This window comes from Streptomyces sp. NPDC045022, from assembly GCF_056432605.1.
Map to the genome: position 1 here is coordinate 280532 of NZ_JBWKIR010000006.1, position 56966 is coordinate 337497.

Sequence of the window (56966 nt, forward strand, 5' to 3'; positions counted from 1 at the left end):
GGTGGTCGGCTCCGGCAGTGGACCCGCTGAAGCAGGACGCCACCTGGAAGGTGAAGCCGGGTCTGGCGAACAGGCTCTGCTACTCCTTCGAGTCGCGCAACTTCCCAGGCGAGTACCTGCGGCACCGCGACTTCCGCGTCCGGCGCGAGGCGGCTGACGACTCCGCGCTGTACAGGGCGGACGCGACCTGGTGCCCGGTCCGGGGCAGCGGAGGCGTCAGGCTGTTCGCGGCCGGCTTCCCCGGCCAGTACCTGCGGCACATCGATGCCGAACTCTGGCTGGCCTCGATGCCGAACTCTGGCTGGCCCGGCCGGGCGGCACACACACCTGGGACAACCCGAGCACCTTCACCGAAGACACCACCTGGGCCATCACGGCTCCCTGGGCGCCCTGAAGGCTCCCAGGTCCTTCCGGCCGGGTGCTCCGGTTCCGGGCCGTGCGGCCCGGAGCCGGACGGTTGGCCCGTCCGCAGCAGGGCACTCGGCGTGGGCCCCTCGTAGGCCCGAGCAACCGGAGGCACGTGTGGCGGTACGTCATCGACTGATCAAGGCGAGTCCCGCCGTGGTGTGGGACGTCCTCGCCGACGGCAGCCGGTACGCGGAGTGGGTGGTGGGAACCGCGTCCTCCCACCCGAAGCTCGGCCAGTGGCCACAGCAGGAGGCATCCATCGGATACCAGGTCCGGCTGGGACCGTTCCGGCTCGGCAACGAGACGGTCGTACGGCGCTGCCGGGAGGGATCCATCCTGGAGCTGGAGGCACACGCCGGCTTCCTCGGCACCGCCCGTATCGCGATCGAGCTGCGGGAGTGGGGCAAGTACTGCCTGGTCATCGTCGACGAGCACCCGCTCCAGGGGGCTGGCGGCGTCCTGCACAACTGGGGATTCGAGGCGCTGATCCAGCTCCGCCACCGCGCCATGCTCGCCCGGCTCGCCAAGGCATGCGAGAACGGTCAACGCAGCCCGGAACCTTCCGTACTGCAGTCGCGGGACGGAACACGGCAGGCGCGGGGCGCGGCGGGAGCCGATCATGCCTGACGCCGTCGTGATCGGCGCCGGGCCCAACGGTCTGGTGGCCGCCAACGCACTCGCGGACGCGGGGTGGAGCGTCCAGGTGCTGGAGGCGCAGCCCGAGCCGGGCGGCGGGGTCCGTCACGACCGAGGGGTCCACCCCGACTTCGTCAACGACCTCTTCAGCTCCTTCTACCCCCTGGCCGCCGCGTCCCCCGTACTGTCCGCGCTCCGCCTGCAGGACCACGGGCTGCGCTGGAGCCACGCCCCGCGGGTGCTGGCGCATCCGCTGAGCGACGGCCGGTGCGCCGTGCTGGACCGGCGGATCGACGCCACCGCCGACTCGCTGGAGGCGTTCGCACCGGGCGACGGAGCGGCCTGGCGGCGGCTCTTCGGCCTGTGGCAGACCGTGCGCCCGGATCTGCTGGACGCCCTGTTCACCCCGTTCCCGCCGGTCCGGGCCACGGCCCGGCTGGTCCGCACGCTCCGGGCCGCGGGCGGTCTGCGCACGGCACGGTCCCTGATCCTTCCGGTGCGCCGGATGGGGGAGGAGGAGTTCCGCGGCGAGGGCGGCCGGCTGCTGCTCGCCGGGAACGCCCTGCACGCGGATCTCGCCCCCGAGTCGGCGGGCAGCGGTGGCTTCGGCTGGCTGATGTCGATGCTGGGACAGACGTACGGCTTTCCCGTGCCGGTCGGCGGCTCGGGCGCGCTGACCGAGGCGCTGGTCCATCGACTGCGGGCACACGGGGGAGAGCTGCGCTGCGGAGAGCGGGTGGAGAGCATCGCCGTACGCGACGGGCGGGCAGTGGGGGTGCGGACCGCCGCCGGGGAGACGGTGCCCGCGCTGCGGGCCGTGCTGGCCGACGTGGCCGTGCCCGTCCTCTACCAGGAACTCGTCGGCGCCGAGCACCTGCCCGCACAGCTGATGGAGGACCTGCGGCGCTTCCAGTGGGACTTCGCCACCTTCAAGGTCGACTGGGCGCTCGACGGCCCGGTGCCGTGGCAGGCCGAGCGAGCCTGCCAGGCCGGGACCGTCCACCTGGCCGACGGCATGGACGAGCTGACCCGCTTCGCCGCACAGATCGCCATGCACCAGGTGCCCGACCGTCCCTTCGCCCTGTTCGGGCAGATGACCACATCGGACGCCACCCGTTCCCCCCAGGGCACCGAGTCGGCCTGGGCGTACACGCACGTCCCGCGCGACATCCGGGCGGACGCCGGCGACGAGGGCATCACCGGTGACTGGAGCCCGGCGGACCAGGAGCGCATGGCGGACCGCGTGGAACGGCAGGTCGAGCGGTTCGCCCCCGGCTTCCGCTCCCGCATCCGCGCCCGCCGTGTCCTCGCGCCGCCCACCCTCCAGGCGCTGGACGCCAACCTCATGGGCGGCGCCATCAACGGGGGCACCACCAACCTCCACCAGCAGCTCGTCTTCCGGCCGGTACCCGGCACCGGGCGTCCGGAGACCCCCCTCCCGGGTCTCTTCCTCGCCTCCGCCGGAGCCCACCCCGGCGGAGGCGTGCACGGCGCCCCCGGCGCCAATGCCGCCCGTGCTGCACTGCGCGCCCACCGGGCACTCCCGCTGGCCCGCGCCCAGCGCCTCCTGACCCGCCGGGACCGGACCGGGCGCAAGCGCACCCGTCCGGCTGAACGCGCATCCGAACGCCCCGCGCGAGGGGAAGAGGTGGACACAGGCGGTATCCACCGGTCCGACGCGGCCGGTACCCGGCCACACAGCGGAGAACGGCATGAGTGAGTACCAGGACGGTCCCGATCGCCGGCACCGGCGCCCGCACGGCGTCGACGACAAGACCGTCGAAGCCCTCGGGTCGCTCTCGAAGGCCCTGGAGACCACCGAACGGGCGCGCGGCCATCTCTACAGCTTTCACCAGCTGACCGGCGGTGCCGACCTGGAACTCGACCGGGCGGTACGGCTCCTGCGCGAGGCCGGGCATCAGGAATGGGCCGACAAGGTGGAGGCCGAGATCCTGGGCCGCAACGTCATCCCCGGCCACTGGACGTTCCAGATCGTCGAGGCCTACAACGACACCTACTACCGGCCGTTCCAGGAGCTGGAACGCAGCGCTCTGAACGAACTCGCCCAGGGCCGGGACCACCTCTACGAAGCGGCGATGAAGGAAGCCCGCCGCACCGGCGGTCACCCCGATCACACGGCCCTGCCGCCGGCCGTGGAGAGCTGACCGCGCCGGGGAGCCCCTCGGAGTGAGGAGCACCCGGCAGCAGAGAAAGGCGCACCCGTGTTCAGCAGCCCTCTGAGGAACCGGACGGTCGTGGTGACCGGGGCCGCCCGCGGACTGGGCGCCGCCCTCGCGTACGAGGTCGCCCGGCGGGGCGCGAGACCGGCGCTCCTCGGCCATGAGAAGGACCTGCTGGAGGCGGCCGCCGCCCGGATGCCCACGCCGGCCCTGGCGATCGAGGTCGACGTGACCGATCTGCCCGCCCTGCGGGCGGCCGCGCAGGAGGTGCGCCGGCGCCTCGGCCGTCCATCCGTCGTGATCGCCAACGCCGGCGTCGCGCTCGGCGGCCCCTTCGACGCCAACGACCCGGCCGACTGGCGCCGCGTGATCGACGTGAACCTCACCGGCAGCGCGCAGACCGTACGCGCCTTCCTGCCCGACCTGTACGCGACGGCGGGCTACTACCTGCAGATCGCCTCTCTGGCCTCGCTCGGCGCGGCCCCGCTCATGAGCGCCTACTGCGCCTCGAAGGCCGGTGCCGAGGCCTTCGCACACTCCCTGCGCGCCGAAGTGGCGCACCGGGGCGTCGCCGTGGGCATCGGCTACCTCAACTGGACCGCCACCGACATGGTGCGCGACGCCGACCAGCACGCGGTGCTGCGCGAACTACGCGCCGGGATGCCTCGGCCCGCCCGCCGCGTGACGGGTGCGGACGCGGTCGCCGCCCGGCTCGTGCGCGGCCTGGAGCGGCGGCGCACGGCCATCTACGCGCCGCCGTGGCTGCGGCTGGTCCAGCCGGTGCGCGCGGGCCTCCCCCCGGTGGTGCTGCGCGTGTCCCGCCGGGACCTGCCCCGTCTGGAGGCGGAGGAACCCTTCGTCTCCACCGGGTTGCTCGGTGCGGGGGGCGATGCCGACCGGGCGGCCACGGGGCACGCCTCCTGACGGCCGCACACCGGCGACAAGACGGGCAGGGAAAGGAGTGACAGCCATGGCCGGCAAGAAGCCCAAGGGCTCGGACGAACAGCTGGGCAAGGGCGACAAGGTGGCCTGGAAGAGCCACGGATCGACCACGGAGGGAAAGGTCGAGCGCAGGATCACCCGGCGGACGAAGGCGGCCGGCCGCACGGTCGACGCCTCACCGGAGGAGCCCCAGTACGAGGTCCGCAGTGCCAAGTCCGGCAGATCCGCGGTCCACAAGTCCTCCGCCCTCCGCAAGAAGTGAGCCCACACACCCACAGCTCACCGAAGGACGGCGATCATGCAGACCTTCCTGCCCGATCCCGACTTCCGGCGCACCGCGCTCCTGCTGGACCGCCGCCGCCTGGGCAAACAGCGGGTCGAGGCGCTGCAGGTCCTGCGCGGTCTGACCGTCCCCGGGTACGGCTGGCGCCGGCATCCCGCCGTACGCATGTGGCGCGGATACGAGGAGGCGCTGGTCCGGTACGGTCTGGAGATCTGCCGGGTGTGGCGGGAACGGGGACACCAGGACAGCTGTGCGGCCTCGCTGGTCGCCGGCTACGCCGGTTGCCGCCCCGGTGCCCCCGTACGCGATCAGCGCGCCCTCTCGGCTGCCGGGGAGCTGCCGCCCTGGCTCGGTGACGAGGACTTCCACCGCAGCCACCAGTCGGCACTCGTCCGCAAGGACCGGGACGCGTACGTGAACGAGTTCCCGGGCGTACCCGACGACCTGCCCTACGTGTGGCCGCCGTCCGACCGGGAAGGCGAGGAGATGCCCGCCCGCCCGTGAGGGCGGGGGAGCGGTGAGAGACGGAGGGGCCGTGCTCGCGGACCTGCGCGCCCAGCTGGGCACCATGATCTTCCGCCAGGTCGCGGGCCCCGGCGGACGGGCGGTCAGGGCACGGATCCACGAGTCGCCGGGCCCGCGCTGGTTCGCGCCCGGCCGTCCCATCCGCACCGTGCACGGCGATGCCTCGATGTTCATCGGGGGCGTCGGCGCACTACTCCTGCAGTCCCTGCACCCGCTGGCCATGGCGGCCGTGGCGGCCCACTCCGGTTTCCGCGGCGACCCGTGGGGCCGGCTCCAGCGCACCAGCGCCTTCCTGGCAGTGACCACGTACGGTACGGCGGCCGACGCCCAGGCGGCCGTCGACCGGGTCCGGGGCATCCACGAGCAGATCCGCGGGACGGCGCCACAAGGCCAGCGGTACCACGCGGCCGACCCCCATCTGCTCGGATGGGTGCACGCGGCCGAGACGGAGTGCTTCCTGCGCGCTCACGAGCGCTTCGGCCGCGACCCGCTGGACCCGGCCGGTTACGACGCCTACGTCGCCGACACCGCGGTCGTCGCCGAGGCGCTGGGAGTGATCGACCCGCCGCGCGACCGCCGTGACCTGTCCCGGCGCCTGGCCGCCTACCGGCCCGAACTCCGTACCACCCCCGAGGCCTGGGCCGTGGCCCGCTTCCTGCTGGTGGATCCGCCCCTGCCGCTCGCCGTGCGCCCCGCCTACGGCGTGCTGGCCGCGAACGCCGTCGCGCTGCTCCCGTCCTGGGCCCGGCGCCGGCTACGGCTGCCTCGCGTACCGCTCGTCGAGGACCTCACGGTGGTTCCGGCGGGGCGCCTGCTCACGAGGACCGTTCGTTGGGCGATGGCCCCGGACCGGTCCGCCGAGAGGCCGCCGCCGTCGGCGTCGTAGCCGCACCTCGCCTCCGGACCAGCCATGATCACGCGTTTGGGCGCGAGTGCTCCCGCCCGTGGCGGTAACCCGTGGCCGGAGGTGAGGTCTCCTGCCAGGCCGGTGTATCAGGAGGTGCCGCGGCCGGTTCCCGAACCGGCCGCGGCCCACAGGCGGGAACCGGCGCAGGCCACCGCGGATCGACGGCTCATAGATCACCCGGGCGGCACAGCGGCGGTGCCGAGTCCGCTTCGAAGGCCCCCGCACGGTGCGGACCGTCAATGCCGCGGAGTGAGGATGTCCTGCAGCAGAGCGCCGTAGCGTGCGACGAGGTCGTCGCGACCGGTGCGCAGCAGGCCTTCGTCCCTCGCCACCCACAGCGCGTACAGCAGGCCTCCGGCCAGGGAGGCCGCCAGCCGTGCACGCAGGTCGGCGTCGGGCCCGGACAGACGGTTGCGCAGGGGCTCGATGAGCACCATCTCGTGGGTCTCGCGCAGACGGTGGCGGATCTGCGGCTCGTTGCTGCCGTGCACCAGCGCCAGAAAGATGCCGCGGGCGGATCCGTCGAGGTCGAGCAGGAGCGCGGCGAGCCGCTCTCCCAGCCGCTCCAACGGGACGTCGAGCAGCGGCTCGTCGTCGATCGTCAGGTGCATCGTCTCCAGGAACAACAGCTCCTTGCTCTTGAAGTGGCGGATCACCAGCGCCGGGTCTGTCCCGGCGTCCGCCGCGATCCGGCGGACCGTGGTCCGGGCGAACCCGTGGTCCCGGAACAAGCGGGTGGCGGCGGTGCGGATGGCCTCGCGCGTGGGGGAAGCGGATCCGGTCGACAGCATGGGGCCAGGATAGGCGGCGCGGAGTTCCGCCTCCCGGCGCTCCGGGACGCCGGCGGCTCCCAACCGGCCCCAGCCGGGCGGGCGTTGCCCGCCCCGCGATTACATGAGCATTTCAAGAAGTTCGGTCAACAATGTTGACTCCGCGTTCCGGCGCCCGCACATTACCTATCGGTAGAACCCAGCGGTAATCCCGCGACCGGCACTTCACGGCCGCCGTCGTGCGTGCGCCCCCTCACCCACGCACCGCCGGCCGGCACCTCCCCCTGCTCGAGCCGCCGCATTCTCGCGCACCAGCACACATCCGGGCACCGCCCTGTCCATGTGCTCCGTGTCCCCACCACGAGAAGTGAGAGACCATGCCCCTGCCTGCCTTGCGTCGTGTCCTCGCCGCCACCTCAGCGGTCGCCTGCGCGGTGGCCCTCAGCCTCGCCGCCGCTCCCGCCCACGCCACGGCGTCCCTGAACTACGTGGCACTCGGCGACAGTTACAGCGCCGCCTCGGGCGTCCTGCCCGTCGACCCCACCAACCTGCTGTGCCTGCGCTCCACGGCCAACTACCCGCATGTCCTCGCCTCCCGTACGGGAGCCCGGCTGACCGACGTCACCTGCGGCGCGGCGCAGACCAAGGACTTCACCGAGGCCCAGTACCCCGGGGTCGCTCCCCAGGCCGAGGCGGTCACCTCGGACACCGACGTGGTGACGTTCACGATCGGCGGCAACGACAACGGCACCTTCATCAACGCCATGGCGGCCTGCGGTACCGCGGGCGTTCTCAGCGGCGGCAAGGGCAGCCCGTGCAAGGACCGGTACGGCACCTCCTTCGACGACGCGATCGACGCGAACACCTACCCCGGGCTCACAGCCGCTCTGCGCAGCGTCCGGAACAGGGCCCCCAACGCCCGTGTGGCGGTCCTCGGTTACCCGTGGATCACGCCCGCCGCAGCCGATCCCGCCTGCTTCGCCAAACTGCCGATCGCCTCCGGGGACGTGCCGTACGTGCACGCCCTGCAGGCGCACCTCAACGTCGTCGTCCAGCGCGCCGCCGAGGAGGCCGGGGCCACGTACGTCGACTTCGCCCAGGCGTCCGAGGGCCACGACGCGTGCAAGGCCGTCGGCACGCGGTGGATCGAGCCGCTCCTCTTCGGCCGGAGTGTTGTCCCGGTCCACCCCAACGCCCTCGGCGAACAGCGCATGGCCGAGCGCGCCATGACCGTCCTCGGCCTCGGCTGAGACACCGACGCGCCCGATCGGCACCGAAACAGCCCGCGGCTTCCGCGACCGCGCCGCCGTCGTCCCCGGACGAGGGTGGCGCGCTCGCACGCCCGGGCGGCTCGCGAGGACGCCTCCCCGCAGGGTGCCGGGTGATGCCTCAGGTGGTGCTGACGACACAGCGGCGTGTGGCGTTGATGCGCGGGTAGGAGCGGGTGGTATCAAGGGGGACCCGGCGCGCTCAAATGAGCGAAATTCATCACAAAGTGTGATTTTCCAGGCTTGCCAGCGGCTGATCAGGGGAACCCGGACCACGCCGGCGGCCCGTCACCCCGCCAGCGGGTGACGTACCGGCGGCTGTGGACCGATCGCAAGGGGAGTAACCGTGACAGCGCGCCTCGGTGCAGAAGAAGAGTTCCATGTGCTCGACGTGGAGAGCGGGCATCTCGCGCCACGCGCTGACGAGCTGCTCGGCCGCATCGGCAGACCGGGCTTCACCAGCGAACTGCAGCAGTCGATGGTGGAGAGCAACAGCGGCGTACACGACACACTCGACGGCTTGTGGCGGGACCTCGCCACGTCCCGGCGCCGTCTCGACGAGGCGGCGGCCACCCTCGGCCTCGCGGTCGTGGCCGCCGGAACCGTTCCGCTGGCCGGCGTCGGATCACGGGACGTCACGGCCGACCCCCGTTACCAGCGCATGGCCGACGACTACCGTCTCGTCGCCGACGAACAGCTGATCTGCAGTGCGCAGATCCACGTCGACGTGCCCGACCGGGACACCGCCGTCCGCGCGATGTGCCTGGTCTCGCCCTGGCTGCCGCCGCTGCTGGCCCTCTCCGCCAGCTCGCCGTTCTGGCTCGGCTCCGACACCGGCTACGCCAGCTGGCGGACCATGCTGTGGCAGCGGTGGCCGACCGCGGGACCGGCAGGCTGCCATCCGGACGCCGCCGATTACGACAGGACCCTCGCGGAACTGATCCGTTCGGGCGTCATCAGTGACGCGGGCATGATCTACCACGACGTCCGGCCCTCCGCCCACCAGCGCACACTGGAACTGCGGATCTGCGACGCCTGCCCCCGGGTGGAGACCGTGGTGCTGGTCGCGGGTCTCTTCCGGGCCCTGGTGCGCGATGCCTGCGAGCGCCTGGAGCGTGCGGACGGTCCCCTGTGCGACGGCCGTCACGACTGGCTGCGGGCCGCCACCTGGCGAGCGGCCCGCTCGGGGCTGGAAGGTGACCTGGTCGACCCTGTGACGCGCGCCGCGGCACCCGCCCCGGCCGTGCTGACCAGCATGCTGGCCAGGCTGCGTCCGGCGCTGGAGGCGTCCGGCGACTGGGAGACCGTGCACGGACTGCTCGAGGAGGCGCTGGCCGCGGGCACCGCGGCGCACCGGCTGCGCCGGGCGGCCCAGGCCGAGGATCTGCTCGCCAGCATCGACCTGATGGTGGCCGAGACCCGCGGCGAACGGCGGACGCCGCGCCCGACGGCCCGTCCACAGCGCCCCACCGCACGGCTGAACACCCTCGCTGCCCACCCGTACCCGGGCAGGTCCGCCGCCCCGACACCGAGCGCATGATCCACCCGCACCACCAGCGGTCCCCGGACCGGCCCGGCCACACGGCCCGGACGACCGGCGACCGTTGCCCGATCAAGGAGAGTCACACCCCCATGCTCACGAAACAGGATCCCCCGACCCCCGACCATCCGTTCCCCGGACACCCGGCGCGAACCGGACTGTCCGGACGCCGGACCCGCCGCACGGGCCGTACCGTTCGGCCCGCAGCCCGGGGGAAGGGGACCCTCTGATGTGCGGACTCAGCGGAGAGATACGGTTCGACGGCGACCGCCCGGACATCGCGGCGGTGGAACGGATGACCGACCGGCTCGCGCCGCGCGGCCCCGACGGGCGCGGCCTGTGGTCGCAGGGACCGGTGGCTCTCGGCCACCGCCGACTGAAGATCATCGACTTGTCGGAGAGCGGCGCCCAGCCCATGGCCGACCCCCGTGCGAGGATCGCCGGCGTCTTCAACGGCTGCGTGTACAACTACCGCGAACTGCGCGACGAACTCCGCGCGCTCGGCCACGAGTTCTTCTCCGATTCCGACACCGAGGTGGTGCTCGCGGCCTACCGGCAGTGGGGAGCCGACTGCGTCCAGCACTTCTACGGCATGTTCGCCTTCGCGATCGTCGAGCTGGACAGCGGACGCCTGGTACTGGCCCGCGACCGGCTCGGCATCAAACCGCTGTACCTGACGCAGACGCCCGACCGGCTGCGGTTCGCCTCCTCGTTGCCGGCCCTGCTGGCGGGCGGCGGCGTCGACACCTCCCTCGACCCGGTGGCCCTGCACCAGTACTTCAGCTGGCACGCGACCGTGGCCGCACCCCACACCGTCCTCAACGGCGTGCGCAAGCTGCCCCCGGCCACCGTGCGAGTCGTCGAACCGGACGGCACCCACCGCGACCACTGCTACTGGCAGCCCGCGTACACGCGCCGCCCGGAGCACGCCGGCCTGAGCGCCGAGGAGTGGACGGACCGGGTGCTGGACGCGCTGCGCACCGCTGTGCGCCGCCGCATGGTGGCCGACGTACCCGTGGGTGTGCTGCTCTCCGGCGGCCTGGACTCCAGCCTCATCGTCGCCCTGCTGGCCGACGAGGGACAGCACGACCTCGCGACCTTCAGCGTCGGGTTCGAGTCCGAGGGAGGCGAGGAGGGGGACGAGTTCCACTACTCCGACCTCGTGGCGCGCCACTTCGACACCCGCCACCACCAGCTCATGGTGCCTTCCGACCGGGTGTCGGGGGCCCTGGAGTCGGCGGTGCTCGCCATGAGTGAACCCATGATGAGCCACGACGTGGTGGCCTTCCATCTGCTGTCCGAGCAGGTCGCCAAGGAGGTGAAGGTCGTCCAGAGCGGTCAGGGCGCCGACGAGGTGTTCGCGGGCTACCACTGGTACCCGGCGATGGCGGACGTGCCCCGGCCCCGGGCCGCACAGGCGTACATCGACACCTACTTCGACCGGTCCCACGCCGAGCTGTCCCGCATCCTGGAGCCCGGCTACCTGCCCGAGCGGGACGCCTCCGCCGAGTTCGTGCGCGCCCACATGGCGGCCGAGGGCGCCGAAACGGCGCTGGACGCCGACCTCCGGCTGGACACACACGTGATGATGGTCGACGATCCGGTCAAACGCGTGGACAACATGACGATGGACTGGGGCCTGGAGGCCCGGGTGCCCTTCCTGGACCACGAGCTGGTCGAGCTGGCCGCCGCCTGCCCGCCCGAGCTGAAGCTCGCCGACGGCGGAAAGGGCGTCCTCAAGGCCGCCGGACGCAAGGTCCTCCCACGGGAGGTCGTCGACCGGCCCAAGGGCTACTTCCCGGTCCCGGCGATCAAGCACATGGCAGGCCCGGTGCTGCAGCGGGTCCGCGAGGCGCTCACCGCCCCGGAAGCCGAGAAACGCGGCGTCTTCCGCCAGGAGTACGTCGCCGAACTGCTCGCGGCACCCAACGCGCACCACACCCGGCGAGGAGCGAACGCACTGTGGCAGGTAGCGCTGCTGGAGACATGGCTGCAGACGCACGGCATCCGCTGACCCCGACGGGCCCGGGCGCCGCGGGGCCGACGGCTCCAGCCGTCGGCCCCGCCCCGGACGGGCGCCTCACCGGCCGTGAACGGCGGGAGGGCACCCCCCGCACCCGCGAGCACGCACGGCCGGAGCCCGCCGGGGGACCGGCGGCGACGGCGGCCCACCCGGCGCCGGAGTTCGCCATGGGACCGACGCTCGCCACGGGACCGACCGTCACGGCCGCCCACCCGGCGCCGCACCTCACCACGGGGCCGGAGACCACGCTGGCCCACCGGCTCACCATGGAGCCGACGGCGGCCCACCCGGCGCCGGAGCCCGTCCCCCTGCCCGACACGTCCGCCCCGCTGGACGTGCCCCAGCCGCTGATCGCACACGGCTGCTGGTATCCGTCCGCGGACCCCGAGGGCCGGTGCGTCGCCTTCATCTGTGACCGCACCGGTGTGCCGCAGCTGTGGGCCGGCCCCGTGGACGGCGACGAGGTGCATCTGCTGGACGCCGACCCGGACCCGGTGATCGAGGTGTCCTGGTCTCCCGACGGCCGGTGGATCGCCTACACCACCGCCCCCGGAGGCGGTGAACTCACCCGCGTCCTGTGCGTGCGCCCCGACGGCACCGGCCGGCGCCTGCTGGCCGGAGGCGAACCGGGCGCCTCCGCCCACCTCGGCTGCTGGTCCCCTGACGGCTCGGCCGTCGCGGTGACCGTGGCCGAACCCGCACCCGCCGGCCTCGCGCACACCGAACACGAAGGACCGACCGCGACGACGGACCCACCGGTACCGGCCCACACCGGCGGCTGGACCGGTCGCGACGGCCGGGCGATCCTCCTGGGCGGGACACCGCTCACCTCCGCCTCCCACGAGCAGCCGCGAAGGACCGTGGTCCACGGGACCCGCGGCGCGCCCTCGGGGGGCCCGGGTCACCGCACCCTGGCGGCGTACATCATCGACCCCGAAGGCGGCACCGCGCCGGTGCTGCTCGCGAGCGAAGCCGGGGCGCCGACCCTGCGCGTGTGCGCCCTGAGCCGGGACCGCGAGCTCGCCCTGGTGCGGCGGGGACCACGGGGCGGCCGCGAGGCACTCGTCGTACGCCTGCGGGACCGCACGGTCACCGGCCTCGTCCGCGCAGCCGACGGCGACCCGTGGATCGGCGGCTTCTCGCCGGACGGCCGCACCCTGTGGGTGCGCAGCGACGCCGGACGCGAGTTCGCCGCCCTGGTCGCGATCCGGCTCGGCCCGCGGGGGCAGTGGCTGGGCCGGCGTGTCGTCGCGGCCCGGCCGGGCTGCGACCTGGAACTGCTGGTCCTCGGCCGGGCAGGGCGCAGCGCCGTGCTGTCGTGGAACGTGCGGGGTGTCAGCGAGCTGGAGGTCACCACCCTGGACCCGGCCGCAGCGGAAGGACATGGCGCGGGGCTCCCCGAGCCGCCCGCCCCGGCAGGCCCGTCCCATGCCCTCACGCTGCCCCACGAGGTGGTCACCCGGATAGCGCCCACCCCGGCTGCCGAGGGCCCCGTGGTGGCGCTGTCGGGTTCCCGGCGGCGGCCGGGAGTGTGGTGGCTGCACCAGGGCGTGGCGCTGCGCACGCCCTGGTCCTCGCGCGACGAGGACGCTGTTCCCGGCGGCCGCCCGCCCGTACGGCCGGTTCCCCTGCGCCCCGTCGCGCGGGACGGACTGGCCCTGGGCGGCTGGTACTACCGCGCACCGGGCCGGTCCCCGGAGGAGGCGGCGCCCTGTGTCCTGCATCTGCACGGTGGTCCCGAGGAGCAGGAGCGCCCGGTGCTGGACCCGCTCTACCACGAACTGCTCGGCCGGGGACTGGACGTCTTCGCCCCCGACATCCGCGGCTCGTCCGGGTACGGTCGTTCCTTCGTCGACGCGGACCTCGCCGAAGGCCGCTTCGCCGCGCTCGACGACGTCGCCGACTGCGCGGCCCACGTGGTCGTGGCAGGCCTGGCCGACCCGCGACGCCTCGCGGTGATGGGCCGTTCCTACGGCGGCTATCTGACCATGGCCTCCCTCGTCCGGCATCCGGACCTGTTCCGCACCGGTGTCGCGGTGTGCGGGATGTCGGACCTGACCACCTTCTTCGCCGGCACCGAGCCCTGGCTTGCCGAGTCGGCCGCCCACAAGTACGGGCACCCGGAACGCGACCACGAACTGCTGCGGGCGCTGTCACCGATGAGCCGTATCGACGCGCTGCGCGTCCCCGTGCTGGCCGTGCACGGCGAACACGACACCAACGTGCCCGTGGGGGAGTCGGAACAGTTCGTCAGGGCGGCGAGGGAACGCGGGCTGGACGCCGAACTCCTGCTGCTGCACGAGGAGGGCCACGAGTTCCGTCGCGCGGACAACCGCCGCCTCTTCCGCCGTACCGCCGCCGACTGGATCCAACGGCACGTGACGACCTGATCCTCGGGCGCCGTCGGGGCGGTCCCCGGACGCCGGTCACCGGCGCCCCGCACGGTCCGGGCCGCCCGGCAACACGCCGAAACCGCGGGTGCCGACGTCGTTCTGGCCGCCGTCCCTCCAGACCTGCTGCGCATCCTGACCATCGTCGGCCTCGACCAGATCTTCACGGTCCAGGCCGGCCGCGAGGCATCCGATGCCTGACTCCCCGCCCCGCGAACGACCGCGCGACGAGCAGGCGTAGGGCTCTCCTCCAGGGGCAAGCGGGAGATGCCCGAACTCCGGTGCACTCTGGAAGGAGAAATCGTGTCATTCTTGTGGGCCATCATCGCGGGACTCATCATCGGCCTGCTCGCCAAGCTGGTCCTCCCGGGGCGCCAGCCCATCCCGCTCTGGCTGACGGTGATCTTCGGCATCATCGGCGCGGTCGCCGGCAACGCGCTCGCCACCGCCTTCGGCGTACGGGACACCGGTGGCGTCGACTGGATCCGTCACATCTTCCAGATAGGTGTCGCGGCCGTCCTCATCGCTTTCGTCACCCCGCTCTGGGCCCGACGACACGCCTGATCCCCCACTGGGAACGCGGGTCCCGCGGCGCCGCGGGACCCGCGGCCCACGTCGACCGACCGGACGCGGAGGGTGCTCGCAGCGCCGTCATGGTGCCTGTCGAGCGCTGCCTCTCATCCCGAACACGGCGTTCAGCGGCTGCGGATGGCGGTGGTGGCGAGGAACCCGGTTGCTGCGGCGGTGAGGAGAGCGCACAGGGCGAGAACGGTGCTACGGCGCATCGGGAGGCCTTTCTGGTGGCAACGGATCGGTGCCTTGGACAACGGCGACAAGGCCGAATTCGTCTCGCCCATGCCGAAGATGCAACCCGCATGGACGCCCCGTCCGCCCGGCCGCTGCCCGGCGCCGAGCGTCGGTCAGGTCTGCCGGGCGTGCATCGGGCTGTTGGTGACCTCGTCCGGGCACTTGCGGTGCGGCCGGCGCTTCTGCCGGTCGCGCCGCAGGTCGAACGTCGCGAGGGCCAGGGACGCCGCCATGCCGACCAGGGCGGAGCCCAGCGCGGTCACGAGCGCGGCGCGGTAGTCGTTGCTCCTGCCGAGCACCAGGTAGAAGAGGCCGGGCAGCGCGGCGGTCCCCACCGCGGCGCCGAGCCGCTGCCCGGTCTGCAGGGCGCCGCCCGCCGCGCCCGCCATGCGCACGGGCACGTCCCGCAGGGTCATGGTGATGTTCGGCGAGACCACGAAGCCACCGCCGATGCCACCGAGGAACAACAGAGGGGCGGCGAGCCAGGGAGCGCTGTGGAGGGGCGCGAAGCGGAGCAGCAGCGCGGTGCCGCCCAGGCCGACGAGCACGCCGGTGAGGCCGCACACGGTGAGCAGGCGGCCGAACCGGTCCACCAGCCGGCCGGCGATGACCGCCGCGCTCGCCGAACCGAGGGCGAAGGGGGTCACGGCGAGGCCGGACCGGAGGGGGGAGAAGTCGAGGCCGCGCTGGTAGAAGAGGGCGAAGACCAGCCAGACGCCACTGAAGCCGATGAAGTACAAGGTGCCGACGCCGGCGCCGACGGCGTAGCCGCGCACCGTGGTGAACAGGCGCGGGTCGAGCAGCGGCTGGGCGTCGCGGGCCACGAGCCGGCGCTGCCACTGGACGAAGAGGACGAGGACCGCGGCACCGGCGAGGAACAGCCACCACAGGCGGCCGATGCCGCCGGAGTCCGCCTGGACCAGCGGATACATGAGCGCCAGCACGCCGAGGCCGAGGAGCAGGACGCCGGGCAGGTCCACGTGCCCCCGGCCGGACCGCCGGGTGCGGGGCAGCAGGCGGCGGCCGAGGAGGACGGCGAGGATGCCGATGGGGACGTTGACGTAGAAGATCCACCGCCAGCCCTGGGCGCCGGAGGCCAGGGCGAGGATGGCGCCGCCGGTGATGGGGCCGGCGGCCGAGGAGATACCGACGGTCGCGCCGAAGAAGCCGAAGGCGCGGCCGCGTTCGGCGCCGCGGAACATCTGCTGGATGAGCGCGGAGTTCTGGGGAGCCATGAAGCCGGCCGCCAGCCCTTGGGCGAGCCGGGCCACCACCAGCAGCGTGATGTCGGGGGCCGCCCCGCAGACCGCGCTGAAGACCACGAAGCCGCCGAGGGCCAGCAGGAAGATGCGGCGCCGGTCCAGGGCGTCGCCGAGGCGCCCGGCGGTGACGAGCGCGAGGGCGAAGGTGAGGGCGTATCCGGACACCACCCACTGCACCTGCGCGGGGGAGGCGTGCAGGCTGCGCTGGATGGTAGGCAGGGCGACGGCCACGATCGTCACGTCCAGCAGACTCATGAAGCCGGCCACCAAGGTGACCCACAGGGCCCGCCACCGCTGGGCGTCCGGCTCGTATCCGGCCTCCTGAGCGCCCGGGTCACGACCGCCCGCCGCCGACGCCGACGCTGTCACTTGGGCTCCTCTCACAGGGCAGCACCCGGGCCGATCAGGTTCCCCCACCGCGGCACGGGCACACACCAACCCGCGAAAAGGCCGTGACCGTCACCCTCGGTAGCCGCCCCGGGGTCGCGCGAAGGGGTCAGTTTGAGCAAGCGAGAACTGCGCAGGTGTTCTTCCTGGTAATGCGACCGGCGAAAGGAAATCCGTCATGGCGGCGACCGACAAGGACGAGTCGGTGGACCCCGCCGCGATCAGCCGCCACAGGGTGCTGTTCCGCGCGATCGAGAGGCGACGCAACCCGAAGCTGCGCCGCAGCGACATCACCGTGACCGACGAGGCGGCGGTCAAACGGGCCACCAAGGCCGCCGCCCTCGGCAACGCGATGGAATGGTACGACTTCGGCATCTACAGCTATCTCGCCCCGACCCTGGGGAAGGTCTTCTTCCCCTCGGGCAGCGACACCGCCCAGCTGCTCAGCTCCTTCGCGACATTCGCGGTGGCCTTCCTGGTGCGTCCCGTCGGCGGAATGGTCTTCGGGCCGCTCGGCGACAGGATCGGCCGAAAGCGCATCCTCTCCATCACCATGATCATGATGGCGGTGGGCACCTTCGCCATCGGCCTCATCCCCTCGCACGCCGGCATCGGCCTCTGGGCCCCGGCCCTGCTGATCTTCTTCCGGCTGGTGCAGGGCTTCTCCACCGGCGGGGAGTACGGGGGCGCCTCGACCTTCATCGCGGAGTACGCACCCGACAAGCGGCGCGGCTTCTTCGGCAGCTTCCTGGAGTTCGGCACGCTCGCCGGGTACGTCGGCGCCTCCGGTCTCGTCGTCATCCTCACCGGCGTCTTCAGCGAGGACCAGATGCTGCAGTGGGGCTGGCGCGTCCCCTTCCTGGTCGCGGCCCCGCTCGGCTTCATCGGCCTCTACCTGCGGCTCAAGCTGGACGAGACGCCGGCCTTCCTGAAGCTGGAGGGCGGCCAGGGCAAGGCGAGCGAGGCCGCCGACGCCGTGGAGACCTCGGCCACCGCCGACCTCGGCAAGATCTTCACGCGCCACTGGCAGCCGCTGCTGCTGTGCCTCGCGCTCGTCGCGGCGTACAACATCACCGACTACATGCTGCTCTCCTACATGCCGACGTACCTGTCCGACGAACTCGGCTACGGGACCAACCACGGCCTGCTCATCCTGCTCATCGTGATGGTCCTCCAGATGTGCGTCATCAACCAGGTCGGACGGCTCTCGGACCGCTTCGGGCGCAAACCGCTGCTGATGACCGGGATGCTCGGCTTCCTCGTCCTCTCCGTGCCGTCCTTCCTCCTCATCAGGCAGGGCAACGTCGTCCTCATCACCCTGGGCCTGCTCCTGATGGGCCTCTCGCTGGTGGCGATGCTCGGCACGATGTCGGCGGCGCTCCCGGCGATCTTTCCCACCCAGGTCCGCTACGGCTCCCTCTCGGTCGCCTACAACCTCTCCACCTCGGTCTTCGGTGGTACCACCCCCCTGGTGATCACCGCCCTGATCAGCGCCTTCGACACCAACCTCATGCCGGCCTACTACGCCACGGCCGCCGCGGCCGTCGGCGTCGTCGCCGTCCTGTGCATGAGGGAAACCGCCAACAAGCCCCTGGCCGGCTCCCCGCCCTCCGTCGAGACGGAGGAAGAGGCCGCCGAACTCGTCCACACGCGGTCCCCCGCCCCCAGGTTCTGACCGGGCGCAAGGGCCGGGCCCACAGGGCTGGTTGTGCGGCTGGGGCCAACAAGAGCGGGACGCTCCCGCCGTACGACGTTTGCCCAGGCGGGGTCGGGCAACGCGAAGTCCATGACTGAATCGAACAACGAGACGAGCCGGAAGTCCGCAGCGGAGAAGGAAACAGAGGCGAAGGCCCGGCGGACGGCGGAGAGGGCGACCGCGCCGGCCGACCGCGCGGCGAAGAAGGCCGCGGCGGCCACCGATGACGCGGTGTCGGTCGCGAAGGCCGGCACCCAGCGGGCTGCCGGGGCGACGAGCGCGGCCGCCAACGCGGCGGCCCGGGGCGTGGAGACGGGCCGCCAGGCCCTGATCACGGCATCGGGTCAGGTCGCGGCCACGGCCAAGACGGCGTGGACGGTGGTCGCCCACCGCAAACTGGTCGCCACCGGGGTCGGCGCGGGCCTCACCGCACTGACCGCCGCGTCGTACGCGATGGGCCGCCGAGCCGAGCGCCACACGTACGGGCCCGTCACCCGCCTCACGCGCGGCCGCATATGACTTGCCGTCAGCGAACGCCGGCTGGCGGGACCTCGGTGTCCTGAGCCGGGTGAGGCCGGTCCGGTGCCGTCGCGCACGCAACGGTACGGACCGCGGGCCGGCGCCGCGGTCCGTACCGGAGGGGAGGGGAGGGGAGCGGTGGGGTTGGGCCGGAGGAGGGGTCAGCCCGCCCCGTTCACCAGCGTCAGCGCGTCTTGTTCAGCTGGGCGAGGGCCTTGGCGAGGCCGTTCACCCAGAGCTGGTTGACCCGGGCGCGCTCGGTGGAGTTCGGGTACCGGTTGGTGCAGGACGGGCCGGGGCCCCCGCCCGACATCAGTTCGCTGCACGGGCCGCTGTAGTGGTCGGGCAGCCCCAGCACGTGGCCGGTCTCGTGGGCGGCGACCCGGACCGAGTCGTACTGCTGGTTCTGCGTGTAGTCCAGGAAGATGTAGCCGCTGCCGTGGCCGTCGGTGGAGGCGTAGGACCCGCGTGAGTCGTTGCCCTCGTAGTAGGTGAAGTCGGCGCTGCCCGACGTCGCCTGGAGCTTGACGTTCGACACGGAGCTGTTCCAGATGGAGGCGGCGCTCGATATCTGGGAGCGGAAGCTCGGGGCCTGGGAGGCGTTGTAGTAGACGGTCACCGCCTTCAGGGTGGGCTCATCGGCCTGCCTCTTCGCGACCGACTTCAGCACCGCGTCGAAGAACGCCTTGTTGCCGGCGCTCTCGGCCGAGCCGACGTAGCCGGCGGTGGCGGTGTGGGCCGGTGCCGTGGGGATGCTCCGGGCGCTCGCCGGGCTCGCGGTGCCGAGTGCGGCGGAGGCCATACCGAGACCGAGCGCGAGGGCCAGGAGTCTCCGGGAGTTCTTCGACCCGGTGCTCTTGCGGAACGACGCCATTGTGGGGGCTCCTACTCGTCCTGTGGGGTTGAACGATCGGTTGCCAGTGAGTCTCGGGGAGGCCAACGGGACTGCGGATGATGGCAAACGGGGATAGCACGGGGCTATCGGCGGCCGACTCGTCCACTTTCGTTGGAACTTGAACATCTGGTGCGGTGCCCCCGCGCCGCCCTACGCTCCCCCCATGGAGCTCGAGGTGAGGCACCTGCGCGTTCTCTGCGCCATCGCCGACACCGGCAGTCTGCACAAAGCGGCGCGGGAACTCGGCATGGCACAGCCGTCGTTGAGCACCCAGCTGCGACGCATCGAGCACGCGCTCGGCGCCCAGCTCTTCGTGCGCGCCCGGTCCGGCTGCCGCCCCACCCCGCTCGGGCTGGTGGTACTGAGCCGGGCCAGGCCGCTGGTGGCGGAGTTCGCGGCGATCGTCACGGAGGCCAGGGCGGCGGCCGCCCGTGCCGCGGGCGGGTTCCACCTGCGCATCGGCGCCACGGCGAGCCGGGCCATCCCGGGCTGGCTGCGCCGCCTGCGGGCCCGGGTGCCGCGGATCGAACCGACGCTCCAGATGAACGTGTCCGCCAACTCCCTGCTGAACATGGTCGCCGCGGCCCGGCTCGACATGGCCTTCGTGCACGAGGTCGAGGGCAGTCCGCTACGCATCCCGCCGGGCCTGTGCCTGCGCGTGCTCGTCGAGCGCGAACCGCAGTTCGTCACCCTCGCCGCGGACCATCCGGCGGCTTCGCGGCGACAGGTGCGCCTTGCCGACCTGGCCGGCGACCGCTGGATGGTCGACTCCACGGTCGACGGTGAGTGGGACGCCCTGTGCCGGGCGCTGCGTGCCGCGGGCCTGGAATCGGAGATGCTGCACGGCGACTACCTCACCGCGTACTCGCTGGCCGCCACCGGCGAGGTGGTCACGGTCAGCCAGCCCACCGCCCATCCCCGTCCCGACCTCGCGATCCGCCCCCTGGTGGGCGACCCGATCGGCGTACGCCTGCTGCTGGCGGCCCGCACCGAGGCCGAACTCGACGACGCCTACCCGGAGTTGGAGGGGGCCTATTGGGCAGTGGTCCGTGAGGCGCCGGTCTACCTGGAGTGGCTGGAGCGCGCGCGCCGGCCCACCGCGCCGGAAGTGCCGGGCACACCGGGCACGCCGGACGCGTGCCGGAACGTTCACGCGGAGCCGGTGCCGTGGAAGCGGCCGGTGACGGTCGGCCCGCGGACGCCGTACGACCGCCGTCCGGCGCCGCACCGCTCGACGGCGGCGTGCGGCAGCGGCCCGGCCGACGACGACCAGGCGGGCCCCCTCGGGCGTCGGTGAGGACGACGACCTCAGGGGCCCATGGGAATGACGGCGTGACCGGAAGCCTCCGCCGGGTGAAGGCGATCAGCCGGGGAAGCGGCCCGTGGAACGCAGGTGCCAGCGTCGTTCGGCGTAGGCCAGGTCATCGCGCCACAGACGTCCGGCGGCGGCCCGGACGAGGGGCCGCAGGACCGGGGCTGCCCGGCGCGCGACGGCGAATCCGGGGCGGTCGGAGGCTGCGACGACGGCTTCGACGACCGCCGTGCGCGGGCGGCCCCACGCGTCCGGACCCAGCGGGGTGGCGTGCGTTTCGACGACCGAGCCCCGGCCCTCGCCGTCCGTGATGCGCATGACGACCGTGCGCGGCTCGGGCGCCGTGAACACGGCCCGCACGGGAACCACGAGCCGCCCCGCCACCTTGAAGGAGACGTCCACCCGGAAGCCGTCGTCCTGCCCGTCACCGGAGGCGTTCGGTGCGTCGGCCACCGTCAGGTCGACGAACGAGTAGGGGTGGAACCACGCCCCGTGCCAGGGATCCAGACGATTGGCCACGACGTCCTCGGGCTCGCAGACACCCATCCCGGCATAGACCGTCGACAGCGCCCGGGCGAGGTCGGGGCGCCGGGGCAGCACCGGCTCGTCCAGCGGTGGCTCGCCGCCGATCTCGTCCAGCCGGACCCACAGCAGAACGCCGTCGTCGTGCACCGGCAGCGGGTGCCAGTCGGCGAACGAGGCGCCGTTCAGGGCCAGCCCGTGCCAATGGCACACCAGGGTGCCGCAGCGCACGGGGCTGTCCCGCAGCGGGGCACCCAGATGCGGACAGACGCCGGGCCCCGCCACCGGGCGACCGTCGGCGGCCCGCCAGACGACCAGCTCCCGTCCCGCCACGGTCCGCGCCAGGGGACGGTCGTCGCGCAGACTGCGCGAGGCGCCCACGACGTACCAGTTGCCGGACGGACGGGACTGCGCCCGTTTCAGCGCCCCGGCGATCAACGCCGGCTTGGCCTCGTGCCACGTGGGCCGCTGCCTGTCCCAGGGGACGGGGCGTCGGCGCAGGGAGAGCGGCAGACGCTTCCGCCTGCCCGGCCGGCCGGGGTTCACGCCGCCTCCTGGTGGACGCCGGGGCACGGCGTCGCCGGGCCTGTGGAGAGCGGGCCCGTTTCCAGGACTTCCCCGCCGCGGGGGTCGGCACGGGCGCGCAGCCGTGCCGCGACCACGCGGGCGAGCCCGTCGGCGGCGACCGCGGCGCGTCGCCGCCGGGACACCGCGGCCCGGCGGTGCAACACCGCATAGCCGTCGCGGGCGACGGCGTCCAGAATGCCGCCGTACAGGACGAACGCGGTGCGGATGCACGGCCGGGACACCGGATCCAGCATGCCCAGGCCCGGCGCCGCATCCCGGTAGACGCCCCGGGTCAGCGCCTCGAACTCCTGCAACGCGGCGGTGATGCGGGCATCGGTCCGGCCCGTGTCGCGACTCCAGCGCAGCAGGGCGCGGTCGACACCGTACGCGTCGAGCAGATCGGCGGGCAGGTACACCCGGCCGCGGTCGAGGTCCTCGCCCACGTCTCGCAGGAAGTTGCTCAGCTGGAAGGCCACGCCGAGCGCGGCCGCGTGGGGCGCCGCCTCGGCACGGGGAACCACCGTCCCCAGCACCGGCAGCATCTGCAGCCCGATGACGGCCGCGGAACCGTGCATGTAGTCGCGCAGGTCGGCGTAGGTGGGATAGTCCGTGACCACCAGGTCGGCACTCATGGCGGCCATGAAGTCGCGGAAGTGCTCATGGGGGATGGCATAGCGGCGTGCGGTGTCGGCGAGCGCGAGCACCACCGGTTCGTGGCTGTGCCCGCTGCGCAGTCCCACGTCCAGGCTCTCCTTCAGCCCGGCGAGCGCGGCTCCCCGCTGATCGGCGCGGATCCGCGGATCGAGCGAGTCGACGATGTCGTCCGCCCAGCGTGCGAAGCCGTACAAGGCGTGCACGGCGGACCTGCGTTCGACGGGCAGGAGGCGGGTGGCGAGGAAGTACGTCCTGCCGTGGCGGGCGTTGAGGGCGCGGCAGTGACGATAGGCCTCGCGCAGCGCCGCGTCGGTGATGCCTGCCGCGTCGAGTTCGCGGTCGGTCATACGGCGTTCTCCTTCGTGGGGGGCGGCGACGTGCGCGCGTGTGCGGAAGAGGGCCGGGGGACGCCGGTGATCCGTGCCGCGGCGAGCTTTCCCGACAGCAGTACGGTCGGTACGCCGACGCCGGGGGTGGTGCCGCAGCCGGCGAGGACGGCGTTCTCGGTGCCGCGCACCAGGTTGCGCGGACGGAACGGGCCGGTCTGGGCGAAGGTGTGCGCGGCCGAGAACGGGGTGCCGGCCGCATGCCCCTGGGACTGCCAGGTGGCCGGAGTGACGAGGCACTCCTTCTCGATGGCGGCCTCGATGCCGTCGAGACCGCGCCGCTCCAGTTCCCGCAACAGTTCGGAGCGGTAGCGCGGCGCGAGGTCGGCCCAGGTACGGGCCCCGGGCCCCACCTCGGTGTTGGGACAGGGCGCGAGGATGTAGTGCAGATGGCGGCCCGGGGGCGCGAGCCCGGGATCGGTGGCGGTGGGGCGGGTGATGAGCAGCGAGGGATCGCTCATCAGGCGGCCCGTGCGGGTCAGTTCATCGAAGGTGGTGCGCCAGGCGGCCCCGAACGAGAGGGTGTGATGCGCCAGTTGCGGCCACGTGCGGTCGGTACCCGCGTGCAGGACGACCGCGGAGGGGGAGTGGCGCAGCCGCAGCGGGCGCCGGGGCCGGCGGCCGAGCAGACCATAGGCGACGGGCAGGTCCGGGGTGAGGACGACGGCGTCGCAGGGAATCCGGTCCCGGTCGGTGACGACCGCCGTGATCCGCTCGCCGGAGCGTTCCAGCCGGGTCACCCGCTGTCCGAACCGCAGTTCGGCGCCCGCGTCGGCGGCGGCGTCCGCCATGGCCTGAGGCAGCGCGTGCATACCGCCCCGGGGGAAGTAGACGCCGGCGACGGTGTCCATGTAGGCGATCACGGCGTACGCCGCCAGCGCCCGGGCCGGAGGTACCCCCGCGTACAGGGCCTGGAAGGAGAACACGCGACGCAGCCGCTCGTCCCGCAGGAAGCCGCCGATCCGCGCGTCCAGACAGCCGAAGCCGCCGAGGGCGGCCAGGCGCGCCAGGTCGCGGCCCAGCAGGCCCAGCGGCGAATCGAAGTTGGCGTCGATGAACCGGCGCATCTGCACCCGGTAGAGCTGCTCCAGCCACGCCCGCAGCCGCTGGTAGCCCGCCGCCTCGGCGTCTCCGGCGAAACGCTTCACCTCCGCGGTCATGGCCTCGGCCCCGGTGTGCACGTCGAGGGAGCTGCCATCGGCGAAGCGAGCGTGGTAGGCGGGGTGCAACGGGATCAGCTCGACGCGGTCGTACAGGCTGTCGCCGACCGCGGCGAACGCCTCGTCGGCGAGGTCCGGCATGGTCAGCACGGTGGGGCCGGTGTCCACGCGGTAGCCCGCGAGATCCAGCCGTCCGGCGCGGCCACCGGGCAGCGGATCGCGCTCCACGACAGTGACGCGGCGGCCGGCGCCCAGCAGGTGCAGGGCGGCCGACAGCCCGGAGAGCCCCGCACCCACGACGACGACGTGGTCACTGGGTCCGGGCAGGGTGCGGTTCATACACGGGTCTCCTCGCCGGTGGCGGTGGCGGTGGCGGTGGCGGTGGCGGTGGCGGCGGTGCCGGTGGTCAGGGGCACGGCCATGCCGTGATCGGGCTCGGATTCCTCCGAGCGGGCGCCCGGACCGCTCGGCATGCCGCCCGCCGCGACCAGGAGCAGCTCGCGCAGACGGCTTCCGCCTTCCCGGTCCAGCAGGGCGCCGTCGAAATGGCGGAGTCCCTGGGCCACCAGTCGGCCGATCCTCGCTTCGACGGTGGCCCGCGCGCCGGTGCGTTCCAGGATCTTCCGCACCTCGTCGAGACCCTCCGGGGCCAGCTCGCCGGCGCCGAGCGACCGGTCGAGCACGGCGAGGGCCGTACGGTCCCCGGCCGTCTCCGCCCTGGCAAGGGCCAGCGCGATCAGGTAGGTCGGCTTGCCCTCGCGGATGTCTCCGCCCGCGGACCTGCCGGTCCCCGCGGCATCGGCGAAGACGTCGCTCAAGTCGTCACGGAGCTGGAAGGCCATGCCGATGCAGCGGCCGGCCGAGCACAACGCGCCCGTCGTGGCGTCGTCCGCCCCCGCCAGTGCCGCGCCCAGCGCCAGCGGCCGCTGGACGGAGTACAGGGCGCTCTTGAGGCAGGCCGAGCGCAACGCCCGCGGCAGCGAACGGGGCGCCGTGATCTGACCCTGGACATCGAGGTACTGGCCCGCCACCATCTCCGTACGCAGGTCGCTCCACAGCCGGCGCACCACGTGCTCGGTCCCGGCGGGCAGAACGGTCTCCGCCATCAGGTCGTCCGCCCACGCGAGGGCGAGATCCCCGGCAAGGACCGCCGCGGCGTCCCCGAACCGCGCAAGGCGGTGCGCGTGGGCGGTGCGGACGTACGTGGCGGTGCGGTCCGGTTCGGCGTCGCGGCCCGGGTGGGCGGTGCGGGCGTACTGGGCGCTGAGGTCCGCGTGCAGGGCGGCCCTGCCCCGGCGCCGCGGCGAACCGTCCATCACGTCGTCCTGGACGAGCGCGCAGGTCTGCAGGAGCTCCAGCGCGGCTCCCAGCCGCAGGGCCGCCGTGGTGGACGTGTCATCGGCGCCGCCGCAGGCGCGCAGTGCCCACCAGAGCAGTCGCGAGCGGACCCGCTTGCCGCCCCGCTGGGTGAAGTGCGCGACCCGCAGCGCGAGGTCGTCGGCGAACAGCGGGTCCACGGCCCGGGCCCGATCGACCCGGTCGGCCAGCACGTCGTCCAGCACACGGTCCACAGCCGCGTGCACGTCCCGGTCGACGGCGCGCGCCACTCCGGCCCCGGCCGGCCTGCCGGCGTGGCCCGCTTCCAGCGGGCCGGCGGGCGGCTCGGTGCGCGGACCGTCCGGGTGCAGCCGAACGGGTGATTGTGGCAGGGCGGCCAGCCGGGAGGCGAGCGGCGGCCCGGCCGCATGGTCATCCGTCGCCTGGGTGGGGCGCATCGAGGTTCCTCTCATCCTGATCGCATGTCGCTCCGTTGACAGGCTCTTCACTCCGGGGGCCGTGCGCGGATGCGACAACGGACCCGAAGCCCGGCGGACGGACCGTGCACGACATGCATTCCACGCTCGTCCCTCCCGGCCCAGGCCGCCTGTCGCGTTCGAGTGACCTGCATCCGATCGGGCACACGGGCGGGAACACCGGCCAAGTGCGCAACAGGAGGCGCGGGAGGGAGACGACAGTCGTGCGGGAGACGGAAGGAGGGAGGCAGCCGTGGTGCGGGAGACGGACGTAGCGGTCGTCGGCGCCGGAGCGGCCGGACTGTCCCTGGCACACCGGTTGTCGGGGCACCTGCCCGGAAGGCGTACGCCATCAGTGGTCCTTGTGGACGCTCCGCCCGGACCGCTGCGGCCGCCGAGCCGGACCTGGTGCTTCTGGGAGAGCGGCCGGAGCCGTTTCGAAGCGGCCGTCACCGCGACCTGGCGGACCCTGAGCGTGCGTCCACCGACGGGCGCCCCCGTCACGGGGGACATCTCGCCCCTGCGCTACAAGATGATCCGGTCGGACGACTTCGAGGACCTCGTCGCACGGGACCTGGCGCGCAGCCCGAACGTGCGGCGCCTGGACGCGACCGTGGAGACGGTGGAGGACATCCCCGGGGGAGCCCGGATCGTCCTCCGCACAGCCGACGGCCGGTCGGGTCTCCTGCATGCCCGCTGGGTGTTCGACTCCCGCCCGCTGGGCAGTCTCCCGGCCGCCCGTACCACCCTGCTGCAGCACTTCCACGGCTGGTTCGTCCGCACGGCCCGGCCCGTCTTCGACCCCGGCACCGCCGAGCTGATGGACTTCCGCACCCCCCAGCCCCACGACGGCCTGTCCTTCGGCTACGTGCTGCCCACCGGCCGCCACGAGGCCCTGGTGGAGTACACGGAGTTCTCCCCCCGCGTCCTGACGGCGAACGGCTACGAGGCGGCCGTACGGCACTACGCCGAGGATGTCCTGCGGCTCGGCGACACCCATGTGATCGCGACCGAGACCGGGGTCATCCCGATGACGGACGGCCCGATGCCGCGGCAGGTCGGGCAGTCCGTCTTCCGCATCGGTGCCGCCGGTGGTGCCACCCGCCCGTCGACCGGCTACACCTTCGCCGGGCTTCAGCGCCAGACACGGGCCGTGGCGGCCGCCCTGCGCCGCGGCCACCGCCCCGTTCCGCCACCGGCCCACTCGGCCCGCTCCCGGGCGATGGACGCCGTACTGCTGCGTGCCCTGGCCAGCGGCCGGATTGACGGCCCGGCACTCTTCTCACGGATGTTCGAGCGCCTGCCCATGAACCGGGTCCTGCGGTTCCTCGACGGGCGCACCCACCTGGTGGAAGACCTCTCCATCGGCTTCCACACACCGATCGCGCCCATGCTGCGTTCGGCGTGGGAACTGTCCGCCCTGCCCCGCCGCCCCTTCGACCACCCCTGACCCACCCCCGGCCGGCCGACCGCCACGCCTGCCTGGCTCCCGCCACTCCTGACCGCTCCGTCCCCCCGGCCTGCTCCGCGTGGCCCGTCCCCGCGACTCCCGGCCCGCCGCCCGCCGAACCGACCACCGCTGCTCCTGGAGACCGCATGGACCTGTTGCGCGACGAGGACCTCGCCGCCGCGTTCGATCACGCCGCCCGCAGTTACGACACGCTGGTGGCCGCCAACCCCGGCTATCACGCGCACCTGCGCCGCTCGGTACGCCGCCTCGGTCTGCCCGGGCACGGAGCAGGGCTGCGCGTGCTGGACCTGGGCTGTGGCACTGGTGCCTCGACCGCCGCGCTGCGTTCCGCGCTGCCGGGCGCGGACATCACGGCGGTGGACGCCTCCGCCGGCATGCTCGAACGAGCCGCGGCCAAACCGTGGGCGGCCGGCGTGACCTTCGTACACGCCCCGGCCGAAGCTCTGCCCGAGGCCGGGGTGAAGGGCCCCTTCGACGCGGTGTTCGCCGCCTACCTCTTCCGCAACCTGTCCGATCCCGACGCCGTGCTCGGCGCGGTGCGCAGCCTGCTCACTCCGGCAGGACGGCTCGGAGTGCACGAGTACACCCTCAGCGGCCGCCCTGCGGATCGCGCCGTGTGGACGCTGGTGTGCCGCGGCATCGTCCAGCCCGTCGCCACCGTGCTCGGGGACGGCGGGCTCTACCGCCATCTGTGGCGCAGCGTCGTCCGCTTCGACACCGCGCAACGTTTCGCCGGACGGATCCGCGCCGCGGGATTCCACCAGGTGAGGGCCCTGCCGCTGCCGGGCTGGCAAACCGGCATCGCGCACACCTTCGTCGCCTGCCGCACCGATGCCGCGACGGGGACCGGGCGATGACCGGCGTCGCCCACCGTCCCGACGGTCACCCCGACCCCGCTCACCGATCCGGCGGCGCCCACCGTCGCGAAGGCGCGCGTCGCGGCCGTGACCGCCGGGCCCGCCTCCTGCCACCGCGCCCGGGAACCCCGCGGATCGACGGCCCCCGCCCGACGACCGCCGTCGTGGGAGCCGGGATCGCCGGACTGGCCGCCGCCACGGCACTGGCCGAACGCGGAGTGCGCGTGACGCTGTACGAGCGCGAGGCGTACCTGGGCGGCCGTGCCGGCGGCTGGCCGGTCGAGCTGGCGGACGGTACCACCGCGACGATGAGCCGCGGCTTCCACGCCTTCTTCCGCCAGTACTACAACCTCCGGGGCCTGTTGCGCCGCACCGATCCCCGGCTGGAGCGCTTGACCGCGCTGCCGGACTACCCGTTGCGGCACAGCAGCGGCCTGCGGGACAGTTTCCGGCACGTCCCGCGCACCCCGCCGTGGAGCGCGCTCGGTTTCGTCGCGCTCAGCCCGTCGTTCGGCCTGCGGGATCTGCGCACGATGCACCCCGTCGCCGCCCTCCCGTTGCTCGACGTACGCGTCCCCGAGGTGTACGAGCGCCTCGACGACACCAGTGCCCACGACTTCCTCGAAGCCGTGCGTTTCCCGCGAAAGGCCCGCCACCTGGCGTTCGAGGTCTTCTCCCGCAGCTTCTTCGCCGACCCGCGGAAGCTGTCCGCAGCGGAGATGGTGCTCATGTTCCACATCTACTTCCTCGGCTCCGCCGAGGGGCTGCTGTTCGACGTACCCCGCGCACCCTTCCCGGCAGCCCTGTGGCACCCGCTGGCCGGCTATCTCCGGCGGCACGGTGCCGAGGTACGGACCGCCACGGCCGTCGAGCACGTCGCGCGTACCCCGGACGGCGCTTACGTGCTCACCGCCGGCGGCGAGGAACGGCGGCACGACACGGTCGTGCTCGCACTGGACGCCGCCGGCCTGCGGTCCCTCGTCGGCCGCTCCGACCGGCTGGGCGACGCCCCGTGGCGCGAGCGGATCCAACGGCTGCGCACCGCACCGCCGTTCCTGGTGACCCGCCTGTGGCTGGACCGCCCGGTGGATCCGGGCCGCCCCGGATTCCTGGGCACGAGCGGTTACGGCGGCCTCGACAACATCAGCGTGCTGGAGCGCTGGGAGGACGAGGCGGCCCGATGGGCGGCACGCACCGGCGGCTCCGTCGTGGAACTGCACGCCTACGCGGTGCGGCCGGATGCGTCCCGCGACGTCGAGCAAGAGCGCCTGATCCGGGAGTTGCACCGGGTCTACCCGGAGGCGCGGCGGGCCACCGTCGTCGACGTCCGCCACGAGTGGCGTCAGGACTGCCCGTCGTTTCCCGTGGGCGGTCATCTCGACCGACCGACCGTGCGCACCCCCGAACCCGGCCTCGTGCTGGCCGGCGACCTGGTGCGCACGGACCTGCCGGTGGCGCTGATGGAGCGCGCCGCGACGAGCGGATTCCTCGCCGCGAACGCGCTGTTGGAGCGCTGGGGGGTGAGGGGGCAGACGCTGTGGACGGTACCGGATCGAGGCCGGGGTGCCGCGCTACGCGCTCTCGCCCGGTGGGGACGAGTGGACACCTCGCCGGCCTGACCTGAGCGGTGAGGGCGTCCGGCTTGCCGGTCGGGCGACCAGGGTCACTCGGGAGGGTCGGCGTGCGTGCGGAGCTGTTGCCAGCAGCGGTGGACGTGTTCTTCGGCCTCGCGTACGGCCAAGATGGCGGCGTCGTCCGCCGGTGCGGTAGAGGTCGGCGCCGCGCTGTCCGTGCGGGCTGTGGTGCGACGGTGCGGCAGGTGGGCCGCGCGGACAGCGTGGCGCCGGTGGCCTTGGCGCAGGACCGCCGCGCGCGCGACGAGGATCGAGGTGATGACTGCGGCGGCTGTCAGGGCGGCGGCCGCGTGCTGGTCGGACATGGCGGCGAGGGTCCTTCATGTGGCTGCGTGGCTGCGTGGCTGCGTGGTCGAGGGTGTGCGGGCCGGCACCGATGCGGTACCGGCCCGCACATCTTCCGGTGGGGCTCAGCCGGGCCAGGTTCCGGTCAGGCGGCGGGTCGCGGTGGCGCCGGCGCGGTCGACGCTCGCCTTGACTCCGGCGAAGATCGCGCCCTGAAGGGTGGCGGCGAGGAGCACCTCGCGCCAGGTGCGGTCCTCGTCGGTGGCGTCGGGGGCGTCCTCGTCGTGCCCGAGCATCTTCCAGGCCTGTTTGAACAGGCCGCCGGCGAGCATGCCGCTCACGGCCCCGAGCACGAGGCCGAGGGGCTTGTAGGCGACCTTGGACGCCTTCACCCGGTTCACCCCCTCCCACGGCGGCAGGCCAGCCACAGCACCACGGCCGTGCCCGCGGCCGCCAGGAGCAACGTGCGGTTGTCCCGCGCCAGTTGTGCCCCCTGGGCGGTCCTGTGCCGTACCGGCTCCGGGACGTTGTCCTCCCAGAGCCGGCCGGCCCGCGCGGCCGTGGCCCGGGTCTGATCAGCCACCTGAGCGGCCTCGTCCTTGACCGGATCGGGCAGCTTGTCCTGCACCTGGTGGACGACGTCGGCGGCTTTGTCCTTCAGTTTCCCCACCGCGGACGCGGCCTGTTCCTTCAGCTCGTCCGCCTTGGCGGTGGCCTGTTCCCTGACTTCGGCGGCCTTCTCCTGGGCGCGGGCCTTGACGTCGGTCTTGGCCGCGAGTGCCTCGACCGTCTCGCCCAGCTCGTGGCGGGTCTGCTCGATCTGCTCGCGCAGCTCCTCGGGGCTGGAGGCGGTCGGCTCGTCGTGGGGTGGCTGGGTCATCGGTGCGCGCTCTCCTTGATCTCGGCCACATCGGCCTTCACGTTCTCGATCGTCTGCTCCGGTGCGGGCGGCGCGGCCTGGGCGACCTGCTTCCTGCCGGTCAGTGCCATCACCGCGGCGATCATGCCCAGTACCGCGGTGACGATCAGGGCGGAGGCCCACACCGGCAGCGCGACCGCCAGTGCGGCGATCACCGTGGCGACCAGAGCCTCGAGCATCAGGAAGCCCACGAGGCCGGCACCGCCGAACAGTCCGCCGCCCTTGCCGTAGCGCTTGCCCTTCTCCTTCATCTCCGCCTGCGCCAGGCGCAGTTCACCACGCACCAGCTCGGTCAGCTGCTGCGAAGCCCGCTGCACCAGCTCGCTCACCGGCTCCGATGCCTCCGCCCGCTGGCCCGTCCCATGCTGCGGCTGCGTACTCGACACGGCGATCACCTCCCGTCATTCACTTCTTCCGGCCCGCGTGCCCGCGATGCCGGGTCGTGAGCCCGCGAGTACCCCGATACGACCAGTTCACGGCCGACGACTTGCCTGGACGGGACGTGGCCGCCGCTCGGCTCGTCCCGGGGGAGCCGGGGGCCCGCCCGGCGCACACCGGGCACGTGAGGGCCTACGGCTTCGGCGCACCCCCTAGCAGCAGGGAGGGGGCGTGCCGGGTGAGCCAGGCGCCGGCCAGGCCGATGGCCGCACCGGCGACGACGTCACTGGGGTAGTGAGCCCCTGACTGCACGCGCTCGAGGGCGACCAGCGCGGCCGGCACCGCGCACACGGCGCCGGCGACCGGCCAGGTCGGTGCGACGGCGGCGGTGAACGCGACCGCGGCCGCGGTGTGCCCGGAGGGGAACGAGGAGGAGTCGGGTCGGTCATGGACCTCGCCGTGCGGGATCCACTCCCGCGGTGGCCGCGGCCGATCGGCCAGCTGTTTGCACAATCCGTTCGCGACCAGCTGCGCGACGGTCAGAGCGGACAGGCCCGCGGCCGCCGCCGTCCGGCCGCGCCATCCGCCGGCCAGCCCCATCACCGCGGCAGCTCCCCACCACAGCTTGCTGCTCTCCGCTGCCTCCTCCACCGCCGACAGCACCCGGCCGGCGGCGTCCGGGATGCGGGAAGCCGCCCATTGCGTCAGATCCCGGTCAACTCTGTCCAAGCCCTCGCGCAGCCTCATGAACGGCAGGTATCCCGTGATCGCGCCCCCACACCGAAGATCATCGGTCCTTGTGAGGACCGCTCACGCGTCGCCCATGCGGCGCAGGTCCTCCTCGTCCCACTTCCGGGTGTCGCGGGGCTGGGTGTAGGGCTCGGCCTCGGGCGGGTGCCCGCCGGCGATGGCCCGCTGCCGGACGGTCTCGGCATCGAACTCCAGGCCCAGCAGGATGGCGAGGTTGGTGATCCACAGCCAGACCAGGAAGACGATGACGCCGGCCATGGTGCCGTAGGTCTTGTTGTAGGAGGCGAAGTTCGCGACGTAGAACGCGAAGCCCGCGGAGGCGATCATCCAGATCAGCAGGGCGAGGAAACTGCCCGGGGTGATCCACCGGAATCCCTTGACCTTGGCGTTCGGGCTCGCCCAGTACAGGATCGCGATCATCACGACGACCAGCAGGACGAGGACCGGCCACTTCGCGATCGACCACACCGTCAGCGCGGTGTCCCCGACCCCGATCGCGGTGCCGGCCCGGCGGGCGATACCGCCGGTGAACACCACGATCAGCGCGCTCGCCACGGCCAGCACCATGAGCACGACCGTCACACCGAGCCGCACCGGCAGTATCTTCCACACCGGCCGTCCCTCGGGCATGTCGTACACGGCGTTCGCCGCCCGCATGAAGGCGGCCACATAGCCGGAGGCGGACCATACGGCGATCACCAGACCGACGACGGCCAGGATCGAACCGGTGCCGGCGCTGCCCTGCAACTGCTCCACGGCCCGGGTGATGATGTCCCGGGCCGAGCCGGGAGCGAGCTGCTTGACGTTGCTCAGCAGTTTGTCGGTGGTCGACTTCCCCGTGATGCCCAGCAGGGAGACCAGGACGAGCAGGGCCGGGAACAGCGCAAGCACACCGTAATAGGTCAGTGCGGCCGCCCGGTCGGTCAGCTCGTCGTCCTTGAACTCCTTGAGGCTGCCTTTGAGTACCGCGCCCCAGGCCCCTTTCGGCAACTTCGTCGGCGTATCCGGCGCGGCCTCTTCCACCTCCCGCCCGGGGCCGGTGTCCTCCGGCGCCGGCACGGGGGAAGAGGGGGCCTGCTCAGCGTGCTCGTGGTTCTTCCGCCCGGGAAGATGCAGTTTTGTCATACCAGGCGAGTTGCCTCTAAGCCCGGGCTCAAGCACCGTACCGAGGCGCGAAACACCGGTGCGGCCGGCCCGAAGCGGCGGAACGCCGGGCCCGGAACGCGCATCGTCGAAGCACGCGACCTCGCGACCGGCTGTTCCGCACGCGTACCGGCACAGCCCGGCTGCCGGTCAGGCGGCGTCGGCGCGGCGTTCGCTGCGCCGGGCTCGTCGGCGGCCGCCGACGGGCCCGCCGACGCTGTGCACCAGCCGCAGGTGCCGTCCCCGCGCATGGCGCGCCGCCGGCGGCCGTCGTAGCAGCCGATCCTCGATACGGTCCATCCCGTACAGCAACACTCCCAGGACCGGCAACAGCAGAACGGCGACGGCGATCACCACGTGTCCCTCCCAGCGCGACAACAGGGCACCGGGTCCCCCGCACGTCCGCCGCCATCGGCCGACGGATGTGAAGGTCTGGTGACCGGTGCCGCAGCCGGTGGATCCAGTCATCTCATATGCCGCTCCTGATGGCATCCCGGCTGGTCCGGCTGAGGGAACCATGCGTCCCCCGAGGGCCAGCGGTGGCTGAAAGGGGCTGGTGGTGGCCAGACTCGATGACGGGCCCGCGGTCGGCGTCCCCGGCGGGGCACCCGCAGGCCCACAACCCGCCCTGCCACGGAGGCGCCCCCATGACCTTCAATCCCTTGGAACAGCGGGGTATCCCGCTGGACCGCCAGCTGCGCAGTTGGCGTGAGCTGAACGTGCAGCCGATCGACCCGGACCGCTGCGACCCGTACACCCGGTGCCGGATCATCACGATGAACGGCATCGAGGTGGAGGCGATCCTCTTCAGCCACCAGCTCGCCCGCAACACGGTCGACCCGGAGGTGAAGCGTCGGCTCGCCAGGACGCGGTACATCGAGGCCCAGCAGCAGAAGGTCGTGAACTGGTTGCTGCCGGGGGTCTCCTCGGTGCTGGAGACGACGATCGCCTACGAGCAGGTCGCGGTGGACCTCACCGCCTGGGTGGCGCGGATGGAGCCGGATCCGTACCTGAAGCAGGCCTACCAGTTCGGTGTGCTGGAGGACTTCGATCACCTGTACCGCTACGCGAACCTGTACGAGATGATCGAGCACCGCAAGGCCGAGTCGATCGTCGACAACCTCACCGAGGTGATGCCGGGCCGCCCCACCAGGTTCCATCACCGCGATCCGGTGGACAACGTCCGTGACACGTACGACAAGGACGCGACGGACCCGCTGTCGAAGCTGCACGCGCTGACGATCATGTCGGCGGAGCAGCAGACGATGAACTTCTACATGAACACGGGCCCCACCTACATGGAGCCGATCGCCCGTCAGCTCTACCAGGAGATCGGGCTGATCGAAGAGGAGCACGTCACCCACTACGAGTCCCTCGTCGACCCGGGCGAGACGTGGTGGGAGCAGCTGGTCAACCACGAGTACAACGAGTGCTATCTGTACTACTCCTTCATGGAGCAGGAGAGCGACCCGAAGGTCAGGGCGATCTGGGAGCTGCACCTGAACATGGAGCTGGAGCACCTGCACACCGCCTGCGACCTGATGCGCCGTCACGACGGCCGGGAGCCCCAGGAGGTCCTGGCTCCCGAGCTGCCCGACGTGCTCACCTTCGAGCCGAACAAGCAGTACCTGCGGAAGCTGCTGGACACCCAGATGGACCTGACCACACTCGGGGCGGGCTATGTGCGCGAGGCGCACGAGCGCTTCGAGAAGATGCAGGAGCAGATCCACGGCGGCGAAGACCCGCCGAGCGACCGGGTCATGGCCGAGCACGACCAGATGTTCGGGCGTGAGTACCGGGTGGAGACCGAGGGCGAGCACCCCGACCCCGCCATGCGCGAGAAGTGAGGCGGCCCCGCATGTCCGAACTGCAGACTCCCCAGGCCGGCGACGACCGGGCACCCGACGTGGATGTCGTCGCCCTGCTGATGCGTCAGCACGGCGACATCCGCAACCTCTTCGACGAGGTGGAGCGGAGCGAGGGCGCGGAGCGCCGGGACGCCTTCCGCCGCCTCGTGCGGCTGCTGGCCGTCCACGAGACCGCTGAGGAAGAGGTCGTCCATCCCTTCGTCCGACGTGCTGTGTCCGGTGGTGAGCAGATCGTCGAGGACCGCCTCGCCGAGGAGAAGGCCGCCAAGGAGACTCTCGCGGCCCTGGACGAGATGGACACCGACGACCCGCAGTTCATGCCGCGGCTGATGAAGCTGCGCACGGCCGTACAGGAGCATGCCAGGGCGGAGGAGCGCTACGAGTTCAGCCATATCCGCCGTAGCACCGACGCGACCAACCTCGCCGCCATGGCCAAGGCCGTGAAGGCCGCCGAGGCCATGGCTCCCACCCGGCCGCACCCCGGTGTCGAGTCCGGCGTGGCCAACGTGGCGCTCGGCCCGGTAGCCGCCCTCATGGACCGAACCAAGGACGCGGTCCGCAAGGCGATGGACAAGCGCTGAGCCTCACCGCACGGGTTCGCGACCCGCTCGGCATCGGGTTTGGGGACGAGGCCTCGGTGGCACTTGGAGCGTCCCCGCCGGACGGGGCGACGCCGCAGACGGCGCACGTCCCGCGCCGGTCCGGAGGGCGTGCCCGCCGCCTTCGCCTTTGCGGGCAGCGTGCCGCCGGAACGGGAGGCCCATGATGACGACCATCGGTGTCGAAGAGGAGTACCTGCTGATGGAGCCGGTCAGTGGCCGGCTGGCGGCGCGCGCCGAGAAGGTGCGGTCCGCGGCCGGCCTCGAGCCCTTCGTCGTGGCGCGGGAGATCCAGCCGGAGCTGCTCCAGGCGCAGGTCGAGGTGGCCACACCGGTGTGCGAGTCGCTGGAGGAGGTCGGCGGCCATCTGCTGCGTCTGCGTCACGCCGTGGCGGGGGCGGCCGAGGCGCACGGTTGCCACCTCGTGGCGAGCGGAACGCCGCCGCTGCGCCAGGCGCTGCCCGTCCCCGTCACCGACCAGGCCCGGTACCGCGCCATGCAACAGCAGGCACCTCAGCTGGTGGCCGAGCAGATGGTCAACGGCATGCACGTCCACGTCGCCGTCCCCAGTCGGGGAGTGGGTGTTCAGGTGCTCAACCGGATCCGGGTCTGGCTTCCGGTACTGACCGCCATGGCGGCGAACAGCCCGTTGTGGGAGGGCCATGACACCGGCTTCGCCAGCTGGCGCACGGTGGTCTTCGACCGCTGGCCGGTCAGCGGCGTCCCGCCGTACTTCACCGATGAGACGGACTACGACGTACGGGTACGGCGACTGCTGTCGACCGGGGTGATCTGCGACACCGGCCAGCTGTACTGGCAGGCCCGCGTGTCCGAGAGCTATCCCACCGTCGAGGTCCGCTGCCTGGACGTGCAGCTGCGTACGGATGAGGCCGTGATGTTCGCGGGGCTGGTGCGTGCCTTGGTCGACACCGCGATGTCCGAGGCGGCAGCCGGCCGAGACGCACCGGAAGCGCATCCCGAGCTGGTGGACGTGGCGATGTGGCAGGCGGCCCGCTACGGGCTGAGCGGTGACCTGGTCGTTCCCGGGGGTGGACGCCGCCGGGCGGGCGATGCCGTGTACGGCCTGGTGGAGCACGTCGGACCCGCTCTGGAGGCGGCCGGCGACACCCGTGAGGTGACCTCGCTGGTCCACCGGCTGCTGCAGCAGGGCACCGGGGCGGACCGCCAGCGTCAGGCGCTGGCCGACGGCGGTCTCGACGCCGTCGTCGACATGCTCATCGAGCGGAGCGGCATGTCCTGAGCGCCGGGCGAGGCGTCCGGCCCGCCGACCTGCCCGTCGGGACCTGCCCGTCCCGGGCGCGTCCTTCCTCGCCGCAGCGCCTCGGCCCCGCCGCGTTCACCATGGAGCGCGGCGGGGCCTCGTGCTGTTCCCCATCCGGTCAGCCGCGACCCGACGCGTACGGCGCCGACATGTCGCGCCGCGCGCCGGGTGTCTCCGCCGCTCGGGCGGCCGCGCTGGCGGTCAGGGCCAGCAGCAGGGCCAGTACGCCGGTGATGATGTTGTTCACGATGGTCTTCGGGGTGCTGACGTCACCGGCGACCACCCATGGCGCGATGACGGCCCACACGCCCAGGGCGCAGGCGGCCCAGGCCATGCTGTGCGTGCGCTCGTAGGCCCGGCCGAATCCGCCGCTCATGAGCAGCGCGTAGGCGATACCCGTGACCAGGTTGGTGATGGCCAGCGTCGACAGGTTGTTGAACCCCGTGATCCAGGGCGACGCCGCGAGGTACAGACCGGTGAGCAGCGCCATTGTCTCGATGGCCTGGCCCCTGGGGGTGCTCGTGGTGCGCTCGGCCATCTCGTGGCGCAGGCGCATCTCGATGAGATCCGGGTGCGTCTCCATCGACGGCTTGGGAGATGTTGTCATTGTCTTCACCTTCGGAAAGTGATGTTTTTCAGGGAATGGGGATCCAGGTCCTGCCGCGGGCGTGTTCGGGTGAGGCGCACAACCAGGGCGATGACCACCGCGGTCCCCGCTGCGCCGGTGAACACCAGGGCGGTGCGGGCGGCGGGGCTGATGCCCGGGGTGAGGTCGCGTGCGCGGTCGACGACGCTGAGGGGAACGCCTCGCACGGCGTTGCCGGGCGGGCGGCGGGGCACGCCCGGGTGAGGGTGGGTCGGGGCGGTCGCCCGCACGGCTTCCCAGGCGGCGCCGATCCGCCGCAGCCGGCGGTCGCTGAGAGCATCCCGCAGGCGAGGCAGAAGCTCGTTCTCCTCGTCCTGGATGTCCTGGCGGATGAGATCGAACGCCTGCCGGATCCAGGACGCGCGCCGGGGGTCGCCGGCGGACTTCTCGACCCGTGCGATCAGCTCGTTGATCGCCTGGTGTTCCTCCTCGACGGGACCGGTCGGATCATCCCGGCCGGGGACAAGACGGCGCAGGATCGGCCACAGAACGGTCTCTTCGGCGAAGGCATGGGTGAACACCAGTTGCACGATGTCCTGCCACAGCCTCTCCCGATCGCCGTCCGGGGTGTCGGCTGCGAGGTAGCGGTTCATCATCGTGTCGAGCCGGGCGTGGTCACGGCGCTGGCGCAGCAGAATGCTGCCGCTGCCCCCGAGCGCGGCGGGATCCCGGTGCGCGATCGAGACGGTCATGTCTCTGTCTGCGTCGCGGACGTGTCCGCGGCGTCCGGGACGCCGTCACCCTCGTCATCGGCGGTGTCGGCCTCGGCCTCGGGCCGCGCACCCTCTTCTTCCTCGGGGTGGACGTCCTTCTCGCCGGTGACCTGCTCCAGTGGATGGGAGAACTCGTTTTCCCGCGGGCTGCTCATGTCGGCTCCTTCCAGATCCTGCAACCCCGGGTCCCCCATATGGCAGCCTATTCACCTTAAATATGCCCTTTAGTCCGATTCATCCGCTCTGCGGTCGGAGGGCTGGCTGCTGGAGACCGGCGGCGGGCAGACCGGCTCCGCGGCTCTGGATCTTGGGGGCGGCGTGGGCCGGGGCCCCGGTCACCGAGCGGTTCCCGCCGCTGCCGGAGGGGGTTCACGCGGCTCACGAGGAAGTCAGAGGGGATTCGAGCACGGTGCGCAGCGTCCCGTCCGCACCGGTCCGCTCCAGTCGCAGCCGGGCCGAACGCCCGCGCAACGTCAGGGTCATGAGTTGGTTGCCGAACCACGGGCCGCCCTGTTTGCGCCACTTCACCGGCGGCCGGGGACAGCGGCCGTGCCGGGCGAGCCCTCGCCCGAGGAACCGGGCAAGGGCGCTCCAGCCGAAGCGGAAACCGAGACGCATCCACACAGGCACGGAGTTGTGCACGGGCGAACAGGTGAGCTGGACGACCCTGGCGTCGGGGCCGCCCGACGGCCACGAGGCCTCGGCGAGGTAGCCGTGGTGCACATCCCCGGACAGTACGCACACGCTTGCCGGGCCCGCGGAACCGGCTTCGGCGATCAGCGCGGCCAGGTCGGCGAAGGAGCGGGGAAAGGCGGCCCAGTGTTCCAGGTCGGCGCCACGGCGCAGATGCTCGCCGACACGTGCCCAGCGGGCTCCGCGCTCGCCGGCGCACAGTGCCGCGTCCCAGGCCTCGGCGTCGTGCACCAGGTGCGGCAGCAGCCAGGGCAGGGAGGTGCCGATCAGCAGGTGGTCGTACGATCCCGGGTCGGCCAGCACGTTCTCCCTCAGCCAGTCCGCCTCGGCCGGTCCGAGCATGGCGCGGCGGTCCTCGTCGAGCACCCGGGCCGCACGCGAGTCCACCATCACCAACCGGACCCGGCCGAAGTCGCGCCGGTAACTCCAGCGGACCGCGCCGAAGTCGGCGTCGGCCTTCGCGGCGAGTGCCCGCAGCGCGTTCGTGCCGTCCGCCGTGGCGCACACGGCGGCGTAGGTCGGATCGTCGGCGAGTTCGGCCGGGGAGAGGTTGCCCAGGTGCTGGTGCACCCAGTAGGAGGTCAGGCCGCTCAGGATCCGCTCCTGCCACCAGTCGGTGGTGCGCATGTCGGCGAGCCAGGCGGCGGAGGTGTTCCAGTCGTCGATGACGTCGTGATCGTCGAAGATCATGAAGCTGGGCACGGTGGACAGCAGCCAGCGGATCTCGGGATCGAGCCAGGACTCGTGGTAGAGGCGGCAGTACTCCTCATAGTCGGCGACCTGGCTGCCCGGTGCTTCGCCGAGGTCGCGGCGGGCGGCCAGCAGGCGCCGGGTCTCCTCGGAGGTCTCGTCGGCGTAGACCTGGTCGCCCAACAGCAGGAGCACGTCGGGGCGTTCGGCCTCGGGGTCGGCCGCGAGCCGGGTGGCGAGGGCGTCGAGGGCATCGGTGCCGACCGGGTCCTTGCCGTCGGCCGGCGGCGCGGCCCAACGGCAGGAACCGAAGGTGACCCGGACCGCGTCACCGACGGCGGGGGACCGGATGACGGAGGGCGGAAAGACGGAGCCGGGCGCCGGCCAGACCGGGGCACCGTCCAGAAGCACCTCGTAGGAGGGTGAGGTTCCCGGTTCGAGCCCGGTCACCGTGACGAGGGCGTAGTGGTGCCCGGCGACCTGGAAGGTGGAGGCGGTGCCGCCCGCGCCGTCGGAGCAGCGCACTTCGGCGGTGCACGGACGGCTCGTCTCGACCCACACGGTCGCCGACGAGCCGTCGGTGTACCTCAGCAGTGGCCCCAGGCGGAGTTCCGCCACAGTGATCGCCTCCTCCGTCGCCCCGTACGGTACGCAACAACAGGACCGGCGCACAGGGCCCGCCGGCCGGCGGCCGGCGAGGCGGCGCGGACGGGGCAGGCGCAGGTCAGGACTCGACGATCCGGCGCAGGTTGTCCACCGATCCGCAGCCGGCCTTCAGCTGACGCTCCCGCTCCTCCAGGAACGCCAGGCCCAGTTCCTCCCGCCGCTCCATCGCCACGTTCTCCCGCGCTCCGTTGAGGATGGTGCGCTCTTCCTCGTCCGCGTGATGGGTGACGGCCTCCACCAGCTCCTCCAGCTTGGAGTCCCAGTCCTCGGAGCCGATCTCCTCGACCTGGAGGAGCTCCAGGAGGGCCTTGTTGCCCTCGTCGTGCTCGTGCTCGCCGTGCTCGACCTCTTCGTCGTCGATGTTCTTGTAGCGCTTGAGGGCCGGGTACACCTTGGCCTCCTCGGCGAGGGCGTGCGCGATCAGCAGATCCGCGAACTCCTGCAAGGCTGCCGCTCGGTCGGCTTCGACGCTGCGCATCCGACGGAAGAGGTCCTCCATCTGCCGGTGGTCCTGGAGGATCAGCTCGACGACGTCTCGTGTCTCGGCCATGGAACGGGCACCACTTTCTTGTGAGGGAATCGGGCCACTACCGCTTACCCCGCTTACGGCGTTGAGTGCCCATGACTCCGGGATCACCGTCCCCGCGGCGATCCGCCCGCACCTCCTGTGCGATGAGCAAGCGCTTAGTAAGGTGGTGGGGGCGGTGTGTCTGACGAGGAGGGACAGCATGGGAGTGTCGGGAGCCGAGGCCTTCTACGAGCGGGAGGGGGACGGCCGCTTCCTCCCCACCGCCTACACGCGAGGCCCGTGGGACGCCGGTTCCCAGCACGCCGGGCCGCCGGCCGCGCTGCTCGCTCTGGCCGTCGAGCAGCGGCCGGGCGGACGGCCGGACATGCGGGTCGCCCGGCTCACGTACGAGATTCTGCGCCCCGTGCCCCTGCGGCCGCTGACCGTGACCACCCGCGTGCTCCGTGCCGGGCGCAGCGTCGAACTCGTGGAGGTGGGGCTGACACCCGACGGCGGCGAGGAGGTGATGCGGGCGACGGCTCTGCTGATGAGGACGGCGCCGGACGCGGTACCGGCGGTGTCCCCGGCCAGGCAGGTGCCCGGGCCCGCAGCCGTTCCCTCGAAGGCGTTCTTTCCCGTGCCGTGGGACCAGGGGTACCACACCGCCATGGAAGTCCGCTTCGCCGCGGGCTCGTTCCTCGAGTCCGGCCCGGCCACGGCGTGGATGCGCATGAGGATCCCCCTGGTCGCGGGCGAGGAGATCACACCGCTCAGCCGGGTGCTGACGGCTGCCGACTCGGGCAATGGCGTGAGCGCCGAGCTGGACTTCCACCGCTATGTCTTCGTCAACGCCGACCTCACCGTCGGTCTGTTCCGCCATCCCGAGGGTGAGTGGGTCTGCCTGGACGCGCGGACGATGGTGGACGGCGCGGGCGTCGGCCTCGCCGACTCCGCCCTGTACGACGAGAAGGGCCCGCTCGGCCGCAGCACGCAGACCCTGTACGTGGCCGCGCGCGGCTGAGACGGCGGGTGCGCGTCCCGTCCCTCGACGATCACGGCAGGCGGCAGGCGGCAGGCGGCGGGCCGATGGCGGACGCCGGCCCGGCTCGATGTCACACTCGCGGCCCGGGCGGTGTCTTCATGTCGAACAGGCCGACAGGCCACCGGACAAGGAGACGCCGTGACCCCGCGCATTCCCACGGCAGAGCTCCCCACCGAGCTGAAGGAGAACCTGGTCAAGCAGCTCGGCGCCGTGCCCGAGCCCGTCGAGGTGGCCTTCCACCAGCCCGATGTCGCCACCTCCAGCCTCGAGTTGTCCGCCGAGGTGGCCCAGTGGAGCGCGTGCGACGAGGGCCTCAAGACGTTCGCCCACATGACGGTTGCGGCGCAGGTCGGCTGCTTGTTCACCGTCGCCTACGAGATGCTCGGATCCGTGGCCGACGCGGAGGACGTGCTTCAGGAGTCCTGGCTGCGGTGGGCCGACGTCGACCGCAGGCAGCTACGTGACCCACGCGTGTACCTCGTGCGGACAGTCACCCGGCAAGCACTCAACCGCCCGCGGACGCTGTCCCGTAGCCGTGAGGAACGTGGTCCGGGTCACCGACGGTGGCGGGTTCGTGGCCGCCGCCCTGGCACCCCTCCACGGCGCCCGAACCGTGGCGGAGATCCTCGCCCGCGCCGGCCAGGTGGTGACCGCGCTCCGGACCACGACCGTCTGGCTCAACGGCGCACCCGCCGGCCGCATCGAGCTCGACGGCGAGCCGGCCGCGGTCAGCCTCGAAGTGGAAGACGTGCGGGTCACCCGGATCTACGTGGTCCGCAACCCGCACAAGCTGACCCGCCTCGACGAACCGGCCGAACTCGCAAGGTAAACCCAACCGCCCGGCGCGCAACTCTCCCTACCGAGAGGGGAATTGGCCGATCGATTTCACAAGCCCGAAAAACATGCTGCGAGCCTGCTGGAGTTTCCGCTTCGAGGTGAAGCAGGTCACCCGGTGTCCGAGGCGTACCGCGGAACGGAATTCCTCGCGTTCCCGTCGGGGCCGGCAACCAACAAAACAGGGCTGCCGGGAACGAGACAGACGCGCCATCACGGCCGAAACGGCTTCCATTCAGACCCGAGTGGACGTCGACCACCGAAGTGCAGACTCGGCGGCAACGGATTCCGCTTCCGGAGCGCTGTCAGGAGGTACGGTTGTCGCTGGCCGAGCAGTTGACGTACCCGGCTGCCGATCTCGACGAGATCGAGTCGTCGTCCATCTGGATCGAGTCGCACCCGATCACCCGCGTACCGATCGACTCGCTCGTCTTCGACGACTCCCTCCGGCTGGACGGGGCGAACCACGACCATGTACGGGTGCTCGCCGAGGCCGGCGACTCCGTGCCCCCCATCACCGTGCATCGCCCCACCCTGCGCGTCATCGACGGCGCCCACCGGATCCGCGCGGCCCTGCTCAACGGCCGTACCGAGATCGCCGCGCGGCTGCTGGACTGCGACACCGCCGCCGCCTTCGTCCTCTCCGTCAGAGCCAACGTCACCCACGGTCTGCCGCTCTCCCGTGCCGACCGGGCGACCGCGGCGGCACGCATCATCCTGACCCACCCGCAGTGGTCGGACCGCGCGATCGCCACCGCCACCGGGATGTCCGACAAGACCGTCTCCCGCATCCGTGCGCAGTCCGCCACCACGGACACCACGCAGCCCGGTACGAGGCTCGGCCGGGACGGCCGGGTGCGCCCGCTGGACAGCGGTCAGCGCCGCCGCCGCGCCGCCGCGATCCTCCTCGACCGGCCCGACGCCGGTCTGCGCGAGGTCGCCCGCGCCACGGGGCTCTCCCCGGCCACGGTGCGGGACGTGCGCCGGCGCATCGACCGCGGCGAGGACCCCGTCCCGGGCCGCTACCGCAACCCCCCTGGCGCGGGCAGCGCTTCCGCTGTCGCGAACCGGCAGCGCACGCCCACCGCGGTCGCCCGCATCGACCGCGAGGCCGTCCTGGTCGACCGCCGGAAACTGCTCGCCAAGCTCAGCGAGGACCCCTCGCTGCGGCTCAACGAAGCCGGCCGGCGCGCCCTGCGCTGGCTGCGCCAGTACTCCGTCGACGGCGACGGCATCGAGACCCTCCAGCGCGGACTGCCCGGCCACTGGGCCCCGGAGGTCGCCGACCTGGCCCGCAGTTGCGCAGCCGCCTGGAGCGAGCTGGCCGAGCAGCTCCAGTCGTGCCCCGAGTAGTGCCCCTTCCGCACGACGTACGGGCACATCGCACATCCGCCCATGAGGTACCGGACACACCGCCACGGCTTCCGCCACGCAGGGGACGAGGATCCGCACGCGTCAGGTGCACGGGCCGCTGCTTTCACCGGGACACCGCACCACCGCTCCGGCCACGGGCCGGGCCCGCTTCACCGCACCGCCGGCTCCACCCGCCGACGCCAGGCACCGGCGAGCGGCCCGCCCCTGGGCCGCCGCCACGCCTTCGGTACCCCCGCTTGCCAGAACCGACGCACTTCAGGAGGCCTTCCGTGTCCGAGCTCGCCGAGACGCCCGGTACCCGTACCAGCATGGAGAACGGGCCCGGCACGGGCGTGTGGTTCATCGGGGCGCGCGGTTCCGTCGCCACGACCGCGATCGCCGGTTGCGCCGCGCTCGCGGCGGGGCTGCGCCCGACGACGGGAATGGTCACGGAGACCGAGCCCTTCGCCGCCGCCGGGCTGCCCGCCCCGTCCTCCTTGGTCTTCGGCGGTCACGACACCGTCGACTGGCCGCTGCCCAAGCGCGCCGAAGCACTCGCCGGCCAGGGCGTCCTGCCGCACGGGCTGCCCCAGGCGGTGCTCGGTGAACTCGTCGCCGCCGACCAGGAGATCCGCACCGGCGGACCGCTGGCCGGTGACACCCGCACCGACGAGGAGCTGATCGCGGCCTTCGCCGCCGACATCGAGGACTTCACCCGCCGCACCGGGGTGGCCCGGACCGTCGTCGTGAACGTCGCCTCCACCGAGCCCGCCCCGGCCGCGGGCGACGCCCGGCTGCCCGCCAGCTCGCTGTACGCGGCGGCCGCCCTGCGCGCGGGCTGCTCGTACGTGAACTTCACCCCGTCGACCGGCGTACGTCACCCGGAGCTCGAGGAACTGTCCCGGTCGGCCGGGGTGCCGTACGCGGGCCGGGACGGAAAGACCGGGCAGACCCTGCTGCGGGCGGTGCTCGCGCCCATGTTCCGGCAGCGGGCCCTGGACGTTCGGGCCTGGTCCGGCACCAACCTGCTCGGCGGCGGCGACGGGGCGGCGCTCGCCGACTCCGCGGCCGCCGCCGCGAAGAACGCGGGCAAGAACCGGGTCCTGGAGGACAGCCTCGGCGTACTGCCCGAGGGCGAGGTGCACATCGACGACGTGCCCGCGCTCGGCGAGTGGAAGACCGCCTGGGACCACGTGGCGTTCGACGGTTTCCTCGGCACGCGGATGGTCCTGCAGACCATCTGGCAGGGCTGCGACTCGGCACTGGCGGCACCGCTCGTCCTCGACCTGGCCCGGCTCGCCGCCCGCGCCCATGAAGCGGGAATCGCCGGGAGCCTCCCGGAACTCGGCTTCTACTTCAAGGACCCGGACGGCGGGTCCTCGGCGCTGGCCGAGCAGTACGACGCCCTCCTCGGCTTCGCCGCCCGGCTGGGGGAGTCCCGGTGAGCACTGCCCGCGACTGGGCCGAACTTTTGCGTGCCTCGGCCCTGTTCACCGTACCCGGCGACGCACTCGCCGGGGCCGCGGCGACCGGACTGCGCCCCGGCGCCCGCACCGCCCTCGCGGCCGGTGCCTCCCTGTGCCTGTACGAGGCGGGCATGGCACTCAACGACTGGGCGGACCGGGAGGAGGACGCCGCGGAGCGGCCGCACCGCCCCATCCCCTCGGGCCGTATCGCCCCCGCACAGGCACTGACGGCGGCGGCCGGCCTGACCGCCGCCGGGGTGGGCCTCGCCCTCGCCGCGGGCCGCCCCGCCGCGCTGTGCGCCACCGCCCTCGCCGGCACCGTCTGGGCGTACGACCTGCGGCTGAAGCACACCCCGGCGGGCCCGGCGACGATGGCCGCGGCCCGCGGCCTCGACCTGCTGCTCGGCGCCGTGGCCACCGCCGGCTCCCGCGCGGCCGAACGGAGTCCGGCGATCGGGGCCGGCACCGGCGGGGCGGTGCGCCGCGCACTGCTGCCCGCCGCCGTGCTCGGCGCCCACACCTATGCGGTCACCACCGTCTCCCGGGCCGAGACCCAGGGCGGTTCGCCGGGCCGGCCGCTCGCCGCGCTCGGCGCGACCGCCGCCCTCGGCGCGCTCACCGGTGCCCGGCAGGGCGGCGGCCCGCTCAGCGCGCGACGCTGGACCGAGCCGCCCCGGACAGCGCGCGAGTTCGCCCGGACCGCGCTCGCCGGCGCCTATGTGGCCACGGCCGCCAAGCCGTACTGGCACGCCACGCTCAACCCGTCCCCGCCACTGACCCAGCGGGCCGTCGGCGGCGGCATCCGCGCGCTGATCCCGCTCCAGGCGGCCCTCGCGGCCCGCTCCGGCGCGCTCGCCGCCGCCGGGCTGCTCATCGGGCTCGTCCCCGTGGCCCGCCGGCTGGCCCGGAAGGTGAGCCCCACATGAACATCCGCCTCGGCTACGGCACGAACGGCCTGACCGACCTGCGGCTCGACGACGCCCTCGGCGTCCTGGCCGACCTCGGTTACCAGGGCGTCGGTCTGACCCTCGACCACATGCACCTCGACCCGCTCGGCCCCGGTCTCGCCGACCGCGTCGCCCGGGTCGCCGACCGGCTCGGTGCGCTCGGTCTGGGCGTCACGGTCGAGACCGGTGCCCGCTATGTGCTCGACCCCCGCCGCAAGCACGGCCCGAGCCTGCTCGACCCGGACCCCGAGGCGCGGGCGGCCCGGACCGCGCTGCTGATCACCGCGGTGAAGGTGGCCGCGGACCTGGGCGCCAACGCGGTGCACTGCTTCAGCGGCATCCGGCCCGCGAGCGTCGGCGAGGACACGGCCTGGGAGCTGCTGGACGCATCGCTGGACCCGGTCCTCGACGCCGCGACGAAGGCCGGAGTTCCGCTCGGCATCGAGCCGGAGCCCGGTCACCTGCTGGAGTCGCTCGCCGACTTCCACCGGCTGCGCACCCGGCTCGGCGACCACCCGCTGCTCGGCCTCACCCTCGACATCGGCCACTGCCAGTGCCTGGAGCCGCTGTCCCCGGCCGACTGCGTGCGGGCAGCCGCGCCCTGGCTGCGGCACGTGCAGATCGAGGACATGCGGCGCGGTGTGCACGAACACCTGCCCTTCGGCGACGGCGAGATCGACTTCCCGCCCGTGCTCGCCGCGCTCGACGCCACCGGGTACCAGGGGCTCACCGTGGTCGAACTGCCCCGCCACTCCCACGCCGGGCCCGAACTCGCCCGGTCCTCCATGGAGTTCCTGCGCGCACAGCTCACCGCGGCCGAGGAGACGCGGTCCGGCGGGCACGGCCGGACCACCAGCGAGCGAACCCCACCGCACCCGGCCCGCCCCGGCGCGGCCGCCTCCGCGTCCGCCCCCGTCTCCCCGGCACCGTCCGCGTAAGGAAGTCCGCATGCCGATCACCCGAGAGGAACTGCCGGCCCGCCTCGGCCCCGAGGGCGCCGCCTGGCTCGACGCCGCGCTCGCCGACGCGCGCGACGCCGCGCACCGCGACCCGGTCGCGCCGCCACGCGGGGGAGTACCGGCCTGGGAGCTGCGGTTCGCGTCGGCCGGCCGGGAGTGCGGCTTCCCGGAGGCGGCGGAGGCGGCCCGGGTGCTGCTGCTGCACATGGCCCGCCCCGAGGCGACCACCGTGACCCGGCTCTACCGGCGCGGCACCGGTGCCGAACGCCGCGCCGTCCTGCTGGCCCTGCCCCACCTCCCGCTCACCCCGCAAGCGGGCGTGCCGCTGATCGAGGACGCGCTGCGCACCAACGACACCCGGCTCGTCGCCGCGGCCGTCGGACCCTACGCCGCCGCACACCTGGACGCCCACGCCTGGCGCCACGCCGTCCTCAAGTGCCTGTTCACCGAGGTGCCCCTGGCCGCCGTGGCCGGCCTCGCGGACCGGGCCCGCGGCGACGCCGAACTCGCCCGCATGCTCACCGACTTCGCCGCCGAACGAACCGCCGCGGGGCGGCCCGTCCCCGACGACCTGCACCACGTACTCGCCCTGACCGCCAAGGAAGCCTGATGCGCATCTTCGACCCGCACATCCACATGACCTCGCGCACCACCGACGACTACCAGGCGATGTACGCGGCCGGGGTACGTGCCCTGGTCGAACCCTCCTTCTGGCTCGGCCAGCCACGCACCTCGCCGGAGAGCTTCTACGACTACTTCGACGCGCTGCTCGGCTGGGAGCCGTTCCGGGCCGCGCAGTACGGGATCGCGCACCACTGCACCATCGCCCTCAACCCCAAGGAGGCGAACGACCCGCGCTGTGCGCCCGTCCTCGACGAGCTGCCGCGCTACCTGGTCAAGGACGGTGTGGTCGCGGTCGGCGAGATCGGCTACGACTCGATGACCCCGGCCGAGGACACCGCGCTGGCCGCGCAGCTGGAACTCGCCGCCGGGCACGGGCTGCCCGCCCTGGTGCACACGCCGCACCGCGACAAGCTGGTGGGCCTGCGCCGCACCCTCGACGTGGTGGCCGAGTCCAAGCTGCCCGTCGACCGGGTCCTGGTCGACCACCTCAACGAGACCACGGTCGAGGAGGCCAAGGACGCCGGCGCCTGGCTCGGCTTCTCCGTCTATCCGGACACCAAGATGGACGAGCACCGCATGGTGGCCGTCCTGCGGGAGTACGGTCCCGAGCGGGTCCTGGTCAACTCCGCGGCGGACTGGGGCAGGAGCGACCCGCTGAAGACCCGCAAGGTGGGCGACGCGATGCTCGCCGCGGGCTTCGGCGAGGACGACGTGGACCGGGTGCTGTGGCGCAACCCCGTCGCGTTCTACGGGCTGAGCGGCCGGCTCGCCCTGGAACCCGCGAGGCCCGAGACGCTGCACGAGGGCAACTCCATTCTGCGCGGGGGCGAGTGAGCCGTGCGCTTCCGGCACCCCGACGGCTCGACCGTTCACCTCGCGTACTGCACCAACGTCCACCCGGCCGAGACCCTCGACGGTGTCATCGCCCAGCTCGCGGACCACTGCGAACCGGTCCGCCGCCGCCTGGGCACCGAACGCCTGGGCACAGGGCTCTGGCTGGCCCGCGACGCGGTCCGCGCCCTGAGTGCCGACCCCGCCGCACCGCGGCGGCTCCGCACCGAGCTGGACCGGCGCGGCCTGGAGGTGGTCACCCTCAACGGCTTCCCCTATCAGGGCTTCGGCGCCGAGGAGGTCAAGTACCGGGTGTACAAGCCCGACTGGACCGATCCGGAACGCCTGGAGTACACCACCGACCTGGCCCGGCTGCTCGCGCAACTGCTGCCCGACGACGTCATCGAGGGCACCGTCTCCACCCTGCCGCTGGCCTGGCGCACCGGCTTCGACGAGGCCGCGGCCGAGTCGGCCCACACGGCGCTGACCGAGCTGGCGAGGCGGCTGGACGAGCTGGAGGACACCTCCGGCCGCTCGATCCGCCTCGCCCTGGAGCCGGAGCCCGGCTGCGCCGTCGAGACCACCGCCGACGCGCTCGCCCCGCTCGCCGCCCTGCCCGGCCACCGCATCGGCCTGTGCCTGGACACCTGCCACCTCGCGACCAGCTTCGAGGAGCCCGCGGCGGCACTCGGCGGCCTGGAGCGGGCCGGCATCCCGGTGCCCAAGGTGCAGCTCTCCGCCGCCCTGCACGCCGAGACCCCCGGGGACCCGGCGGTCCGTGCGGCGCTCGCCGCCTTCGACGAGCCGCGTTTCCTGCACCAGACCCGTGCCAGCGTCGACGGGGTCCTGCACGGCACCGACGACCTCGGCCCGGCGCTCGCCGGGAGCGCGCTGCCGGACACGGTGCCCTGGCGCGCCCACTTCCACGTACCCCTGCACGCCCCGCCCGCACCGCCGCTGACCTCCACCCTGGACGTGCTGCGCGAGACGCTCGCCGCCCTGGTCGGCGGGCCCGTGCCGCGCAGCCGTCACTTCGAGGTCGAGACCTACACCTGGCAGGCCCTGCCGGCCGAGGCACGTCCGGCCACCGATGCCCAGCTCGCCGACGGCATCGCCGCCGAACTCCGCCTCGCGCGCGACCTGTTGACCGGCCTCGGACTCAAGGAGCAGCAGTGACGAAGACCCCGACGCCCCTGCTCGTCCTGAACGTGGTGGGCCTGACCCCCACGCTGCTGGACCACATGCCCCGTCTGAAGGCGCTCGGCGGCCGCGGCTCGCACGCCGCACTCGGCACCGTGCTGCCCGCCGTCACCTGCGCCGCCCAGTCCACCTTCCTGACCGGCACGATGCCCGCCGAGCACGGCATCGTCGGCAACGGCTGGTACTTCCGCGACCTCGGCGAGGTCCTGCTGTGGCGCCAGCACAACGGCCTCGTGGAGGGCGACAAGCTCTGGGAGGCCGCCCGCCGCCTGCACCCCGGCTACACGGTCGCCAATGTCTGCTGGTGGTACGCGATGGGCGCGGACACCGACTGGACCATCACCCCGCGCCCCATCTACTACGCGGACGGCCGCAAGGAGCCCGACTTCTACACCCGGCCCGTCGCCCTGCACGACGAACTCCAGGCGGAGCTGGGCTCGTTTCCGCTGTTCAACTTCTGGGGGCCCACCGCCGACCTGGTGTCCAGCACGTGGATCATCGACGCCACCCGGTACCTCAACCGCACCCGGCACCCCCACCTGACGCTGTGCTACGTGCCGCACCTGGACTACGACCTCCAGCGCTTCGGCCCCGAGGACCCGCGCTCGCTGAAGGCCGCCGCCGACCTGGACGCGGCACTCGCCCCGCTGCTGGACGAGGCCGGCGCCGAGGGCCGCACGGTGGTCGTGCTGTCCGAGTACGGCATCACCCGGGTCTCCCGGCCCGTCGACATCAACCGCGCCCTGCGCCGGGCCGGTTACCTGGAGGTCCACACCCAGGACGGCATGGAGTACCTGGACACCATGGCCTCGCGGGCCTTCGCGGTCGCCGACCACCAGCTCGCGCACGTGTACGTGCGGCGGCCCGAGGACCTGGCCGGTGTGCGCGAGGTACTCGACGGCGTCGACGGCGTCGGTGAACTCCTGGGCGACGAGGGCAAGAAGGAGTACGGGCTGGACCACCCGCGCTCCGGCGAGCTGGTGGCGGTCGCGGAGCCGGACGCCTGGTTCACGTACTACTACTGGCTGGACGACGCCCGCGCCCCCGACTTCGCGCAGCTCGTGGAGATCCACCGCAAGCCCGGATACGATCCCGCCGAGCTGTTCATGGACCCCCTCGACCCGTACGTGAAGGTCAAGGCGGCCAAGGCGCTGGCCCGCAAGAAGCTCGGACTGCGCTACCGGATGGCCGTCGTCCCGCTCGACCCCGCCCCGGTGCGCGGCAGCCACGGCAGGCTTCCCGACCGTCCCGGGAACGGACCGGTTCTGCTCTGCTCCCGCCCCGGCGAGGTCTCCGGGCACATGGCCGCCACGGAAGTGAAGTCGCTCCTGCTGCGGCTGGCGGAAATCGGCTGACGGACCGGATTTCGCGACAGACCGGATTTGACGCCCCACTGCGACAACGACCACGGCAATTCCGCGATGCGCATCCCTGTGCGTCCCGGCGTGCAATCGCGGAATTCCGATGTCGCACACCATGCGGCACGCCATGTCGCGGCCAACTCCGTTCAAGTTCAAGGGGTTTTCCGCGGACGACGAATGAGGTGTCCGGCGTCTATCGTGACGCCGGTTGGATTCGCCCCCGACTGCGGGGGCGTGCCAAGTTGAGGAGAGACATGTTGAGAACACGCAAGTCTTGGGCGGGGGCCTTCCTGGCAACGGCAGTCGTGGGCAGCCTCACGGCCACCGTGATCCCGAGCCAGGCCGCGCCCCAGGCGGCGTCCGGCACACACGCGCCCAAGATCGCGTCGACCCCGGACGTCCTGGCGACCGGTCTGCACAACCCGCGGGCCGTCCGGATCCAGGCCGACGGCTCACTCCTGGTCGCGGAGGCCGGCAGCGGCTCGGAGACGCCCTGCACGGTGCCGAACACCCAGTGCCTCGGCTTCACCGGCTCCGTCTACCGGGTCAAGGGCACCAAGAAGGGCCGCGTCGTCACGGGTCTGCCCTCGGAGACGGAGGTCCGGGCCAACGGTGAGACCACGATCATGGGAGCGACCCAGGCCCAGGCCGCCCTCGACGGCACCTACCGTGTCGTCAGCGGCCTGAGCGGCAACCTCGACACCCGTGCGACGCTCGGCGCGGGCAGCGACCCGCTCGGCTCGCTGGCCGTCGCCAAGGGCAGGATCCTGGGCGATCTGGCCAAGCACGAGGTGCAGCACGACCCGGACTCCGGGACCGGCAACGGCCAGGTCTACTCCAACCCGTGGTACTTCGCCCGGGACGGCAGGGACTACCTGGTCGTCGACGCCGGTGCCAACGACCTGATCCGGGTCCACCCCGACGGCACCACCGAGACCGAGGCCGTCTTCCCGAACAACATCCTGCCGACTCCGCCGGCTGCCAAGTCCTCGGCCGTCAAGTCGTCGGCCGTCAGGTCCTCGCTCGTCCGGCCGCTGACGCCGGCCGGACAGACACAGGCGGTGCCGACCGGCATCGTGCGCGGCTGGGACGGCGCGTTCTACATCTCCGACCTGAGCAGCATGCAGCCGGGCCTGAGCCGTATCTGGCGCTACGTGCCCGGCGGCAAGCCGACCGTCTTCGCCACCGGTCTGACGAACACCATCGACCTGCGGGTGGCCCCCAACGGCGACCTGATCGCGCTGTCCTACGCCACCGGCTACTCGTCGACCGGCCTGCTGCCCGGTGGCCTGACCCGGATCGACAGGCACACGGGTGCCCGCACGCCGATCGACACCGGCGACCGCCTGGCCCAGCCCACGGGCCTGGAGGTCGCCGCGAACGGTGACGTCTACGTCACCAACAACACGACCAGCAGCAGCGACGGCGAGCTGCTGAAGTTCCCGGCCTCCTGACCGGTTCACCAGCTGCACCCACACCACCCGTGTCCGGTGGACGCCTGCCTTCGAGGCGGACGTCCACCGGCGCGGCCGTCAGCGGCGTCCGCCGGCACACCAGCCGACGGGCGCCGCTGACGTACACCGGGCACAGGACATACGCCGGGGGGCGGCCCCGTACGGGACCGCCCCTCGAACGCGGTGGTGCGCATGGTCAGCGCCGGCCGGACACGTCGCCGGCTCAGCCCCGCTTCGTCGCGCACATGACGACACGGGTGATGATGGCGTCCGCCGGGATGCCGACGGGATCCTTGGCGACCACCTTCGTGACCTCGAACCCGCACTCCTCCAGCCAACTGCGGTACGTCGACAGCTTCTGCAGGCCGCCGCGTCCCATCACGCAGCCGAGGATGTAGGCCGGGAAGAAGTCGGCCTGGTAGTCGTCGGTGTCCGCGATGTCCTCGGGGTACACCGGCGCCAGGACGACGATCTGCCCACCGGGCTCCAGGGCCTGGTGGGCGTTCCGGAAGATGGTGAGGACCTCGTCCTTGTCGTACATGTCCACGAAGTGCTTGAGCAGCAGCACGTCGAAGCCCCCCGGGAGGGCCTCCAGGACGTCACCGCCCACGAACGAGCAGTGCTCCGCCACGCCTTGCGCCTCGAAGTTGCGCAGGCACTCGGCCTCCAGGGCGGGCCGGTCGAAGGTGGTGACCCGTAGACCGGGTGACTGCTTCGACCGGTAGGTCATGATCGCCCCGAGACCGTTGCCGCCCAGCACGTCGAGGACCCTCGCCCCGGCCGGAACGTCGAAGCTCCGGAAGAACCAGGGATAGACGCTGGCGGTCTCGCTCTGCGCCAGCGGCCCCCACGCGGCGCGCACCTCCGGGACATGGGCCGCGGCCTCGAACATCGTGCCCTCGAAGCCGTAGAGCTCCTTCAGGCCGACCGCGCTGCCGCTGCGCACGCTGTCGGCGAGGTAGTACAGCTGCCGCAGCATGCCGGTCTTGATCATGCCCATGAAGGTGAGGACACGCTGGAGGTCCGCCTCGGGGACGTCCGCGAGCGCGTCGAGGGTGTAACCGCCGGTGGCCGCGTCCCGGGCTACGAAGCCCTCTTTCACCAGCAGGTGCAGCAACTGCTCCACAGCGTCCGGCTTGGCGCCGACGGCCGCGCCGAGTTCGGCCGCGCTCTGGCCGGCCTCCTTGCGCAGCGCCTCGACGATGCCGAGCTCGAAGCAGGCGTAGAGGTTCATGAACCGCGTGGGTCCCACCATGTACTCGCGCATCCGGGCGAGTGAGGCTTCAGGGCTTGTCACAGGAATCCCTTCCGATCGACATACCGGGCGGGCGCCCCGCCCCAGTGCTCCCAAGCCACCGAGTATTGGCAGGGGTGCTGGAGAGGCGGTGGAGCCGGACTCCCGCACCGCTCAGGGCCGGGAGCGGCGTGCCGGGGCGACCGCGGATCACCGGGGCCCCCGCGCCCCCAGGCCCGCCAGCAGGGTGTCCACGACACGCTCCGGCAGGTCGGGGCCGAGGGCCTCGGGGGGCATGAGGACGCTGCGGACCAGCACGGGACTGATCAGGAGGTTGTTGAGGAGGGTGACGTCCACGTCGGGCCGGATCTCCCCGTCGGCGACACGGCGCCGCAGCACGGCGCGGGCCGCCCGCTGCCATGGCTCGATCACCTCCGCGGTGTAGACCTCCCAGAGCCTCGGCAGCGTCTTGTTGTGCGTCAGCACGTCGAGGACGAGGAGCGGAGCGCGATGCGCGGTGTGATGCCGCCGCACGTTCTCCAGCACCGCGACCAGATCGTCGCGATCCCGGCCCGAACAGATCCAGGACGGAGATCGGGGTCCCGTCCCGCCGCAGTGTCACGTGGGGGGCCCGGGTGCCGTGCCGCGCACTGGGGTGGAAGGGGTCCTCCGCGATGTCCGGCCGCGAGGCGGGGTCGTGGGCCGCCACCGGGTAGGTGTAGCCGAGCGGCGCCAAGGGGGCCTGCCCACCCATCCGGACTCTACTCGGTGACGCCCGCGTAGTCGGCGAGGTAGACGCCGGCGCTGTTGGCGATGGGCACGCCCGCCAGGTACTCGTCGGGCAGGTCGAAGGCGTCGACCAGTGTCGTCAGGTGCGGGGCGAGATCGTCCATCATCTCGTCCACGAGGAACGGCAGTTCGCGCACCTGCTCGGCGCTCAGATGCCCCTCGGCCAGCAGGTCGCCGGTGTGGACGGCGAGCTGGTCCAGCAGGAACAGCACGCACAGCCGCTCCATCAGCTTCCGTGCCTCGGGATCCGCCGCCTGCTCGGCCGCCGCGATGAAGGCGTCGGCCGCCCGGAGCACGGCGTGCACGGAGACCATCTCCAGAGCCGCCGAGGACGACTTGTTCCAGCGGGCCACCGGGTTCTTGGCGGGACCGCGGCGCAGAGCGACCCGGGCGCGTGCCTGCCAGATGGCCTCGGACCGGGCGAGCAGCTCGCGCAGATGCCGGGGATCGGCCAGCGCCTCCGGCCCCGCCTGCCGCATCTCACCGGAAGCGGCCTCGTGGCCGAACAGCATCTCCGCCGCCGCCTTGACCCAGATCACCAGGTTGTCGCCCTCGGCGGTGATGGTCCCTTCGGTGTACTGGGGGAGCCCGATCAAACCGTTGACCGCGAACAGGCCCTGCGCGCCGCACCGTTCGCGGGCCTCGATGGTGATGGAGCGGGCCTGCCAGGTGATCCATCCCTTGGCGACGGCCACCTCACGCTCCATGGCGTCGCGGTTGTCGTCGGTGTGTCCGGCCCAGTCGGCCAGCACCGAGCGGTGCAGGAACGTCATCGCGTACGCCGAGGCCAGCGACTTCAGGAGCCGGCCGTGATGGCTGCGGTGACTGTTGACCGGTATGCGCTCGCCGGCCTTGGGCCCGGCCACCTCGCGGTGTTCGCCGTGGCGTACGGCGATGGCGAGCGAAGCCCGGGTAGCACCGACGGCCGCGCCGCTCATGCACAGCTTGCCCATGGTGACCCGGCCGATGGAGCGCAGGAACCGCTTGCGCCGGTTGCCCACGTTGCTGACCAGGGCGCCGTCCTCGCCGCACCGGCCGTGCTCCGCCTCGAGCAGGGCCTCGCGAGGCAGCCGTACCCGGTCGAACGCGGTGAGACAGTGGTCGACGGGCGCGCCGGGACGCAGTGGCAGCCGGCGTACCCGGACGCCCGGCAGCAGGCCGCGCTCATCGCTCAGCGGGGTCAGGAACAGGAACACGCCCTGGTCCTGGTCGTCCACGATGAGCCGGGCGGCGACCACGGCCGTCTTGGGACCGCCGGTGGTGCTGGTGTTGGGCATGAACTTCTCTGCGCCGGGGTGGGGCGTGTTGAGGACGAACTCGCCGGTCTCCCGGTCGAGTTCGGCGGTGGTCTCCAGCGCTGAGCTGTCGTTGCCATGGTCCAGTTCGGTGCACAGGAAGGTGCCGATGCGGCGCATCGAGGTGAACTCGGACAGGTCCCGGTCGCCGGTCTCGTGGTCGAGGAGACTGCCCAGGAAGAGGTTGTAGTGAATGCTCGCCACCGTGCACAGGCCCCCGCCGCCGTCCACGATCGCCGCCCACTCGTGCAGGCTCGCCAGCAGAGCCGGGTCCCTGGCGAGGTCTTCCGCGCCTCCCGCGATGTCGTTCACCAGCCGTAGCCACTCGTAGGACTGGGCCACCTGTTCGGCGGGGGAGCGGTCAGGGTGATGACGGAACGTTTCGTTGCATATCAGCCGGCGCCACCTGCGATGGACCCTCTCCCGCTCGTCCCCCTGGCCGAAGAGGAGCCCGGCCAGTTCGCCGGCGGGGGTCGCTTCGAGTTCTCCCGCGTCGTCGCTCACCGCCATGGGCTCCCGCACGAACGGAGCCTCTGGTCCGCGGCGCTCGTGGTCACCCGCGGGACGCGTGCCGGGCTGGACTGCCAGAAGGGCCATGACCTTCTCTCCCCGTTGTCGCAGATCCGGAGCTGGATGTGCAGGC

53 protein-coding genes and 2 pseudogenes (1 of these 55 cut by a window edge) are annotated in these 56966 nt (G+C 72.6%); 33 read left to right on the forward strand and 22 right to left on the reverse strand.

All coding sequences use genetic code 11. The features are described from left to right. From AC07C1_RS14315 to AC07C1_RS14350, 8 genes and pseudogenes are all read left to right on the forward strand, one after another. Window positions 1-394 (forward strand): annotated as a pseudogene (locus AC07C1_RS14315) (AbfB domain-containing protein) (its annotated part extends 188 nt beyond the left edge of the window); the annotation flags it as partial. Between the two features lie 128 nt (window positions 395-522). Further along, window positions 523-1035: an SRPBCC family protein gene (locus AC07C1_RS14320; protein WP_478938965.1), complete on the forward strand. Its 513-nt coding sequence runs from the start codon at window positions 523-525 to the stop codon at window positions 1033-1035. Next, the gene (locus tag AC07C1_RS14325; protein ID WP_478938966.1) at window positions 1028-2764 is read left to right on the forward strand and encodes a phytoene desaturase family protein; all 1737 of its coding nucleotides are present in this window, start codon (window positions 1028-1030) and stop codon (window positions 2762-2764) included. Before AC07C1_RS14320 ends, AC07C1_RS14325 begins: the two co-directional genes overlap by 8 nt. Beyond that, window positions 2757-3209 carry a hypothetical protein gene (locus AC07C1_RS14330; RefSeq protein WP_478938967.1) on the forward strand — a complete coding sequence of 151 codons (453 nt, stop codon included), beginning with the start codon at window positions 2757-2759 and terminating at the stop codon, window positions 3207-3209. The genes AC07C1_RS14325 and AC07C1_RS14330 overlap by 8 nt, the downstream gene beginning before the upstream one ends. Before the next feature lie 57 nt (window positions 3210-3266). Next, complete coding sequence (locus AC07C1_RS14335) at window positions 3267-4148, forward strand: SDR family oxidoreductase (protein WP_478938968.1); 882 nt, start codon at window positions 3267-3269, stop codon at window positions 4146-4148. 46 nt (window positions 4149-4194) lie between these two features. After that, window positions 4195-4428 (forward strand): hypervirulence associated TUDOR domain-containing protein, encoded by a 234-nt coding sequence (locus AC07C1_RS14340; RefSeq protein WP_478938969.1) that lies wholly within the window; start codon window positions 4195-4197, stop codon window positions 4426-4428. Window positions 4429-4464: 36 nt separating this feature from the next. Continuing rightward, window positions 4465-4953 carry an MSMEG_6728 family protein gene (locus tag AC07C1_RS14345; RefSeq protein WP_478938970.1) on the forward strand — a complete coding sequence of 163 codons (489 nt, stop codon included), beginning with the start codon at window positions 4465-4467 and terminating at the stop codon, window positions 4951-4953. Between the two features lie 64 nt (window positions 4954-5017). Continuing rightward, on the forward strand, window positions 5018-5860 hold the full coding sequence (locus AC07C1_RS14350) for an oxygenase MpaB family protein (protein WP_478939031.1): 843 nt from the start codon (window positions 5018-5020) through the stop codon (window positions 5858-5860). Between the two features lie 257 nt (window positions 5861-6117). Here AC07C1_RS14350 and AC07C1_RS14355 read toward each other — a convergent pair whose 3' ends face one another. Beyond that, a complete protein-coding gene (locus AC07C1_RS14355) occupies window positions 6118-6672 on the reverse strand; it encodes a TetR/AcrR family transcriptional regulator (protein ID WP_478938971.1) in 555 nt (184 codons plus the stop codon). Window positions 6673-7028: 356 nt separating this feature from the next. Here AC07C1_RS14355 and AC07C1_RS14360 point away from each other — a divergent pair, with 356 nt between their 5' ends. From AC07C1_RS14360 to AC07C1_RS14380, 5 genes are all read left to right on the forward strand, one after another. Then, complete coding sequence (locus tag AC07C1_RS14360; protein WP_478938972.1) at window positions 7029-7901, forward strand: SGNH/GDSL hydrolase family protein; 873 nt, start codon at window positions 7029-7031, stop codon at window positions 7899-7901. Window positions 7902-8265: 364 nt separating this feature from the next. Beyond that, entirely contained in the window at window positions 8266-9459 is a 1194-nt protein-coding gene (locus tag AC07C1_RS14365) for a carboxylate-amine ligase (RefSeq protein WP_478938973.1), read from the forward strand. 229 nt (window positions 9460-9688) lie between these two features. After that, entirely contained in the window at window positions 9689-11473 is a 1785-nt protein-coding gene (locus AC07C1_RS14370; RefSeq protein ID WP_478938974.1) for an N-acetylglutaminylglutamine amidotransferase, read from the forward strand. Beyond that, a complete protein-coding gene (locus tag AC07C1_RS14375) occupies window positions 11446-13872 on the forward strand; it encodes a S9 family peptidase (RefSeq protein ID WP_478938975.1) in 2427 nt (808 codons plus the stop codon). The genes AC07C1_RS14370 and AC07C1_RS14375 overlap by 28 nt, the downstream gene beginning before the upstream one ends. A gap of 303 nt (window positions 13873-14175) precedes the next feature. Next, window positions 14176-14436: a GlsB/YeaQ/YmgE family stress response membrane protein gene (locus tag AC07C1_RS14380; protein ID WP_478938976.1), complete on the forward strand. Its 261-nt coding sequence runs from the start codon at window positions 14176-14178 to the stop codon at window positions 14434-14436. A 356-nt stretch (window positions 14437-14792) separates the two neighbouring features. Here AC07C1_RS14380 and AC07C1_RS14385 read toward each other — a convergent pair whose 3' ends face one another. After that, the gene (locus tag AC07C1_RS14385; RefSeq protein ID WP_478938977.1) at window positions 14793-16310 is read right to left on the reverse strand and encodes an MFS transporter; all 1518 of its coding nucleotides are present in this window, start codon (window positions 16308-16310) and stop codon (window positions 14793-14795) included. A 196-nt stretch (window positions 16311-16506) separates the two neighbouring features. Between AC07C1_RS14385 and proP the strand changes: the two genes are divergently transcribed. Both proP and AC07C1_RS14395 read left to right on the forward strand, forming a co-directional pair. Then, window positions 16507-18003 (forward strand): glycine betaine/L-proline transporter ProP, encoded by a 1497-nt coding sequence (gene proP / locus AC07C1_RS14390; RefSeq protein WP_478938978.1) that lies wholly within the window; start codon window positions 16507-16509, stop codon window positions 18001-18003. A 111-nt stretch (window positions 18004-18114) separates the two neighbouring features. Beyond that, window positions 18115-18543: a hypothetical protein gene (locus AC07C1_RS14395; protein ID WP_478938979.1), complete on the forward strand. Its 429-nt coding sequence runs from the start codon at window positions 18115-18117 to the stop codon at window positions 18541-18543. Between the two features lie 184 nt (window positions 18544-18727). Here AC07C1_RS14395 and snpA read toward each other — a convergent pair whose 3' ends face one another. Beyond that, window positions 18728-19417, reverse strand: a complete 690-nt coding sequence (gene snpA, locus AC07C1_RS14400) for a snapalysin (protein WP_478938980.1) — start codon at window positions 19415-19417, stop codon at window positions 18728-18730. A gap of 184 nt (window positions 19418-19601) precedes the next feature. Here snpA and AC07C1_RS14405 point away from each other — a divergent pair, with 184 nt between their 5' ends. Then, window positions 19602-20735: a LysR family transcriptional regulator gene (locus AC07C1_RS14405; RefSeq protein ID WP_478938981.1), complete on the forward strand. Its 1134-nt coding sequence runs from the start codon at window positions 19602-19604 to the stop codon at window positions 20733-20735. A gap of 66 nt (window positions 20736-20801) precedes the next feature. On the opposite strand, the gene AC07C1_RS14410 is transcribed toward AC07C1_RS14405, so the two are convergent. From AC07C1_RS14410 to AC07C1_RS14425, 4 genes are read right to left on the reverse strand one after another with little or no spacing between them, the layout of a single operon-like run. Then, on the reverse strand, window positions 20802-21818 hold the full coding sequence (locus tag AC07C1_RS14410; RefSeq protein WP_478938982.1) for a Rieske (2Fe-2S) protein: 1017 nt from the start codon (window positions 21816-21818) through the stop codon (window positions 20802-20804). Next, on the reverse strand, window positions 21815-22840 hold the full coding sequence (locus AC07C1_RS14415; protein ID WP_478938983.1) for a phytoene/squalene synthase family protein: 1026 nt from the start codon (window positions 22838-22840) through the stop codon (window positions 21815-21817). The genes AC07C1_RS14410 and AC07C1_RS14415 overlap by 4 nt, the downstream gene beginning before the upstream one ends. Continuing rightward, complete coding sequence (crtI, locus tag AC07C1_RS14420) at window positions 22837-24378, reverse strand: phytoene desaturase family protein (protein WP_478938984.1); 1542 nt, start codon at window positions 24376-24378, stop codon at window positions 22837-22839. The genes AC07C1_RS14415 and crtI overlap by 4 nt, the downstream gene beginning before the upstream one ends. After that, window positions 24375-25814 carry a polyprenyl synthetase family protein gene (locus AC07C1_RS14425; RefSeq protein ID WP_478938985.1) on the reverse strand — a complete coding sequence of 480 codons (1440 nt, stop codon included), beginning with the start codon at window positions 25812-25814 and terminating at the stop codon, window positions 24375-24377. Before AC07C1_RS14425 ends, crtI begins: the two co-directional genes overlap by 4 nt. A gap of 274 nt (window positions 25815-26088) precedes the next feature. Between AC07C1_RS14425 and AC07C1_RS14430 the strand changes: the two genes are divergently transcribed. The 3 genes from AC07C1_RS14430 (at window position 26089) to AC07C1_RS14440 (ending at window position 29779) form a co-directional block, all read left to right on the forward strand. Next, window positions 26089-27282 (forward strand): lycopene cyclase family protein, encoded by a 1194-nt coding sequence (locus AC07C1_RS14430; RefSeq protein ID WP_478939032.1) that lies wholly within the window; start codon window positions 26089-26091, stop codon window positions 27280-27282. Window positions 27283-27428: 146 nt separating this feature from the next. Next, window positions 27429-28160 carry a class I SAM-dependent methyltransferase gene (locus AC07C1_RS14435; protein WP_478938986.1) on the forward strand — a complete coding sequence of 244 codons (732 nt, stop codon included), beginning with the start codon at window positions 27429-27431 and terminating at the stop codon, window positions 28158-28160. Beyond that, window positions 28157-29779, forward strand: a complete 1623-nt coding sequence (locus AC07C1_RS14440) for an FAD-dependent oxidoreductase (protein WP_478938987.1) — start codon at window positions 28157-28159, stop codon at window positions 29777-29779. Before AC07C1_RS14435 ends, AC07C1_RS14440 begins: the two co-directional genes overlap by 4 nt. A 44-nt stretch (window positions 29780-29823) precedes the next feature. Here the strand turns inward: AC07C1_RS14440 and AC07C1_RS14445 are convergent, their stop codons facing one another. The 7 genes from AC07C1_RS14445 to AC07C1_RS14475 all read right to left on the reverse strand — a co-directional run bounded on the left by AC07C1_RS14445 (window position 29824) and on the right by AC07C1_RS14475 (window position 33737). After that, complete coding sequence (locus AC07C1_RS14445) at window positions 29824-30099, reverse strand: hypothetical protein (protein ID WP_478938988.1); 276 nt, start codon at window positions 30097-30099, stop codon at window positions 29824-29826. Between the two features lie 105 nt (window positions 30100-30204). Continuing rightward, window positions 30205-30471 carry a DUF4235 domain-containing protein gene (locus AC07C1_RS14450; RefSeq protein WP_478939033.1) on the reverse strand — a complete coding sequence of 89 codons (267 nt, stop codon included), beginning with the start codon at window positions 30469-30471 and terminating at the stop codon, window positions 30205-30207. A gap of 5 nt (window positions 30472-30476) precedes the next feature. Further along, window positions 30477-30959, reverse strand: a complete 483-nt coding sequence (locus AC07C1_RS14455) for a DUF3618 domain-containing protein (RefSeq protein WP_478938989.1) — start codon at window positions 30957-30959, stop codon at window positions 30477-30479. Continuing rightward, window positions 30956-31384, reverse strand: coding sequence for a phage holin family protein (locus AC07C1_RS14460; RefSeq protein ID WP_478938990.1), 429 nt, complete (start codon window positions 31382-31384; stop codon window positions 30956-30958). The genes AC07C1_RS14455 and AC07C1_RS14460 overlap by 4 nt, the downstream gene beginning before the upstream one ends. A gap of 184 nt (window positions 31385-31568) precedes the next feature. Then, window positions 31569-32123 carry a phosphatase PAP2 family protein gene (locus tag AC07C1_RS14465; protein WP_478938991.1) on the reverse strand — a complete coding sequence of 185 codons (555 nt, stop codon included), beginning with the start codon at window positions 32121-32123 and terminating at the stop codon, window positions 31569-31571. A 63-nt stretch (window positions 32124-32186) separates the two neighbouring features. Continuing rightward, the gene (locus tag AC07C1_RS14470; protein ID WP_478938992.1) at window positions 32187-33251 is read right to left on the reverse strand and encodes a YihY/virulence factor BrkB family protein; all 1065 of its coding nucleotides are present in this window, start codon (window positions 33249-33251) and stop codon (window positions 32187-32189) included. 168 nt (window positions 33252-33419) lie between these two features. Then, window positions 33420-33737, reverse strand: a complete 318-nt coding sequence (locus tag AC07C1_RS14475) for a hypothetical protein (RefSeq protein WP_478938993.1) — start codon at window positions 33735-33737, stop codon at window positions 33420-33422. Between the two features lie 179 nt (window positions 33738-33916). Between AC07C1_RS14475 and AC07C1_RS14480 the strand changes: the two genes are divergently transcribed. From AC07C1_RS14480 to AC07C1_RS14490, 3 genes are all read left to right on the forward strand, one after another. Further along, window positions 33917-35116 (forward strand): hypothetical protein, encoded by a 1200-nt coding sequence (locus AC07C1_RS14480; RefSeq protein ID WP_478938994.1) that lies wholly within the window; start codon window positions 33917-33919, stop codon window positions 35114-35116. An 11-nt stretch (window positions 35117-35127) separates the two neighbouring features. Continuing rightward, window positions 35128-35718: a hemerythrin domain-containing protein gene (locus AC07C1_RS14485; protein ID WP_478938995.1), complete on the forward strand. Its 591-nt coding sequence runs from the start codon at window positions 35128-35130 to the stop codon at window positions 35716-35718. Between the two features lie 184 nt (window positions 35719-35902). After that, on the forward strand, window positions 35903-36997 hold the full coding sequence (locus tag AC07C1_RS14490; protein WP_478939034.1) for a carboxylate-amine ligase: 1095 nt from the start codon (window positions 35903-35905) through the stop codon (window positions 36995-36997). Between the two features lie 139 nt (window positions 36998-37136). On the opposite strand, the gene AC07C1_RS14495 is transcribed toward AC07C1_RS14490, so the two are convergent. The 5 genes from AC07C1_RS14495 to AC07C1_RS14515 form a co-directional block, all read right to left on the reverse strand. Continuing rightward, window positions 37137-37625, reverse strand: coding sequence for an SPW repeat protein (locus AC07C1_RS14495; protein WP_478938996.1), 489 nt, complete (start codon window positions 37623-37625; stop codon window positions 37137-37139). 5 nt (window positions 37626-37630) lie between these two features. Continuing rightward, window positions 37631-38356, reverse strand: coding sequence for a hemerythrin domain-containing protein (locus tag AC07C1_RS14500; RefSeq protein WP_478938997.1), 726 nt, complete (start codon window positions 38354-38356; stop codon window positions 37631-37633). Further along, window positions 38353-38532 carry a hypothetical protein gene (locus tag AC07C1_RS14505; RefSeq protein WP_478938998.1) on the reverse strand — a complete coding sequence of 60 codons (180 nt, stop codon included), beginning with the start codon at window positions 38530-38532 and terminating at the stop codon, window positions 38353-38355. The genes AC07C1_RS14500 and AC07C1_RS14505 overlap by 4 nt, the downstream gene beginning before the upstream one ends. 223 nt (window positions 38533-38755) lie before the next feature. After that, on the reverse strand, window positions 38756-40378 hold the full coding sequence (locus AC07C1_RS14510) for an alkaline phosphatase D family protein (protein WP_478938999.1): 1623 nt from the start codon (window positions 40376-40378) through the stop codon (window positions 38756-38758). Between the two features lie 106 nt (window positions 40379-40484). Continuing rightward, on the reverse strand, window positions 40485-40976 hold the full coding sequence (locus AC07C1_RS14515; protein WP_478939000.1) for a hemerythrin domain-containing protein: 492 nt from the start codon (window positions 40974-40976) through the stop codon (window positions 40485-40487). Window positions 40977-41154: 178 nt separating this feature from the next. Here AC07C1_RS14515 and AC07C1_RS14520 point away from each other — a divergent pair, with 178 nt between their 5' ends. From AC07C1_RS14520 to AC07C1_RS14570, 11 genes and pseudogenes are all read left to right on the forward strand, one after another. Beyond that, a complete protein-coding gene (locus AC07C1_RS14520) occupies window positions 41155-41955 on the forward strand; it encodes a thioesterase family protein (protein WP_478939001.1) in 801 nt (266 codons plus the stop codon). Window positions 41956-42306: 351 nt separating this feature from the next. Further along, window positions 42307-42805 (forward strand): annotated as a pseudogene (locus AC07C1_RS14525) (sigma factor). A 323-nt stretch (window positions 42806-43128) separates the two neighbouring features. Beyond that, on the forward strand, window positions 43129-44163 hold the full coding sequence (locus tag AC07C1_RS14530; protein ID WP_478939002.1) for a ParB/RepB/Spo0J family partition protein: 1035 nt from the start codon (window positions 43129-43131) through the stop codon (window positions 44161-44163). Window positions 44164-44492: 329 nt separating this feature from the next. Continuing rightward, window positions 44493-45608, forward strand: coding sequence for an inositol-3-phosphate synthase (locus AC07C1_RS14535; RefSeq protein WP_478939035.1), 1116 nt, complete (start codon window positions 44493-44495; stop codon window positions 45606-45608). After that, window positions 45605-46555 (forward strand): SCO3242 family prenyltransferase, encoded by a 951-nt coding sequence (locus AC07C1_RS14540; protein ID WP_478939003.1) that lies wholly within the window; start codon window positions 45605-45607, stop codon window positions 46553-46555. Before AC07C1_RS14535 ends, AC07C1_RS14540 begins: the two co-directional genes overlap by 4 nt. Next, window positions 46552-47514, forward strand: coding sequence for a sugar phosphate isomerase/epimerase family protein (locus AC07C1_RS14545; RefSeq protein WP_478939004.1), 963 nt, complete (start codon window positions 46552-46554; stop codon window positions 47512-47514). Before AC07C1_RS14540 ends, AC07C1_RS14545 begins: the two co-directional genes overlap by 4 nt. Before the next feature lie 10 nt (window positions 47515-47524). After that, window positions 47525-48145, forward strand: coding sequence for an EboA domain-containing protein (locus AC07C1_RS14550; protein WP_478939005.1), 621 nt, complete (start codon window positions 47525-47527; stop codon window positions 48143-48145). Next, on the forward strand, window positions 48145-48993 hold the full coding sequence (locus AC07C1_RS14555; protein ID WP_478939006.1) for a TatD family hydrolase: 849 nt from the start codon (window positions 48145-48147) through the stop codon (window positions 48991-48993). The genes AC07C1_RS14550 and AC07C1_RS14555 overlap by 1 nt, the downstream gene beginning before the upstream one ends. A 3-nt stretch (window positions 48994-48996) precedes the next feature. Next, on the forward strand, window positions 48997-50166 hold the full coding sequence (gene eboE / locus AC07C1_RS14560) for a metabolite traffic protein EboE (RefSeq protein WP_478939007.1): 1170 nt from the start codon (window positions 48997-48999) through the stop codon (window positions 50164-50166). Next, complete coding sequence (locus AC07C1_RS14565) at window positions 50163-51545, forward strand: alkaline phosphatase family protein (protein ID WP_478939008.1); 1383 nt, start codon at window positions 50163-50165, stop codon at window positions 51543-51545. The genes eboE and AC07C1_RS14565 overlap by 4 nt, the downstream gene beginning before the upstream one ends. Window positions 51546-51856: 311 nt before the next feature. Continuing rightward, entirely contained in the window at window positions 51857-53005 is a 1149-nt protein-coding gene (locus tag AC07C1_RS14570) for a ScyD/ScyE family protein (RefSeq protein WP_478939009.1), read from the forward strand. A 223-nt stretch (window positions 53006-53228) separates the two neighbouring features. Here the strand turns inward: AC07C1_RS14570 and AC07C1_RS14575 are convergent, their stop codons facing one another. The 3 genes from AC07C1_RS14575 to AC07C1_RS14585 form a co-directional block, all read right to left on the reverse strand. Further along, window positions 53229-54302, reverse strand: coding sequence for a methyltransferase (locus AC07C1_RS14575; RefSeq protein WP_478939010.1), 1074 nt, complete (start codon window positions 54300-54302; stop codon window positions 53229-53231). 147 nt (window positions 54303-54449) lie between these two features. Then, window positions 54450-54821: a TetR-like C-terminal domain-containing protein gene (locus tag AC07C1_RS14580; protein ID WP_478939036.1), complete on the reverse strand. Its 372-nt coding sequence runs from the start codon at window positions 54819-54821 to the stop codon at window positions 54450-54452. A 179-nt stretch (window positions 54822-55000) separates the two neighbouring features. Then, window positions 55001-56920 (reverse strand): acyl-CoA dehydrogenase, encoded by a 1920-nt coding sequence (locus AC07C1_RS14585; RefSeq protein ID WP_478939011.1) that lies wholly within the window; start codon window positions 56918-56920, stop codon window positions 55001-55003. Window positions 56921-56966: the final 46 nt, after the last annotated feature.

Coding starts and splice junctions, on each gene's coding strand:
- AC07C1_RS14470 (WP_478938992.1), bottom strand. CDS start 33,251: ATGACAAAACTGCATCTTCCCGGGCGGAAGAACCACGAGCACGCTGAG.
- AC07C1_RS14350 (WP_478939031.1), top strand. CDS start 5,018: ATGATCTTCCGCCAGGTCGCGGGCCCCGGCGGACGGGCGGTCAGGGCA.
- AC07C1_RS14395 (WP_478938979.1), top strand. CDS start 18,115: ATGACTGAATCGAACAACGAGACGAGCCGGAAGTCCGCAGCGGAGAAG.
- AC07C1_RS14505 (WP_478938998.1), bottom strand. CDS start 38,532: ATGAGCAGCCCGCGGGAAAACGAGTTCTCCCATCCACTGGAGCAGGTC.
- AC07C1_RS14445 (WP_478938988.1), bottom strand. CDS start 30,099: ATGTCCGACCAGCACGCGGCCGCCGCCCTGACAGCCGCCGCAGTCATC.
- AC07C1_RS14425 (WP_478938985.1), bottom strand. CDS start 25,814: ATGCGCCCCACCCAGGCGACGGATGACCATGCGGCCGGGCCGCCGCTC.
- AC07C1_RS14465 (WP_478938991.1), bottom strand. CDS start 32,123: ATGAGGCTGCGCGAGGGCTTGGACAGAGTTGACCGGGATCTGACGCAA.
- AC07C1_RS14500 (WP_478938997.1), bottom strand. CDS start 38,356: ATGACCGTCTCGATCGCGCACCGGGATCCCGCCGCGCTCGGGGGCAGC.
- snpA (WP_478938980.1), bottom strand. CDS start 19,417: ATGGCGTCGTTCCGCAAGAGCACCGGGTCGAAGAACTCCCGGAGACTC.
- AC07C1_RS14330 (WP_478938967.1), top strand. CDS start 2,757: ATGAGTGAGTACCAGGACGGTCCCGATCGCCGGCACCGGCGCCCGCAC.
- AC07C1_RS14405 (WP_478938981.1), top strand. CDS start 19,602: ATGGAGCTCGAGGTGAGGCACCTGCGCGTTCTCTGCGCCATCGCCGAC.
- AC07C1_RS14480 (WP_478938994.1), top strand. CDS start 33,917: ATGACCTTCAATCCCTTGGAACAGCGGGGTATCCCGCTGGACCGCCAG.
- AC07C1_RS14485 (WP_478938995.1), top strand. CDS start 35,128: ATGTCCGAACTGCAGACTCCCCAGGCCGGCGACGACCGGGCACCCGAC.
- AC07C1_RS14415 (WP_478938983.1), bottom strand. CDS start 22,840: ATGACCGACCGCGAACTCGACGCGGCAGGCATCACCGACGCGGCGCTG.
- AC07C1_RS14355 (WP_478938971.1), bottom strand. CDS start 6,672: ATGCTGTCGACCGGATCCGCTTCCCCCACGCGCGAGGCCATCCGCACC.
- AC07C1_RS14370 (WP_478938974.1), top strand. CDS start 9,689: ATGTGCGGACTCAGCGGAGAGATACGGTTCGACGGCGACCGCCCGGAC.
- AC07C1_RS14340 (WP_478938969.1), top strand. CDS start 4,195: ATGGCCGGCAAGAAGCCCAAGGGCTCGGACGAACAGCTGGGCAAGGGC.
- AC07C1_RS14520 (WP_478939001.1), top strand. CDS start 41,155: ATGGGAGTGTCGGGAGCCGAGGCCTTCTACGAGCGGGAGGGGGACGGC.
- AC07C1_RS14455 (WP_478938989.1), bottom strand. CDS start 30,959: ATGACCCAGCCACCCCACGACGAGCCGACCGCCTCCAGCCCCGAGGAG.
- AC07C1_RS14585 (WP_478939011.1), bottom strand. CDS start 56,920: ATGGCCCTTCTGGCAGTCCAGCCCGGCACGCGTCCCGCGGGTGACCAC.
- AC07C1_RS14345 (WP_478938970.1), top strand. CDS start 4,465: ATGCAGACCTTCCTGCCCGATCCCGACTTCCGGCGCACCGCGCTCCTG.
- AC07C1_RS14435 (WP_478938986.1), top strand. CDS start 27,429: ATGGACCTGTTGCGCGACGAGGACCTCGCCGCCGCGTTCGATCACGCC.
- AC07C1_RS14515 (WP_478939000.1), bottom strand. CDS start 40,976: ATGGCCGAGACACGAGACGTCGTCGAGCTGATCCTCCAGGACCACCGG.
- AC07C1_RS14325 (WP_478938966.1), top strand. CDS start 1,028: ATGCCTGACGCCGTCGTGATCGGCGCCGGGCCCAACGGTCTGGTGGCC.
- AC07C1_RS14495 (WP_478938996.1), bottom strand. CDS start 37,625: ATGACAACATCTCCCAAGCCGTCGATGGAGACGCACCCGGATCTCATC.
- AC07C1_RS14535 (WP_478939035.1), top strand. CDS start 44,493: ATGGAGAACGGGCCCGGCACGGGCGTGTGGTTCATCGGGGCGCGCGGT.
- AC07C1_RS14550 (WP_478939005.1), top strand. CDS start 47,525: ATGCCGATCACCCGAGAGGAACTGCCGGCCCGCCTCGGCCCCGAGGGC.
- AC07C1_RS14475 (WP_478938993.1), bottom strand. CDS start 33,737: ATGACTGGATCCACCGGCTGCGGCACCGGTCACCAGACCTTCACATCC.
- AC07C1_RS14490 (WP_478939034.1), top strand. CDS start 35,903: ATGACGACCATCGGTGTCGAAGAGGAGTACCTGCTGATGGAGCCGGTC.
- proP (WP_478938978.1), top strand. CDS start 16,507: ATGGCGGCGACCGACAAGGACGAGTCGGTGGACCCCGCCGCGATCAGC.
- AC07C1_RS14440 (WP_478938987.1), top strand. CDS start 28,157: ATGACCGGCGTCGCCCACCGTCCCGACGGTCACCCCGACCCCGCTCAC.
- AC07C1_RS14555 (WP_478939006.1), top strand. CDS start 48,145: ATGCGCATCTTCGACCCGCACATCCACATGACCTCGCGCACCACCGAC.
- crtI (WP_478938984.1), bottom strand. CDS start 24,378: ATGAACCGCACCCTGCCCGGACCCAGTGACCACGTCGTCGTCGTGGGT.
- AC07C1_RS14375 (WP_478938975.1), top strand. CDS start 11,446: ATGGCTGCAGACGCACGGCATCCGCTGACCCCGACGGGCCCGGGCGCC.
- AC07C1_RS14545 (WP_478939004.1), top strand. CDS start 46,552: ATGAACATCCGCCTCGGCTACGGCACGAACGGCCTGACCGACCTGCGG.
- AC07C1_RS14360 (WP_478938972.1), top strand. CDS start 7,029: ATGCCCCTGCCTGCCTTGCGTCGTGTCCTCGCCGCCACCTCAGCGGTC.